The organism is Sphingosinicella rhizophila (assembly GCF_032378825.1).
Lineage (GTDB): Bacteria > Pseudomonadota > Alphaproteobacteria > Sphingomonadales > Sphingomonadaceae > Allosphingosinicella > Allosphingosinicella rhizophila.
Window position 1 is genome coordinate 57,136 of sequence record NZ_JAVUPU010000010.1, and the last position, 56,636, is coordinate 113,771.

A 56,636-nucleotide genomic window follows, 5' to 3' on the forward strand; every position below is an offset into this window, starting at 1 on the left:
CGGCTGGGAGAATCTGGCTTATGCCGCCGGAGGTCCGGACAAGGTGTTGCTGGTCGGCTTCAAGAATGACGACCTCAAGAAATATACCGGCAAGGCCCTTGCCGAGGTCGCCAGGATCCGCGGCAAGACCCCTGAAGAGACGGCGATGGATCTTGTCATCGAAGACGGCAGCCGCGTCCAGGTCGTCTATTTCATGATGAGCGAGGACAATGTGAAGCGGCAGATCAAGCTGCCCTGGGTGTCGTTCGATTCCGACGCCGAGGCGCCCGCGGCCGAAGGCGTGTTCCTGAAATCCATGACCCATCCGCGCGCTTATGGCAATTTCGCCCGTCTGCTCGGAAAATATGTCCGCGACGAAAAGGTGATCAGCCTGCCCGAGGCGATCCGCAAGCTCACCAGCCTGCCGGCCGAAAATCTTTCCCTGCGCCAACGCGGCAGCCTGAAGCCCGGTTATTTCGCGGACCTCGCCATCTTCGATCCGGCCAAGATCCAGGATCACGCCACCTTCGAAAAGCCGCATCAATATGCGACGGGCATGCGCTTCGTCCTGGTCAACGGCGTCGAGGTGCTGCGCGATGGCGAAGCCACCGATGCGCGGCCGGGCCAGGTGGTGCGCGGACCGGGCTGGACCGGCTGGCCGGACGGCGGCGCCTGCAAGGAATAGGGGCGGCAGGGGAAACTGCGTTCCACTGTCCTGAACCAGAAGTGCGTTCGATTCTGTTATTGTCTGGCCTATTCATGGACCAGAAGGCGCGATCGAAGCGAGCATATCGTCGGCGGATTTGGTCCAACGGAGCTTTTGGTAATGTTCCCCCGCTGGCTCGTGTTTGCTCAAGCCTGAATGGTTCTCGCTGCTACCCAGGAACTGGCCCAGCCGGGGCCTCTGCCAAGACGCTCGGCGACCTGGCTGGCTTCGATCGCTTCGCCGAAAAAATAGCCCTGTCCCAATGGGCAACCTTCGCGGGCGAGCAGGCACATCTGGTCTTCCGTCTCGACACCTTCGGCGACCGCCTCGATCTTCAGGCTGGCTGCCAGATGTATGACAGCGGAAACGATTGCCATCATTTCAGAATTGTCGATCATGCCTCGTACGAAGGAGCGGTCGATCTTCACCACGTCAACGGGAAAATCGCGCAAATGCGAAAGCGATGAATAGCCGGTTCCGAAATCGTCCAGGGCAATTTTCACACCGAACTCATGCAGTTTCTGCAGCGCGCGTTCGACGAATGTCGATCCGCTCTCCACAAACACGTTCTCGGTCACTTCCAGCTCGATCAGATGGGGCGGGACATTCAGCGCCCGCATGCGATCGATCATTCGTTCGGAGAAATCGTCGCGAAGGAACTCGACTGGCGCAGCATTGATCGAGACTCGGCCAAAGGCGACATCCTTGGTCAACCACGCTTTCACGTCCGCAAACACCTTCTGTTGTATGCGCTCGCTGATCTTGGAAGCCAGTTCGTAATCCTTGAATGCTTCCGCTACGCTTCCAGGAAGCTGGATGCCACGACTTGAATGGTGCCAGCGCAGGAGCGCCTCAAATCCGGCGATTTGCCCGGTCCGCAGATCGACCTTGGGCTGGTAGTAAGGTTCTATGGTTCGATCCATGATCGAAGCTCGCGCCAGACTGAGTTGTGACGAGACGATTTGGGTGCGAGCGCGCATGGAGGGTTCGAACATCCTAGTGCCGCCGCGCCCGCTTCCCTTGAGCGCGTAGAGCGCGATATCCGCATTTTCGAACAGCTCATTCGCGCTCATTGCGTCCTTTGGATAGACAGCTCCGCCCAAACTGGCACTGATGCCCAGAGCCCGCCCGCCGAATTCGACCGGTTCCTGTAGCCGCGACAGTATCGCGGCGCCGGCGCCGGCAAGGTCTATCCGGTCGTCTGGACCCTCGATGAGGACTGCGAATTCGTCCCCGCCCAGCCGGGCGATCAGATCGTTGACGCGGGAGCATTGCTTCAACCGCTCACCGAATATTCTGAGCAGATGATCGCCTGCCGTGTGACCCAGCGTATCATTGACGTGTTTGAAGTGATCCAGATCGATCAGCAGCAACCCGATCGACCCGCCCGAATTCATGGCTCTGAGCGTTGCGGCCTGCAAATGGTTCTGGAATGCGCGCCGGTTCGGCAGGCCGGTCAGCTCATCATGTTCGCTGGCCCATTTGAGCTTGGCGGAAGCCTCGCGCTGGAAAGTGGTGTCACGCGATACCGACAATATTCCGGTTATGCTGCCGTCTTCGTCGCACATGGGGCTGACGACCACGTCCCACCACCGCAGCGACTGCTCGCTGTCTTGAGAATATGCGCTGAACCTCGAGACCCTACCATTGCGCGCCTTTGCCAACGCGTCTTTGGCTTTCTCTCGGCTGCTGTCGGGCCAATTGGCGAGCCACGCCTTGCCGCGGATCTGATCGAGCGATCGGACATCCGTGGCAGCCAATGAAGAGGAGTTTGCGATCACAATATTGCCGTCCAGGTCGAGAATTTCGATGGAATCGGCGCTCGCCTCCAGCACGCTGCGATAAAGCAGCTCGCTCTTCCGCAGTGCGATAGCGTTTGCCTTGTTGTCGGTGATGTCGCGGGAGACGCCGATCACGCCCACGGTTTGGCCCCGTTCCACCCAGGGCACTTTGACCGTTTCAAAAAAGCGCTCCCGACCCCCGACAGGAATGATTTCCTCGACGGTCTTTGGAGCCCCCGAGCGGATCACTTCCTCGTCCACCGACTCGTATATGTCGGTGAATTTGGCCGGGAAACGATCGATGGTCCGGATGCCCAGGAGGTCACCGCAGGAATCGGTCAGAGCCTTGTTGGTTAGCACGAACCGGCCTTCGCAATCTTTTGCGAAGATGAGGTCCTGAACGCTGTCGACCACCGTCTGCAGCAGATCGGATTGATTTCCCAGCGCTTCTTCAGCCGACTTGCGTGCGGAGATGTCCTGGGCGACTACGATGCAGCTCGGCGGCCTTCCATCATCCGTGCGCAAGAAGGACACACTGACTTCACACCACACTATGGAGCCGTCCCCGCGCACGTATCGCTTCTCGATCTGAAAGGATTCGCCTGCTGCCTTTTTTGCGCGGTGGAGCGGCACGTTCCATGATAGATCTTCGGGGTGCGTGAAGTCAGTGAAATCCAACCCGCGCAGTTCGTCCGCTGAACGTCCCAATATCTCGCAGAACCTGCGGTTGACCATCAACATATGGCCGTCAGGAGCACAGTGCATGATGCCCACCATGGCCTGACCGAACACACTCGAAAGGTGAGCTTCGCGGTCCCGCAATGCCCGAATCGCAGCATTGCGTTCCGTGTTGTCCTCGACCGCCCCCACCAGCCTTGTTGCGGAGCCCTCCTCGTCCCGCGCGAGGAATGCCCGGATGATCACGTCCGCATATCGCCCATCCTTGCTGGCAAGGCGGCAGTCACATACGAGATGGTTGCCATCGCCCGAGATCGCTTGTCGGATGTCGCTGCGCAGCCTGTCCCGGTCGTCCGGATGGACCAAAGCCATGAACATTTCGATGTCGCCGCCCAGGTCATTGCGGGCGTAGCCAAGAAATGTGTCATAGGAATCCTGGAACTGCAGTCTTCCCGACCCAATGTCCCAGTCGAAAATCAGATCTCGGGTCGCCTTGGCGGCGAGGCGGAGCCTTTCCTCGGCCGCGGTCAGTGCGGCGAGCTGCTTCCGTCTTTCGTTTATGTTGCGGAACCAGACCCCTAGCCCACCGCTGCTAATGGGCGAGGCGTGCACCTCGTACCAAGCGCATAGCGGCTCGAAAAAACATTCGAAGCTGACTTCCTCGGCCAACTCCCTGGCGCGGCGATAATTCTCCTCGAAAGCACTCCCCACGGTCTCGGGAAAGGCATCCCAGATGATCTCGCCCATCAGGTTCCGACCGTCCGGCGTGATCTCCAGGCTTGCCCGGCGATTGAGGTACGTAAAGCGCCAATTCTCGTCGAGAATGAAGACACAGTCGCTCGTGCATTCGAGGAAGTCGTGGACCGATCCCGAAAGATCCAGAGACTCCGACAGCGAGCCCCAATCTGTGTTCTGGTACAAAGGGAAGAGGCTCCTGGCGCAGGACGTTCACGAACCGGTGATCGGTGCAATTCCCTACGCATTTGAAAGTTAAGGCTTAGTTGCGGGCAGATTTGCTCGGACCATTGAAGCGTGCCGATTTGTGGGCGGCTCCCATTCCTGAGGGGTGGATCGCCAGGATCTTCACCCGGCGGTCGTTTCGATCGCAGGGAAGATCGGGTGGTGCTGCGCAGACGCTGGAGGGGTGAGCCAGGCAAGGCTAGGCGACGTGGTGCTCAGGATCGAGGTGCGACATGTGTCCGGGGGCTCGTTACACAGCTAGTACGATTCTTCGTCCTCGACCGCGCGGCCCAGCCTCAGGCCGACAAGGGTGAGGGCGCTGGCGGCGGCAATGTAGGCGCCGATCATGAGCGGTGCGCCTTCATGGGCGAGCATGGCGCTGAAGGCGAGGGGGGCGACGGCGCCGCCGAAGATGCCCGCGAGGGTGTAGGCGAGCGAGCTGCCGGTGTAGCGCAGGCGCGCCGGGAACTGCTCGGCGATGAAGGCGGCTTGCGGACCGTACATCAAGGCGTGGAAGACGAGGCCTCCTACGATGCCAAGCAGGAGCGCTGACCCGTCGCGCGCAAGAACCAGGAAGCCAATGGTCCAGGCCGCGCCGCAAACCGCGCCCACCGCATAGAGAGATCTTCGTCCGACCCGATCGGACAGCCAGCCCGAAAAGGGGATCAGGGGAATTTGCACCGCGGATCCGATGAGGACGGCGGTGACCGCGGCAGCGCGGGATGCGCCGAGATATTGTGTCGCGTAGGTGAGTATGAAGATCGCGAACATCGAATAGAGCACGTCGGGGCCGATCCGGCTCAGCATTGCCGAGGCCAATGCGTGTCGATGGTCGGAAAAGATCTCCGTAACCGGCGCCGCCGGAGGGGCGCCGGCTTCCGCCAATTTCCGGAAAACCGGCGTCTCTTCCAGTCTGTTGCGGATCCAGAGGCCGAAGCCGATCAGCAAGGCCGAGAGAAGGAAGGCGATCCGCCATCCCCAGGCCAGAAACGCTTCTTCCGACAACGAGATGGTGAGTATCGCCAGAACGCCATTGGCGAGCAGGGTCCCCAGCGGAGGCCCGACTTGGGCGGCGGACGCCCAGAAGCCGCGCTGGCCGCTGCGCCCGAACTCGCTCGACAGCAACACCGCGCCGCCCCATTCGCCGCCGACGCCCACGCCTTGGGCGAAGCGCAGCAGGACCAGCAAAGCGGGCGCCACGGCGCCGATCTGCCCATAGGTGGGCAGCAGGCCGATGAGGAAGGTGGCGATGCCGACGAGAAGCAGAGTGGCGACCAGCACCTTCTTGCGGCCGATGACGTCGCCCAGACGGCCGAAGAAAATCCCGCCGATCGGCCTGGCGAGATAGCCGACGGCATAGGTTCCGAAGGCTTGAAGCGTGCCGGTCAGCGGATCCTGCGCGTCGAAGAAAAGTTGGCCGAAGATGAGCGCCGCGGCGCTGCTGTAGACCGCGAAGTCATAATATTCGAGCGCGGTGCCGGAGAGGCTCGCGACATAGGCGCGGCGGCGGTCGCTTCGCAAAGGCATGAGGGGGACTCCAGTGGAAGTCGGATCATGCCATCCGGCAACGTGAACCGCCAGAGAAGAGGCGCCCTCTAGACTCCGTCGACCCTATGCAAGCGCAGCGGCTTGCTATTCTCGCGCGCGATCACGCCCTTGGATTCCAGATCCAACTGAACGCACTTCAGCCACCACCCCGCCTTGTCGCCGCCTGGGAACAAAATATCCGGAAGGTGCGGGAGCAAATGCTCCTTCGCCTCCGCGACCGTCAGGCCGGGCGCCGAGCGCGGCAGCACCGCCAGCAGTGCATCGCGCATGGCATGGTATTTCCGCGCATCCACCCGCGTCACATGGTTCGGGCTGACGATATTGTGGACCTCGACCTTGTCGGCCGCGATGCTTGTCGATGCGGGGGCGGTCATGCCGCCACCGGCTCGGCCGCGAAGGATTCGAGCTGCGCCTGGATCGCGCGCTGGAAGGCTGGACGCGCGACGCAGCGGTCGCGATAGGCTACCAGGGCCGGGAATTCCGCCATCAGATCCTTGTCGTCAATCTCCCGCAGCACCGTTCCCATGATGATGTCCGCAGCGGTGAATTCGCCTTCGAGATAATCCTTGTCGCCGAGCCAGTCCGACAAGGCGGTCAGCCGGCCGCGCAGAGTGTCGATCACTTGTGGCCGCCGCTCGACCGTCCAGGCCTCGCCCTTGTTGAACAGGTCGATATTGACGAGATCGAAGACGAAAGGTTCCACGCTGTTCAGCGCGGCCGTCACCCAGGTGAGGACGCGCGCCTGACCTGCGGGATCGCGCGGCATCAGCCGTTCGGAACGCTGGCCGATACGGAAGACCGTGGCGCCGCTTTCGAACATCTGTACCTCGTTGTCTCGATAGGCGGGAACCTGGCCGAAGGGCTGCTCCCGGCGATAATCCTCGCTCTTGGCGGTCTCGAACCCGATCAGCCGCTGGCGATAGGAAAGCCCGGCTTCCTCGCAGGCCCAGCGCGGGCGCAGATCGCGGACGAAGCCGCGCGCGAATTCCGGCACCCAGGCGAAGCTGGTGATCTCGATTTCGGCCTGGTTGTCGATGGGCATGCGAATCTCCTTCTGGCTTGACAAGAACAGTTGATATCAACATATATCGACCATGTCAAAACGTCCTGCCGTTACAACCAAAGAGACGCATTTCGTCCGCGATCATTGCCTTTGCCTCGCGGCCCAGCGTGCGGCGCGGGCGCTGTCCCGGCGGTTCGACGAGGCCTTTCGGCCGTTCGGCATCACCAGCGGCCAATTCTCCCTGCTGAATGCGCTGAACCGGCTGGAGCCTCCGCCATTGGGCGCGGTGGCGCGCCTGCTTGCCATGGACCGCACGACGTTGACCGCCAATCTGAAGCCGCTGGAGCGCCGCGGCCTGGTCGCCCCCGTCGCCGATCCCCGGGACCGGCGGGTGCGGCGCCTCGCGCTCACGCCGACGGGCCGGGAAGTGCTTGCCGAGGCGCTGCCGGTGTGGCGGACCGTGCATGCGGAAATCGACCTGTCGGTTCCGAATGCGGAGGATGGTGGCCGCACGCTTCGCGAAGGGCTGGCTGCCTTGCTTTAGAATGGGGATCCGGCCGATCCTGCCGTGTCGGTCACTGATCCAATATGTCGCGCACCTTGGCGCCGAAAGCGGCGACGCCGAAAGGCTTGGTGATCACTTCCATGCCGGGCTCGAGCAGGCCATTGCCGATCGCGGCATTTTCCGCGTAGCCGGTGATGAAAAGCACCTTGAGGCCGGGACGGATGACCCGAAGGGCGTCGGCGACCTGCCGTCCGTTGAGGCCGCCGGGGAGGCCGACGTCGGTGATCAGGAGATCGACGCGGCGAGCAGCCTTGAAGACCTCTATCCCCCGGGGACCGTCGGCGGCCTCGATGACCGCATAGCCGGCTTCGCGCAGGACCTCGACCACCAGGGTCCGTACGGCCTGATCGTCGTCGATGACCATGATGGTTTCGCCATGTCCGGCTTCCACCGTGCCTGCCTCTCCGGCGGCCTCGGCGCCATCGTCCGCCTCACCGGTGAAGCGGGGAAGATAGAGGCACATCGTCGTGCCGCTGCCGACTTCGGAATAGATGCGCACCTGTCCGCCCGATTGCCGAACGAAGCCGTGGATCATCGACAGGCCGAGGCCGGTTCCCTGTCCGAGCGGCTTGGTGGTGAAGAAAGGGTCGAAGGCCCGCGCAATGACTTCCGGGGCCATGCCGGATCCGGTGTCGGTGACGCACAGCGAGACATATTGGCCGGGTGGAAGTTCCCGTTCCTTGGCGGCGCGAGTGTCCAGCCATTTGTTGGCGGTTTCGATCGTGATCCGGCCGCCATCCGACATCGCGTCTCGGGCATTGATCACCAGGTTGAGCAGGGCATTTTCGAGCTGGGAGGGATCGACAAGGGTCAGCCACAGGCCCCCCGCGCCGACCACTTCGACATGGACGGCGGGTCCAACCGTACGCCGGATCAGTTCCTCCATGCCGGCGATCAGCGCGTTCATGTCGATCGCCTTGGGATCGAGGGTCTGGCGTCGGGAAAAGGCGAGCAGCCGCTGGGTCAGCGCGGCGGCGCGCCGCGCCCCATCCTGGGCATTGCCGATATAGCGATCGAGCCCGCTGGTCTTGCCTTGGCCGAGCCGCAGTTCCAGCAGCTCCAGATTGCCCGATATGCCTGCCAGCAGATTGTTGAAATCATGGGCGAGGCCGCCCGTCAGCTGGCCGACTGCTTCCATCTTCTGCGATTGCCGCAACGCCGCCTGCGCGACCAGCAGCTCCTCTTCCCGGGCCTTATACTCTGTCAGATCGCGGCCGACGGCGATGAACTGGACGCCGCCCGGTTCCGGCGACACCGTCCAGTCGATCGGAGTCCAGACGCCGCTGGCAGCCAGGATACGGTTTTCGAACCGGGTCGGCTGTCCGGTGCGTTTCATTTCGTCGAGCAGCCCGATCACATGTTCGTGATTGTCCGGATGGATGATGTCGACATAGGCGTCGGTCAGAAGCTTCTGTTCGGACCAGCCGAGAACCTTGGTCCAGGCAGGATTCACGGCCAGCAGATTGCCGTTATAATCAGCCCTGGCCAGCAGATCTTCGGACAACGCCCACAACCGATCGCGTTCTGCCTCCGCGGCGACTTCCTCGGTGATGTCGCGTCCGCTGCAATAGACCATCCCGTCTTCCGGGATGCCGACCCAGGATATCCAGCGATAGCTGCCGTCCTTGCAGCGATAGCGGTTCGGAAAGCGTATCGCCGGCTGGCCGCGCTGGGTCAGGTTGAAGCCGGTGCGGGTGCGTTCGACATCGTCCGGGTGGAGGAGGTCGAAGATCGACATGCTCGCTACCTCCGTCTCGCTCCAGCCCAGCACGGATTGCCATGCCGGGTTCGAGGTCTCGAAATAGCCTTGGGGGTTGAGCGCGCCGAGCAGGTCCGGGCTGACCTGCCAGGTGAGGCCCCGCGCCTGCGTCCGCTCGATCACCTGACGTTCCAGATCGGCATTGAGCTGACGCAACGCCTCTTCGCTGCGGACGTGGTCGGTCACGTCATGGCCTTCGGCAAAGATGCCGGTGATCGTGCCGTCCGCCTCCGTTATCGGCTGGTAGACGAGGTTCAGATAGCGCTTTTCGAGCGGGCATCCTGGCGCCCGCTGAAGGTCGACTTCCAGATTCTGGCCGACGAAGGCCTGTCCGGTCCGATAGACTTCGTCGAGACGGTCGAAATATCCCTGGCCCTCGACCTCCGGCAGGGCGACGCGGGCGGGAAGCCCGGCCAGGTCGCGATGTCCGACCAACTGGAGATAGGCCTCGTTCATGAATTCGAAGACATGGTCCGGCCCCCGCAATATGCACATGAAGCCGGGCGCGCGCTGGAACAGGGTACGGAGCCGGTCCCGTTCGGCCGTCCGCGCCTCGATCTCCGTTTCCAGCCGCAGATTTGCCTCACGAAGGGCTTCCGCCGCCTCCTCCCGCAGGCGGGCCGCTTCCGCCAGCGCCGCAGCACGCCGGCGCGCCGTATCATAAGCCTCGGCGCTGGCCAGGCCCGATGTTACCTGTCCCGCCAGGAGCTCCAGATATCCCCGATAGGCGCCGTCCGGGAGCAGATGCGGATTGAGGCCGACGACGATCGCGCCATGGGCGACTTCGCCGCCCTGGCCCTGAAGCGACAGGATGACCGCGCGCTCCGGCGGGCGCTGCCAGGGGCCGCGGGGCAACTCCGCAAGGTCCGCGAGGTCGATCGTGGCACCGGCGCTCGCGAGCGGCCAATGTGCAGCGTCGGTGAGGTCGATCGTATGGGAAAAGGCGGGATGCGAGCCTTCGAAGCCGGTTTTGCCCACCAGGTGCGCGACATCGCCTTCGAACAGGTAGATCAGGCTGAACGGAACGTCGCGCGCGTTGCCGGCAAGGGCGGTCTGGGCGGCTGCGAAGACCTCCTGGGGTGCTTCCGCCGTCGCCAGTTCGGTGGCGAGGATCCGAAGCGAATCGAGCCTTCGGCCGGTGATGATGCGATCCGTTTCCTCGACGACGGCGCAAAGCAGGCCGCCGACGCGGCCGCTATCGTCGAAGACCGGGCTGTAGGAGAATGTGTGGTAGGTTTCTTCCGGATAGCCGTTGCGTTCCAGCAGGAGCAGCAAGGCTTCGCTCCATGTGGATTCGCCTTCCTCAAAGACCTGGCGGACCAGCGGGCCGACCTCCGACCAGATCTCGGCCCATAGCAAATGGGTCTTCTGCGCCAGCGACGCCGGATGTTTGTTGCCGAGCGTCGGACGATAGGCATCGTTGTAGAGGAAGGCGACATCCTCGCCCCATCCCAGCCACATGTCGAAACGGCTGGTCAGCAGGATACGCACCGCGACCTTGAGCGATTGGGACCATGTCTCGACCGGGCCCAGCGAGGTCCGGGACCAATCCTTGGCCCGCATCAGCGATGCCATTTCCCCGTCGCCGACGAACAATTCCGAATTCGAATAAGCAGGATTCATCATCATCGTCTCAACCGGCCGGAAACTCGCGGATAATCGCGAACCTCTTGATCATCCAGCGGAAATGAGACGGCCGAGTTCGGCCCGCTGATATTCTTCCGGGGGTCATCGGTCTTTCAATTGATGCCGCCACCGCAAGTTCCGCCTTGTCGCCGGCTCCAATTCCGCCGAGGCTCAAGGGGATCCGGACCAGACCGGGCAACCTTTTTCAGGTCCCGGCCATTAAGGTCGTGGGCAAGGAGATTTTTTCGATGAGCAGGCACAAGATCGCGATCATCGTGGGCAGCCTCCGCAAGGAGAGCATCAACCGCAAGGTGGCGCGATCGATCTGCGCCTTCGCGTCGGACAAGCTGGACTGCGAGATCGTCGGGATCGGGCAATTGCCGCTCTACAACCAGGATCAGGACGCCGACCCGCCGGCGGAATATGCGGCGTTCCGGGAGAAGATCGCTGCGGCGGACGGCATATTATTCTGTACGCCCGAATATAATCGGGGCGTTCCGGGCGTGCTCAAGAATGCGGTCGACGTCGGTTCCCGCCCATATGGCCAGAGCGTCTGGGACAGGAAGCCCGCCGCCATCGTCAGCGCCTCGCCGGGCGGCATTGGCGGATTTGGCGCCAATCATCAATTGCGCCAGGCCTGCGTGTTCCTCAACATGCCCGTCATGCAGCAGCCGGAAGCCTATCTGGGCCGGGTCAACGAAGACAGTTTCGACGCCGACGGGTGCCTCAAGGAAGGGCCGTTGAAGGATCTTGTGCTGAGCCTGGCCGCCGCCTTCGCCGACTGGGTCGACCTGATCGTCCGCTCCCGCCGCCTCCTCGCCGAAGACAGCGCCCATGCCAAGCGCTAAGCCATTAAATCGGCATTAAATCGGGGACGCTATACTATTTTGCGAGAGCCGGATGGTTCGTTAATTAGTATAGTGTCCCCGCATTAAATCGGCGACGCTATACTATTTTGCGAGCGCGACTTGGCATTAATTAGTATAGTGTCCCTGAATATGGCGGCATCCGGCGGGACGTGGATGCCGCCAAGACCGCCTGCGCTAGAAAGTCGTATCCAGGCTCAATCCGATGGTCCTTGGCTGATAGATATTGGCCAGGAAGATGCCGGTACCTTGTCCGCCCATATAGGCGCGTTCGTCGGTAAGGTTCTTGGCGAAGATGCGAAATTGCCACCGGCCGGTCGAAATGGCGGCGTTGAGGTCGAGCATGACCGATGACCGCAAGCGCGTATTGTTGAGGGCGTCGCTTGCGAAATAAGTGTTCCTCGGTCCGATGAAGCGGAGGCCGCCGCCGGTGCGGATCATCCAGCCATTCGACAGAGGGAATTCCTTGTCGACCGTCACTGAACTCGTCCATTTGGAGACGGTGGGGAGCGGATCGCCATCGAGGGCGATGGGCGGGTCGCCAATGACGTCGGAACCGATGATATCCTCGGTCAGCTTCGCGTCCGTATAGGCCATGTTGAAACCCAGATTCAGCCCGCGAACGGGCGACAAGGCCGTGGTCAGCTCCACCCCCTGGCTCCGAGCCGTTCCGCCATTGCCGAAGTAATTCGCGGTGGCGCCGCGCCGGATGATCTGGATGTCATCCCAGTCGATGCGGAATATTGAAAGTTCCACCGAGGCCCTGCCGTCGAGCAGCCGCGATTTCAGTCCCGCTTCGTAATTGACCAGCCTGTCCGCGTCGAAGGATTGCGGTATGCCGGGCATCAGAAGATTGGGCCCGCCCGGTCGATAGCCGCTCGCCACCCGCACATAGAGCATCGTGTCGTCATTGAGATGATAACGGGAAGCGACACTGAACGTGCCGACGCTCTCGGCCGATTGTCCTTCCGCCACGTCATGGACGAAGCCGAACAGCAAGCCGTCCGTGGTCTGGCGATAATCCTGGTTGTTCCGCGCCCAGCGCCCGCCCACGGTGACGTCAAACGCGTCGGAGAATTTGTAGGTGAGATTGCCGAAGACGGCGAACTCCTCATAGGCCGAATTCACCTGCGCAAAGGCGAGATTTTCAAAGCCTGGGATGGGCGTATAGTCGAGACCGAACGCCGCGACTTGCTGGGTGAGCTTGGCTTTCTCGTCCGTATAAAAGGCGCCGATCATCCATTCGATGCGTGAGGCCGGATTGCTGTCCGAGACGAGCCGGACTTCCTGTGTGAACTTGTTCAGCGACACGGGATTTTGCAGCTCGACATATCCCGGGCCGACGCCAAAAAGGTCGAGCAAGGGCGCATAGCCTTCCGAAATGTCGCCAAGGGATCGGGTGCGCGTGCGGCTGTAGCTGGAGGCTGAAACCAAGTCGGCCCAGCCGAGGTCCCAGTTCAAGATGCCGGAATAGTAGGTCAGTTTCTGGTCGAAGGTGCGGGGCAGGCCATGGGCGGTGGTGAGATCGCCAAAAGCCGGCTTCAACGTCAGCGGATCCAAAGCGACATCGGCCGTATCGTCGGCCTCGATATGCTGCTTCATGAAAGCGAGCTTGATCGAGATATCGTGCGTCGGCTTCCACAGCAGGGCGATCCGTCCGCCGGTCTGGCGCACGCCATTCTCGTCCGCTTCGCCGGTGAAGGCATTGTCGATATAACCTGCGCTGTCCTGCCGGAAGAGGCTGCCGCGCACGGCCAGCTTTCCTTCGACAAGGGGGGCGTTCAGGCCGGCGCGCAGCCCCCAGCTCGGATCATCCGATCCCCTGATCATGGACAGGTCGCCGCCGACCCGCATCTCGAAGTCGCGAAGGTCCGGTGCCCGCGTCGTATATTTGAGCAGGCCACCCATCGTGCTGGCACCGTAGAGCGTGCCCTGGGGGCCGCGCAGCACTTCGATCTGGGCGACGTCGTAGGGAAACAGATCCAAGGCCAGCGACCCGCCGGAGGCGAAGGAGGAACTGGAGCCGAGCGGCGTATCATCGATATAGGTCCCGACCGTCGCGCTGTCCGACACGGCCGAAATGCCGCGCAGGTTGATCCGGTTCTTGCCTGGCGCGCCGCCGTTCAGGAGGTTGAGGCCTGGGACATAGCCCGCGAAATCGGAAAGCTGGGTCGCGCCCATCCGTTCCAATTGCTTTCCAGTGACGACGCTGATGGAGGCCGGCACGTCCATGCTGCCCTCGACACGCTTCTGCGCCGTGACCACGATCTCCTCGAGGGTCCCGCCATCGGCCTCCGTTTCAGTCGTTGCGCTGTCTGCCCCGCCGGGCTCGGGAAAAGGGCGGCTCGCATCCTGTACGAGGACGATGCTGCCGTCTGTCCCGCGAACCGCGCGCAGGCCCGTGCCCGCCAGCAGCCGGTCCAGGGCCAAAGCGGGGGACAATGATCCCCGAACGCCGCGGGCGGTGCGACCGCGCGTCAGTTCGCCGGAGGCGACGACGTCGATATCGGCCTGCTGCGAGAAGGTCAGCAAAGCCTGGTCGAGCGGCTGCGGCGCAATCGCGAAGTCGCGCTTGGCACCTTGCGCCTGGGCAATGCCCGTCATCAGGACCAGCACCATGGCGGAGGTCGCGAAACGGCCGAGCGGACGTGCCCTGTGAAGTGCGGCTTTCTTGATCATATCTTCCCCCTTTATCGGCGCTGCGAACAGCCGCAGGCCACCCCTTTTGTCCGTCTGAGACGATCGGCGGGGCCGGATCGACACCAAAAACTCTGGGCGCCGTTCAGGGCGTCGACGCCGCGGCGGGTGGCGCACCGATCGCGATGCGCTCGATCTTCTCGGCGACCTTGCCGGTGCCGGCGCCGGCAGGGCCGCCGATGGTGTTCGACAGAACCACGATCGTGACGCCCTTGGCCGGGTAGGAATTTAATGAGGCGGCAAAGCCTTCGATGCCGCCGCCATGGCCGATCTTCTGATGCCCCTCCAGCGATCCGACCAGCAGGCCGAACCCATATTCGGCATGCATGAATTTGAGCGGTGCCGCTGTAGGGGCGGTGGACACAGGCTGCCCATTTTTGAGCAATGCCGGCCTGATCATCATGGCATAGGAAGCCGGCTTCAGCACACGGCCGCCATGAAGGGCGTCGGCCCATTTGGCTAGGTCCGCGGCGGTCGAACGCAAGGCTCCGGCGCCGCCGATCCAGCTCATCGCGCTCGAACGGGCGTTGCGGAAGAGATGGCGCTTGTGCGGCACGGCCTCATAGCCGGAAGCGCGTTGCGGGACGATGTCGGCAAGGTCGTCCATCGCCGTGCGGGCCATGCCGAGCCTGTCGAATAAACGTTCCTTCAGGAAATCGCCGAAGGGCTTGCCGGAGACTTTTGCGACGATCGCGCCAAGCATGAAATAAGCGGAATTGCTGTAGCTCCAGGCGGTGCCGGGCTCGAATTCATAGAGCGGGGACAGCGCCTTAATATGGGTGACCATGTCGTCGACAAGGATCTCTCCCAGAGAGTCTTTCGCATAGGCCGGATCACCGGTGAAATCCCGAAGACCGGATGTGTGGGTGAGCATTTGGCGAAGCGTGATTTCGCCGCCGCGCGGAAAATCGGGAAAGAATTTCGATAGCCTGTCGTCGACCGAAAGCTTGCCGTCTTCGGCCAGGAGCAGGATCGCGGCGGCGGTGAATTGCTTGGTCACGGACCCCACCCTGAACACTGTTTCGGCCGTCACCTTTGCCGCCTGTTCCAGGTCTGCCGAGCCGTAGCCGGAGACCAGCAGTTCCTTGCCGTTCCGGACCACCGCGATCTGCAGGCCGACGCTCTCGCCGGCCTTGATGGCCTGGATCGCGGCGCGATCGATCCGAGCGGCGATCGCGGTATCATCATCGATCTGCGCGGCCGGTTCGGCACCGGCGCTTGCCTGGACCGGGCCGGTCCCGAGATGCGCCAGGAGCGCCATCGCGGCCGCGGCGCCCCGAAACGGCGTGACGAACATATACGACTTCATCGATGATCCCCTCCCAACGCCTCGCGCCGGGTTGGCGCACGCGCATCATTCCGGTTGAGACGATCGGGACGGCCGGATCGACACCAGTGATTGGGCCGGAAGGAGGATTAAGGCTGTCGAGCCTCCTTCATGCTCAGGAGAATGTCTCCGTCCGGCTCGGTTCGCGCCTGGACGGGCAGGGCATGTTCGAGGTTCCTGGCGAGATCGTCGATATTGGATGTCCGGAACGAGGCCGTCACCCGCAAGTCGCCCACGGCCTCGGAGGCGAGGCGCACGGGTGTGGGACTGTAACGGTTCACATCCGCGACCACGTCGCGCAAAGGCGCATCGGCATATCTCAATCGGCCCTGCCGCCAGCCGCCGGGCTCATTGACGTTCCTGGTGGGGGTCAGGCCGTGCTCGCTATCGTAACCGGCCTGCTGTCCCGCCGTTAGCACTCGGATCGCGCCGCCACTCCTGCGGCTGACTTCGACCCGGCCCTCCAGCACCGAAACCTCGGCGCCGCTACCGACGCGCCTGACGTCGAATTTCGTGCCGAGCACGCGGACCACGGCGTCTCCCGCGAGGACCGTGAATGGCCTGGCGGGATCTTTCGCCACTTCGAAGAATGCCTGCCCCTGGTTTAGGGCGACCTGACGGCCTCTGTTTGTAACCGCGACTTCCAAAGTGGACCGCGCCCCGACATGGATCCGGCTGTTGTCCGCCAACTGCATGGACCGAGTCTCGGCGACCCTGGTCTCGACATGGAGGGGAACGGCGTCAGGCGGGCTGGGCGTGCCGATCATCAATGCGGCGACGAGCGAAGCGGCCAATGCGGCGCCCGCGGCCGGGAATGCGTAGCGGGCGAAGCGAGGCCGCTTCGTCTCCTCCCGCCATGATCCTTCGCGTGCGGTTTCCGTGCGGCCGAGCGCCGACCAGACTTGCCGGGCATCCCGATAAGCCTGATCATGACGCGTGTCGGCGTTGCGCCAAAGCTCGAATGCCGCGAGCTGATCGTCGGACGGGTCGCGGCCAAGGGTCAGGATCCATGCGCGGGCCTCGCCGGCAGCGTCGGAGGCACGGCTCATAATTCGTTCCTCCTCATGCTTTCTGCGCATCGGGCGAAGCCTTGCTCGACCAGCTTGCGAGCACCCGAAGGCGAAATCTGCATCCGCCGGGCGATTTCCGCGAAGGAAAGGCCGTCGACGCGGTGCAGCAGCAAGGCGGTGCGCTGCCTGGGCTTCAGCTTGGCCAGCGCGGCGTCCAGGCGGAGTAAGCCGTCGCGGGACATCAGTATATCTTCGGGCGTGAATTCGTGGCGCTGGTTGGCGAGCGCTGGATCCTTCTTGGCGGCTTCCGCGCGTGCACTCTGTCGGTGCCAGTCCGCGGCGGCATTGTGCGCCGTCCGATAGAGGAAGGCACGGGGGTTCAAGATGTCTCGGGGCCTGGACAAGGCCGCGAATTTCGTGAAGGCGATCTGAGCGACATCCTCGGGATCCGGCGGCCCGGCGCCGAAGGAACGCCGCACGTACCGGCAGATTTCCTCCCAGTAGCGGCGGTAGAGATCGTCGGTCAGGCGGCGGTGATCCTGGGTCGAATCGTTCGCTGCTTGCGCGGCACGCACCCACTTGAGAACTGATGACTCGCTCATCGCAGTGATGGCCCCTTCCCGGGCAAATGCGGCACGGGCGCGCGATTTCGAAGCCGCAAATAATAGATCATGCGAAAAGAAAGGGAAGGTGGGGACGGATGGTTCGCAGCGTCTGGCAGAACAGGATCGACCGATTTGCTGCCGCAAATGACCCAATCTGTCGACCTCCATTCGCGGGAAGGGGCAGTTTGGGTGACACGGTCCGACGGTGTTTCGGCCACATCCCTTTGCCCGGAAAAGACATGATCGTCGAAGTCCAAGCAGACAATTTTGCCCAGTCAAAGGCGATCCGATGCTCCAGCCATTAAATCGGGGACGCTATACTATTTCTGCAAGTGCCGACTTGGCATTAATTAGTATAGTGTCCCCGAATAAGTCGTGTCCCCGAATAAAGTCAGTCTCCGCCTTCGCTGAAGACGGGCAGGATCAGGGCAGAAGCCTGGGCGCCGCCGTGGAAGATGGCCTGATGGGCATTCTTCCATTCGGTGTCGGTGGCTATCGGGTTGCCGGTATTCTGGTTGGGATTGAACATCGGGAATGCGCTGGACGAGATTTCAACGCGGACCCTATGGCCGGGCAGGAAGGCATGGCCGATCGCGCCCAGCTCGATGCGATAGCGTTCGATCTTGCCGGGGGTGAGCAACGTCGGCCGGGCCTCCGGTCCCCCGCGGTAGCGGGCGCGGATGATGCCCACCGGCCTCGAACCGAGCAGAATCGCCTTGCCGTCCGGCCCCACGTCGGAGATGGCGGCAGTGAAGTCGGTGTCCTTCGCATCGCTGGCGGCGTAGAGTTCGATGGCGACGTCGCCGATCACCTCGATTTCCTTGTCCATCGGCGGGCTGGTATAGACGAGCACGTCCTTGCGGACCTGCGTCTCCCGCCGGTCCGATCCGAACAGGCCGAATGCCAGGTTGAGCGTAACGGGATTCTTCGGATCGAACAGATAGGCGTCCCGTCCGAGCTCGCCGGGCTTCTCCCAACCGAGCGCGCCATCGCCCGCCAGGCCGTTCGCCTTGCCGGCGCTCGACAGATAGAGACGCCGCTCCGTCGTTCCCGGGACGGGGAAGCTGTCGAAACTGCGCCAGATATTCTTGCCGCTCACGAACAGGCGGACTCTGGGTTGGTCGAAGCGGGCGGTGGATTGCTTCAGATAGCGGTCGAAAAAGGCGAGGTGCATCGCCTTGTTGTCGATGATCGAGTCCTTGGGGAGAGCGAGGTCGCCTTGCTTCTCGGAACCGCCGATATAGCTTTCGACATGATTCCACGGGCCGATGGTCAGGAACATGTCCTTCGCCCCACCTGGGCGTGCCTCCATGCCTTGCCAATAGTAAAACGTGCCGATCTGGTCGCCATCGAACCAGCCCGTGGTCGCAAGCACCGGCAGGTCGATCTTGGCGAAATCAGCCGGACCCAATTGGATGCGTTTCCAATAATCGTCGAGCAGATCATGTTCGACGAACTGGCGAAAGAGCGGCATGCGCCGGCCGAAGGCCTCGTCCATGGTCAGCAATGGCCGGTGCGCGAAGACCTTCGCCCAATCGGTCGCGCCGCTATTGGGGTTCTGGCTGACATGGCCCGACGTCTCGTTGAGCCAGTTCACCGCCCACATCATCATGAAGGCGCCACCGATCCGCGGCAATTCGTCCTGATAGCGACCGGAAGGGGAGGTCGGCGCAATGCACGCCAGGTGCGGCGGTCGCTCCTTCGCGGCCAGCCATTGCACGGCGCCCAGATAGGAGACGCCCATCATGCAGACCCTACCGTTCGACCAGGGCTGACCGGCCAGATCCTCCACGCTGTCATAGCCGTCGGCCGCCTCCTGGAAGTAAAAATCGAACTTGCCGCCAGAATCGCCGCGGCCGCGCACGTCCTGGAACACGACCGCATAACCATGTTCGGCGAAGTAACGGCCGTAGGTTGCGGCCTGCGCGGTCATCGGGTCCGTCTTCACATAAGGCGTGCGGATGAGGATAACCGGATATCTGCCGGCGGCTTCCGGCATCCAGACGTCCGACGACAATTCCACACCGTCGCGCATCGGCGAGCGCAGGTCGAAGATTTGGCGCAGCGGTTTCGGCGAGGGAAGGGGAGCGGTCGCTGTTGTCGGCGCTTCGGCCGCGCCGGCGCTCGAGGCCGAGAGGACGATCGCCGAGACGGCGGCCGCAATCCTTCGCCAACGCCAAGAGTCTTTCGTCGGTTTATCCTGATTTGCCCAAGCCATTTCATATTCTCCCCTTGCGGAAGCTCTATAATAAAGGGCGGCCAGCCGGTTTGTAAACCACTTGTTACATGGAGGAGGCTATGCTTAGGAGGTGCCATGCCAAAGCGTCCCGACGATTATATGGAGGATCGCCGCGACCGGATTCTGGATGCGGTCGAGCTTTGCTGCCGCGAGAAGGGTTGGAACCAGACGACACTCCGCGATGTCGCCGCCGTAGCCGGCCTCAGCAAGGGCGGGCTCTATGTCCATTTCGCTACCAAGACCCAGCTTCTGGAGGAAATATTGCGGCGGAATGTCGAGCGTATAGAATCGCTGGGCAAGCCGACGGACCCGGAGGCGTTTATCGCCTATCTCCAGCAGAATGTGCTTCACGTCGCCGGGCCGGAGGGGCGGGAAGGCGCCATTGCCCAAGGCGAATTGCAGCTCGACGGCGTGCGCAACCCGGACTTGCGGCCGCTGGTCGAGGCGGTCGCGCGCAAGGCCGTTTCGGTCCTGGAAGGCGTGGTCCGGAAATTCCGTCCGGGACTCGAGCCGGAAGAGGTCACGGACCGCGCCCTGGCGATCCTCTTCCTTCTTGAGGGGCTGCGCAATTATGTCGGTATGTCGGGCAATGCGTCCGTGGAGCAGCTTCAGCGCGTCCTGGCGCGGCAAGTCCGCGCGATCCTGCATGGGCGCCCGTGACGGCAAGATAGCAAAAGCTTAGCTCTCCATTCAGGAAGATGCCTTCGTTCCGGGCGCTAAGGCCGAACCGACATCGCCCGGTTGCGCAACCGTGTCGATTGCGGCAGCTTTGGGGAAAGCCAATGTGGGAGAGAAAGATGAAATTCAAAAGCCTGATGGCGGCCTTGGCGTGTGTGGCGATTGCCGGTTGCGGGGGATCCGAGAGCGACGGCCAGGAGACGGCGGCAGGCAATGACATGCCGGCGGCGGTTCAGGCGGACGGCCAGGCCAATGGCCAGGCCCCGGTCGCCAATGCGGCGGAATCCATCAAGACCCGGCAGACCCACTATAAGGAAATCGGGCGGGCCATGAAGGGCATCAACGACGAATTGAAGAAGGATGCGCCAGACGTCGCTGCTATCCAGGCCCATGCCGGGACGATCGACCGCTTCGCGCCGCAGATCCAGGGATGGTTTCCCGACGGCACCGGCGCCGAGGCCGGCGTCAAGACCGGCGCCCGCGCCGAGATATGGTCAAAGCCCGAGGAGTTTCGCAAGGTGGCGGCGAATCTGGTAACCGAGGCCGGGCGCTTCAATGCGGTTGCCGCCACCGGCGATCTTGCCGCGATCCGCGAAGGCGTGAAGCCGCTGGGCGCGGCCTGCAAAGTCTGCCACGATCAGTTCCGGGCGGAGGATTGATGGCGTCCGCGCCGGCGAACCGGATCGCCATCTGGGACTGGCCCGTCCGCATCTGCCACTGGCTGTTCGTCCTGCTCATACCGCTCGCCTGGTGGACGGCAGAAGAGCATATGTTCGACTGGCATTTGCGGGTCGGCATGCTGATGCTCCTGCTGCTGGTGTTCCGGCTCATCTGGGGGCTGATCGGAAGCTCCACCGCCCGCTTCGCCGATTTCCTGAAGGGACCGGGCAGCGTGCTGCGTTACGTCCGCGGTGGCTGGCCGCGGCGGATCGGCCACAATCCGCTCGGTGGCTGGAGCGTCGCCGCCTTGCTGGGAGTGATGATGATCCAGGTCGGGCTCGGGCTGTTCGCGACGGACGATGACGGCCTGTCTTACGGTCCGCTCAATCATTTCGTGAGCTATGAGACTGCGGAACAGATCACCGAGCTGCACGAGGCGAATTTCAACATCCTGCTCGCCCTGATCGCCGTCCATATCGGGGCGATCCTGTTTTACGCCCTGGTGAAACGGGAGGGCCTGGTGCGGCCGATGCTGACCGGGCGAGGTGAAGCTGCGGCGTCGGTCGAACCGATGCGGCGCGTCGGGAAATGGAGGGCTCTTCTTGCCCTGTTCCTGGCCTGGGCCTTTGCGGGCTGGATATTCGCAGGCGCGCCGCTTTAGGCCTGTCATCCGTCAGGGTGGCAGGTCGGCCGGCATATCTTCGGCAGCCCTCGACGTCAGGCCGGGGCCGTTCGGGCAGCGGCGTCAGTCGGGACGGCTTCGGCGATTCTCACGGCGAAACGCGTCACGGTCGGAACGCCGCTCCTGACGATAGGAGCGACGGTCCATCTGGCGATCCTGGCGGAATTGCTGCCGGATCGTATCGCCCTGGCGATAGGCGCGGCGATCTTCGCCGCGTTCCTGGCGATAGGCCCGCGCATCGCCGCGCCGGTCCTGGCGATAAGCCTGCCAATTGTCGCGAAGCTCCCGGCGGTCGCCGCGATCGGCGCCGCGATAGGAGTTTCGGCGACCCTCCCAATAGCGGCGATGATCGTCATTCCACCGATGCCGATGGCCGCGCCGGTCGTAGATATAATAACCGGTTCCGGGATAATAATAGCCGCCGTACCAGCCATAATAAGAGGGGTAATAGCCGCTCCCATAATAGGGGTCGTAATAGCCGCCATCATAATAAGGATCGTAATAGCCATAATCGCCATAGCCGACCGACAATCCGCCATAGCCGTATCCGTCCCCATAATTGCAGGCCGAAACGCCCAGCGCGGCGGTGAGGAGGAGGGCGGCGTTACGTAACCTTGATGGGAACATGGACGGTCTCCGAGCGACGGATGCGGGCAGGAAAGGCTCCGCGAAGGCGCGATTGGGCGCTTGTCTTGGTAAACGAATGCCCCTTTGCACAGTTCCTTTTCACGCGCTGCGTCCATCCGGGACGCCCAGCGCGCGCCGCCACATGTCGTCAAAGTGCGGATTGGCGCTGCGCGGAAAAGCGGAGGGGCGGAGCCGGCTGCCCCGAACCTTCATTCCTTGACCGGCCCGCCTATCGACCAGTCGACGCCGAACGGATCGCGGACGGAGCCGTAGCGATCGCCCCAGAATTGGTTCTCCAGCTTCATCTTGATCTCGCAGCCCGCGGCGACCGCGCGCTCGTACCAGGCATCGGCGTCGTCGACCTGGAGATGGATGGTGAAGCCGCCCATGTCCCGCACCGCGCTTTGCGAATATTCCGGGAATTCGTCCGACATCATCACCGATCCCCCATTTATGTGGAGATGCGCCCACATTATGCGCTTGCCGTCCTCGGCCATGTTGCGCGCGACCTCTTCGGCGGCGAAGGCCCTGACGTAGAAATCGAGCGCCTCGCCGGCGCGTCCGTTCTTGGGGTGGAGATAGCAGGTGATGCCGCTCGGCACCGGAGATTGTTCGGCCATGTTCGCCTCCTGATGATGTCGCCCGGAAGGATAAGGGCGAGATTAGACAGGTGGATGACGGATGCAAAGCGCCGTCGAAGCAACGCGCGGCGTCGGCCGGGGCTTCGCCTCTTCGCCGGCCCCGGCCCGGAGCGCATGTCCTTCAAAAGCGCCTGGCGATCCCGAGATAGAGCCTGAGATCCGGTGCGTGCCGGTTGACACCGATGATGGCGCCGGCATCGGCCTGGAGGGATTGTCCGATCAGCCAGGCGAGCGAGAAGCCGGTTTGCAGGCCGGTCCGGCCCTGGCCTTCTTCTCCGTCGCGCCGGGCCGCAACCTCGATCGTCGCGCTCACGCTCCTGCCGATCGGCGCATCCGCGCCAAGCACGGCGCCATAGGCCAGATGATGGCCGTCGCCGTCCGCGTCGGCTGCGGCATCGATTTGTCCCGAGAAGGCGACCTGCATGCCCTTTGCGAATTCGTAGCTCGCGGGCAGGACGATGCCCGCCGTCATGGTCTTCTCTCCGATCGCGGCGCCGCCGACGGGCAGGGTGATGAACGGCATGACGGCCGCGGCGAAGCCGGACCCGTCCGGATTGCGGAGGTTCCGGCGGAGCGCGATACGGACATCGCCGGTGCCATTGTCGCGGCGAACGGATCCTCCCCGATCCCGCTCCCGCGCGAAGCCGAAGGCCGTCCAGCCGATCTGAGCCTCCAGAGCGTCGCTCACGCCGTAGCGCAGCAGCAGATCGCCGGTCACGATCGTATCGCTGCGCCCTCCCGCTTCCCTTTCGAGGGTCCAATCGCCCAATCCCAGTTCGACTGCGAAACGACCCGTGTCGATCGTGCAAGCGGGAGTGCCCAGTCCCGGCCGATCCGGGCAGAAATCCCGAAGCGCTTCGGCCGATATGCTGGAGGGCAGGCCCGCCAGCATGAGCATGCCGATGATACGGATCGCCTTCGGGATCCGGTCTGTCACAAGGGAGATGCCTCTCCCTGGAGGACGATCCGGTATCCGTCGGGATCCTCGAACGTCGCGCCGGCGCGATCCCAATAGGGATTGAAGGATGGCACCGGATCGAAGCCGGCCTCGCGCATCCGGTCGACGGCGCCCTGCCACGCCGCCCGGTCCGGCAGGTAGAAGACGAGGAGATTGTCCTGGCTCGGCGCTTTCCCGGCCACGTGACCGCGGCAGCGGGTGAATTCGAGATGGTAGGGCTGTCCCGCCTTGCCGAACATGATGCCGTCGAAGCCGTCATGATCCTCGAAGCGAAACAATATATCGAGGCCCAGTCCCGCCTCGTAGAAGGCGCGCAGCGCGTCAAGATCGTCGCTCGGACGGGCGACCCTCAGAATTGGTGCCTTCATCATTCGCGAGGAAATAGCCTGTGCCGGAGGGCCTGGGCAATCTCCGCCTGGTGGGGGGCATTCACGGCGCGATTGTCGGCTATCGCTTCCCACCGTCATCCGTCACGAAAATGCAAATCAACGCGCGGTGACCCGTCCCGGTAAAAATGCTAATTGCATCGCCGTCGCGCGACCGAGTCGGATAGCTTTCGACGGACAGCGTATCGCCCGCCTTTTCGGCGCTTCACGAGACCAGCTCCGGTCCTGCCGGCCGGCATCCCTGGCTAGGGAACGCAATGCCATGACCTATATCACGACCAAGGACGGCGCCCAGATCTTCTACAAGGATTGGGGGCCGAAGGATGCTCAACCAATCGTCTTTCACCACGGCTGGCCGTTGAGCGCGGACGATTGGGACAATCAGATGCTCTTCTTCCTGGGGGAAGGCTATCGCGTGGTCGCGCACGACCGGCGCGGTCATGGCCGCTCGAACCAGACCAGCGACGGCAATGAGATGGACACCTACGCGTCCGACGTCGCCGATTTGACCGCGAAGCTGGACCTGCGCGATGCGATCCATATCGGCCATTCGACCGGCGGCGGCGAGGTTGCCCGCTATGTCGCGCGGTCGGAGCCTGGCCGGGTGGCCAAGGCGGTGCTGATCGACGCGGTACCTCCGGTGATGGTGAGGAAGGAATCGAACCCGGGCGGGACGCCGATCGAAGTGTTCGATGGTTTCCGCGCGGCACTGGCCGCCAACCGCGCCCAGCTCTATCTCGATATTCCGACCGGACCCTTTTACGGCTTCAACCGCCCCGGCGCGAAAGTATCGGAGGGTCTGATCCGCAACTGGTGGCGCCAAGGCATGATGGGCAGCGCCAAGGCCGGATACGAATGTATCAAGGCCTTTTCCGAAACCGACTTCACCGAGGATCTGAAGGCCATCGACGTGCCGGTGCTGGTGATCCACAGCGAGGACGACCAGATCGTTCCTTATGCGGATTCGGCGCCGCTGACGGTCGAGCTGCTGAAACATGGCACGCTCAAGACGTATAAGGACCTTCCGCATGGCCTGTGCCAGACCCACCCCGAGATCGTGAATGCCGATATCCTGGCCTTCGTTCGCGGCGAGCAGGCGGGGGCGGATCCGGAAGTGCTTACGATCACACCTGTCATGGCCTGAACTGGCAAGGGCCCGGTCCGCGACCGGGCCCTGCCTCAAGGGGACGAATGAGGATATTGCCGGGCGATCTCGTTCGATCCGGCATCGTTATCCTGGAGCGGGTCGCGCTGATTCTTGAGGTGGATTTCACCGCCTTATCTTCGCGCAGGCTTCCTAAACGCCGAAGGCGATGTCGCGGGCGCCGCGCCACAATATCTCTCTGCCGATCTCGGCCAGGCGATCGAGGTCGGAGGTGATCGTCAGGAAGGGATTGCCGGCAAGCTGCCCCGCCTTGCTGGCGAAGCAGGCCGGACCATAAGCCAGCAAGATCTCGGTCTCGCTGATCCCGCCGGGATAGAGCAGGAATTGCCCCGGTCGCGGGTGGCTGGTGGCGCTTTCGAATCCGACGCCGAAATCAAGGTCGCCCAACGGGATCCAGCAGGCTTCGCCGCTCCAGCGCACATGGATGATCTTCTGACGCCATGGCAAAAGCGCCCGGAAACGGGCGCAGGTCTCGGGAGCCTGGGCATCGTCGAACCGGGCGTCGAAACGATCGTCGCCAATGGTGATGGTGAGGGACGTCACGGATGCGCCGATCAGTGAACCGCTGGCGCCGCTTCTTCGGGCGAGGGGGCGCGGCCGCGCGCGTCGCGCCAGGCGGACAGCAGCATCGTTGCCGCCGCGTAGATGACGACGATAAGGACCAGCCAGCGCAGCCAGTCGAGCGGCAGCGATTTGACGAAATAGGCGGCGATCAGCACGGCCGGAATGCCTCCGAGCGCAAGCGCAAGAGCCGCCTTGAAGCTGTAGCGTCCGGTTGCCACGAAACGCGCGCCGCCGGCCGGCATCAGGAAGGCGCAGGACCCCATCATGATCGGAAAGGCGGCGAGCGGGTTGATGCCGAGCAGGCTGACCAGGATCAGGCAGGGGGCATAAAGGCCGATTCCGAGCATCATCAGCGCGCCGAGCAGGAAGCTTACGGCCACCGCGACGACAAGCTTGATGCCGTCGAGACCGACGGCCTCGCCGCCGCCCGGCATCCATTGCAGCAAGCTGGCGAGGAGCAGGACTGCGGCGATGAGCAGGGCGCTGCCCATGCCGATCTGGATCGCCCGTCGCGGGAGCCGCGAAACGATGCCGACGCCAAGCCAGGCGCCGGTCACCGCCGCCGCGATCATGGTCACCAATGTCAGCGGATCGACGGTGACGATGGTGATGAAGATCAGCGCCTGCGTCATCGTCGGCAGGGCGTTGCCGACGTTGAGCGTTCCCGGAATCTGTTCGTCGGCGACCCGGCGCCCCAGCTTGAACATGGCGGTGGTGGTCGCGAACGAGCCGATGCCGAGCGTGTCGAAGAAATTGGCGATGAAGCCGATCAACCCGTCCAGCGGGGACAAGCGCCGCTTCTCCTCGCCGGCAGCGGCGCGTGGCCGTTCGAGGCGCCACCATTTGACGCAGAACCACAAGGCCGTCGCCACCAAAGCGGCGATTATGATCGGTGTGACGAGCTGGTTCATCGCGGCGGCCCCCTTGAGAACGATACATGCCTGGACGGCGCCGGACGCGATGATTGCCCGTTCGGTCCATCCTGTTCTTGGCAGATCGTATACTATTTCGGCCTCTGCGCAATGCTGGTCTTGCGCATGCGTGTCGGCATCCCTTCTTCGGGCCTCATCGCGCTCGAGCCGGTGCCGCGGATTATCGGCAGGCCTAAGCAAGCGGGCTTGATCGAAGCGCGGCCATCTCTCACCCTCGCGCGCGAGGGAGGCCATTGCTTCGGTGACGCGGATGCTTGATCCATTCGGGCGATTCTATCGGGACAACCTGCACATGTTGCGGGCCTATGTGGCGCGCCTGCTTCCCGGATCCGGCGACGCGGAGGATATTGCCAGCGAAGCCTTTGTCCGCGTGTTTGCGGCGACCACTCCGGAACGGCCGGTGCCGCCGCGCGCCTATCTTTACACCGCGGCCCATAATCTCGCGATGAACCAGCATCGGTGGCGCCGCGTGCGCGCCACGCTGGACATGGACGATGAAGCCATGGCCGAGACGCCCGACCCGGCGCCGGGAGCGGATCGGGACCTGATCGCCCGGCAGCGCCTGGTCTTGCTCTGGGAGGCGCTGGATCAGCTTTCGCCGCGCACGCGGCAGGTGTTCGTGATGCGCAAGATCGAACGGCTGACCAATAATGAGATTGCGGAACGGCTCGGCATAAGTGTCTCCGGTGTGGAGAAGCATGTCCTGAAAGGACTTCGATCCTGCCGCGCCTATCTCGAATTGCGGGAGGATTGTAACGCCCCGGTCGGCGAGCGGGAAAGGAGCGGAGGGAGAGAGAATGGCAGCGCTTGATCGCCTTCCCATCGCTCCGCGCATCGAGGACGAAGCGGCGGCCTGGGTGGCGCGCCACGACACCGGGCCGCTGGCCGGCGCCGATGCGGTCGCGTTCAAAGCCTGGATCGCGGCCAGTCCGGCGCATGAGGAGGCCTTCCGGACCTATACGCATCTGTGGGCGGAATTCGACGATCTGTCGTCGGCGCCGGTCGCGCCGGCCAAAGTGGAAGCGGCGAACGATCGGGGTTTCTGGCTGAGCCGGCGTGCCGTGGCCGGGGCCGCCGCCATCCTGCTGACGGTCGGCGCGACCTTCGCGACCTTGAGCTTCAATGCCGATCCCCGTTTCGAGACCGAGGTCGGGGAACAGCGCGTGGTTACGCTTGCCGACGGATCGAGAATTACCCTGAACACCGACACCGCGATCAGCGCCGAACTTGGCCCGGACCAGCGCGTCATAGCGCTCGATCGGGGCGAAGCCTTGTTCGAAGTCGCCCATGATGCCGCGCGACCCTTCATCGTCCAGTCCCCGACCGGCGATGTCCGCGCGGTCGGGACGAAATTCGTGGTCAGCGTCGGAAGAGACGATCTGAAGGTCGTCGTGACCGAGGGCAAGGTGCTCGTCGATGCGAAACGGCGGAATGGCCAGGCCAGCGAGGCCCGGCCGATCGCGCTGGTTGCCGGCCAGCAGCTGAGCGGCAACGGGCCGAAGGTCGCGGTGGCCCGGCGCGTACCGGAGCAGCTGGCCCGCGACCTTGCCTGGCGCCAGGGCGACATCATCTTCGAAGGCGAGGGCCTTGCGGCGGCGGCGGCGGAAATGCAGCGTTACACCAGCCGCAAGATCATCGTCGATCCGGGCGTCGCCCATTATTCGGTCGGCGGATATTTCCGCAGCAACGACATCGATGCCTTTGTGGAAACGATCGAGGCTTTGTTCCCCGTGCGGGTCGTGCGCAGCGGCGACGAAATCCGGCTGACCGCCAAAGGCTGAAAAATTTTCGGGTGCAAGTGTGGGTTCGCTTTCCTGACGTGTCTGAAGCTCAGCGGCATATCGTCCGACCGATGACGAGGCCGGCTGTGTGTTCGACAGGAATTGGGGGGAAATCGATGAATCCGAACTTCAGGCTCAGGGCCGCTCTTGCATGTGGCTGGCTGGTATCCTCGGCGACGATCGCCGTCGCGCCGGCTGTGGCGCAGCAGCGCGTCGCGATCGACATTCCCGCCCAGTCGGCGGCCAAGGCGATCACCAAGCTGGGCCGGATCACCGGCACCCAGATCATGTTCGATTACGGGCAGATGAAAGGCGTCCGCTCCAATGCCGTGCGCGGCACGACCGGTGCTCGTGAAGCGCTGCAGGTAATGCTGAGGGGGACGCCGTTCGAGGCAGCCCAGACGGCAAGCGGCGCGCTGGTGGTCCGCCCGATAAGGACGGCTTCCCTGACGCCCGCCCAGGCCGAATTGCCTGCTTCCGAAGTTGCAACGGCGCAGCCGGGCCAAAGCCCCGGCGACGACCCGGCAATGGATGCGGTGCCGGAAGCCGAGATCGTGGTCACCGCCCGCAAGTCGAGCGAGCGCGTGCAGGACGTGCCGATCTCGATCACGGCGATGTCGGGCAGGTCGCTTCGCGATCGCGGCGCTTTCGATATCCAGGATGTCCTGCGCAGCGTCCCGGGCATGAGCAATAGCGGGGCCGAGCGCGGACTTTCGCGCTACACCATCCGCGGCCTCAGCACCTACGCATCTTCGCCGACAACCGGCATTTATCTCGACGATGTCTCGCTGGTGACCATCTCCACGACCTTCAGCGGCGGCTTCGATCCGGTCCTGTTCGACATGCAGCGGATCGAGGTGCTGAAGGGACCGCAGGGAACGCTTTACGGCGGCAGCGCGATGGGCGGTGCCATCAAATATGTGAGCGTCACGCCCGATCTCGACCGGTTCGGCGTCGACGGCGCCGTCGGGGCGGCCGTCACCGCGCACGGATCGCCTTCCTACCATGGCGAAGCCGTGATCAATGCGCCGATCGTAGCAGGCAAATTGGCGCTGCGGGCCGGCTTCTATTATCGCCACGAAGGCGGCTATGTCGACGCGGAACCCGGCATCGTCCAGACCACCGGCCTGTCGAGCACGCCCTTCCCGATCTATACGCCGCTCCGTCAGGATGCGCTGAGCACGCGCGACGAAGAGGATATCAATTACAGCAACACCTATGCGGTCCGGGCATCGCTGGAATGGCAGCCCGACGAAAGCTGGTCGATCCGGCCGCAGATCTTCCATCAGAATTACAAGCAGGCGGACAATTCGCATTTCTTCCTGGGCCGCGAGGGTTTCGTATCCTCGTTCCGGTTCGAGCAGCCCACCCGGGACAAGGCGACCGTCTACAGCCTGAACATCCAGAAGGATCTCGGCGACGTCCAGTTGACCTCGCTGACTTCTCAGTTCGACCGGCGCTTTTCCTATGTCCGGGACTATAGTTTCTTCATCGGCAGCCTCGTGCCGATAGTATTCCCGTTCACAAGCTACAACCTGTCCGACAGCGACACCTCGACCTTCAGCCAGGAGTTCCGCATCGGATCCAACAAGGGGCCGGGATCGCGGCTGAAATGGATCGTCGGCGCTTATTATTCCAGCCAGGACGATCGGCTCGTCCAGTCGGTGGACGCGCCCGGCACCGCGCCGATCTTCGGGACGGAGACGCTCTATTTCGGCGACACCTTCACCAACACCAAACAATATGCCTTGTTCGGTGAAGCCACCTACACATTGTTCGACCGGCTCGACATCACCGCCGGCGTCCGCATCTTCAAGGTCAAGCAGCTCGTCGACGCCATCAATGACGGGCCCTTCAATGGCGGCCTGACCCAGGTGGACGGCCGTGAAGGCTCGGAAGACGGCGTCAATCCGAAATTCGGCCTGTCCTATCGCTTCACGCCGGATAATATGGTCTTCGCGTCGGCGGCCAAGGGCTTCCGTCCGGGCGGTCCCAATCGCTATCCGATCAATCCAGCCGTCTGCGGCGACGATCTCGCCGAGCTGGGCCTCACCGATGCGCCCGACACCTACGAATCCGACAATCTGTGGACCTATGAGGCCGGCTCCAAGAACATGTTCGGCAATGGCAGGATCACGCTGAACGCATCGGCCTATCTGACGAAGTGGAAGAAGATCCAGCAGCAGATTGGTCTCGCCTGCGGTTTTGGTTTCAACGCCAATGTCGGCAGCGCAGAGATCAAGGGCTTCGAGCTGGAAGGCCGATTCCAGGTCCTGCCCGGTCTCGAGCTTGGCGGCACTGCCGCCTACACGCATACCGAGGTGACAGATGCCGCGGCCGGCACGGGTGCCGAAAATGGCGATGCCCTTCCTGAAGTCCCGAAATGGATGGCGACTGCTTTTGCCGGCTATTCCACCGAGGTGGGCGATGGCTGGGATCTCAGCATCCGCGGCGAATATCAGTATCAGAGCAAGGCGGCTTATTCGTTCGACGAGACCTTTCCGGTTACCTTCTCCGATGGCGTGGTCGGCGACATTCCAACGCCCTTCATGAACCGGGAGGCCTATGACGTCGTCAACCTCTACGCTTCGATCGGGCGAGGCGGCATGCGCTTCAGGCTTTACGCCAACAATATCTTAGACGCGCGGCCGCTGCTCGATGCCGACACGGCCACCGGTTCCGATCGTGCCCGCACCATCCGGCCGCGCACCATCGGAGTCGAGCTCAGCAAGAGCTTTTAGGGACTGGCCCTTGAGCGCGCAGCGTCCGATGTGATGGACAAAGCGCGCTCAAATCCCCTGTTGCTTTGACGGTCTTCACCGATCTCATACGGTTCAGCCGCGGATGATCGGTGTCGCGGTGGACCTGGCTTTCCAGGCCGGATTCAATGTTTAGGGGCAAAAGGACCCGCGCCGAACTTCGTCTGGCGATGGCCCGATCGGGGCACCACATTCGTCTCTTCCTGCGGGGCGTCGCTGGGGCGGCTTGCTTGTCGAAATTGCAGGCCGGTAAAATGCGCGCGGCAGATGCGAGATCACGTGCCTTCGCACTGTCACCTCACGACATATTATCCGCATCGGCGGAGCGGACTGGATTGCGGCGCGTTGTTCCGGGAGTTCGAAGGAGTAATGTGTGCGTACAAGATATTTGGGATCGGCGTCGGCGACGCTTTTCATGTTGCTGGCGGGGTGCAATGTTCAGGACGGGTCCGCTCAGAACCAGGCGGCGCAAGGTCGATCCGTCGGTTCCGCGAGTTGGGAAGGAAATGACACCAGGGAGCAGCTGCGCCAGGCCATCGAAGGCCGGGCGGCTCACGGTCTCGACAAGATGTCCTTCGGCGACGCAGCCGAGAATGACGATCAGCTGACGCAGCAGGCGCTGGCTTATGCCAGGGCGCTGGCGCGCGGTGCCACCGATCCTGCCAAGATCTACGAAGTCTACACCGTCCCTCGGCCCGACCCGGACCTGAAGCAGGGGCTGGCGGCGGCGTTGCGATCGGGCGACGTCAAGGGCTGGCTGGCCTCCCTGGCGCCCCAGGACCCGGCTTATGCCCGGCTGTCGCAGGCCTATCTCAAACTTCGGCAACAGCCCGGGGCCGGCGCGGACATTCCCGACGCCGGCGAGCCGATCAAGCCGGGTGCATCCGATCCGCGCCTGCCGACGATCGTGCGGCAGTTGGTCATCCTCGATTATCTGGAGCCCGGTGCCGCGCAGGGCGACCGCTACACGCCCGCAATGGCCGAGGCGGTGAAGGCGATGCAGGCGGATTACGGCATGAACGCCGATGGCGTGATCGGGCAGGAGGTGCTTGCGATCCTCAACATGTCGGACGTGGATCGCGCCCGCGCGTTCGCCGTGGCGATGGAGCGGATGCGCTGGCTCGAGCGGGATCCGCCGGCGACGCGGATCGACGTCAACCTGGCCGCGGCGCGGCTGACCTATTGGCGCGACGGCAAGCAGGTCGACAGCCGCAAGGTCGTCGTCGGCGAACCGGACAATGAGACGCCCCAGCTCGGCTCGCCCATCTTCCGGCTGGTCGCCAACCCGACCTGGACGGTGCCCCGGTCGATCCAGGAGGAGGAGATTGCCGGCAAGGGCGAGGGCTATATGAAGGCCAATGACATGGTCTGGAAGGATGGCTGGATCGTACAGCAACCGGGCCCCAAGAATTCACTCGGTCTGGTCAAGTTCGACATGCAGAACGATCATGCCATCTATCTGCATGACACGCCCGCCAAGTCGCTGTTCGGGAAGATCCAGCGCCAGCGCAGCCATGGCTGCGTCCGGGTCGAGGATGCGCTCGGCTTCGCCGAAATGCTGGCACGCGAGGAAGGGGTTCTGGACGAATGGCGCAAGGCCCGCGCCACCGGGGAGGAGACGTTCGTCAAGCTGCCCAGGCAGATCCCGGTCAGGATGCTCTATCACACCGTCCTGTTCGACGGAGGCGAACCGATCGTTCGCAACGATCCTTATGGTTGGGACGACGAGGTCGGCGCGGCGCTGGGGTTCAAGGCCGGAAAGGCGCTGCGCGTTCGAACCGATCAGGCCGATATCGGGCCGTAGGCCCCGATCGCTTCAGACTGAATTCGGCCTGAAGCGTGAATCATGGCTAAACAGTCGGATAGACGCCGGCGGACGTTTCACTGCGCGCCGGACGTGCGGCGCGGCTGTGCCGCCCGGCATGGCGCTGCCGGCCGGCTGTTCGCCGCCGCGGGTCCGAGGCCGGCCGCGGCAGCCAACGCGGCGGCGTCATGGATCACCCCGCCTTTGATGATCATGGAAGTGCGGCGGACGTCGCCGATGCGGCAGGACGGATCGCCATCGACAAGGACGAGATCGGCGGCCTTTCCCGGGGCGATCGATCCCGTCTCGCCGTCCTTCTTCATGACCCGCGCGGCGCCCAGCGTCGCGCTGTAGAGCACGTCCGTCGCCGGCACGCCGGCCTCGACATGGAGCTCGAGCTCCCGCGAAAGAAGCAAGGCGCTGCCGTCGGTGCCCGGCACGAGCGGCACGCCCGCCTGGTGCAGCAGGACCAGCAATTGCTCCATGCGCCGGAACGATTCGCGATAGGTTGCGAGCTCCTGCGGGTCGGTGGCGCGTCCGCCCCCGCGGCCGCCGCGAAGGCTGGCCGCGGGCAGCCTGTCCGCCCAGGGCGCCATCCATGCGGCAAGCTCGCCTTTCCTGCCCCTGAACATGGACTCGAACGTCACCAAGGTGGGATCGAGCGTGGTCCCTCTGGCTTTAAGGTGCGCCACGAATTCCCGCACCTTATTCCCCTCCGGATCCACCTCGTGACCATGTCGATAGGCATCGGTGAAACGCGCCGGGGTGTTGGTCCGTCGGGCCACCTCCGGACCAAGGAAATTCAGCAGCCAGAAATTGGCGTGCTGGACCTCGTCAAATCCGGCGTCGACCGCCTCGATCAAAGTCATCCCGGCAGGAACGTGGCCGCCCACGCGAAGGCCCCTGGCATGCGCGGCGGCTATCGCCGCCCGCACGACTTCGGGCTTCAGCGAGGAATAGAGCTTGACCATCGGATAGCCGAGCGCGACCAGTCGGCCGACAATCGCTTTGGCTTCCGACGGGGTGCCGGCGAGGAGTTTCGTCGGGCCGGCAAACTCGCCCGGCCCGTCGATCAGGCCAGCCTTCAGCACATGGGGTCCGATCAGCGTGCCGGCGTCGAACTGGTCGGCGAGGGCCTTCAGCGTCCGAACGTCATTGCCGAGGTCGCGCACCGTTGTCACGCCGGTGGCCATCGCCAGCAGGCCATCCGATTGGCCGAGCAGATGGACGTGCATGTCCCAAAGGCCCGGCAGCAGGGCGCGGCCCTTCGCCTCGATCGTCTCGCTGCCGGAGGGCGCCTCGATCCGTCCGTCGGGGCCGACCGCGACGATCCGGTCGCCATCGATCAGGACCGACATGCCCGGGCGCATCTCGCGTCGTTCGGCGTCGAACAGATTGGCGCCGCGGATGAGCAAGGGACCCTTCGGCACATGGCGGACAGCGCTCGCTGCGTTGCGCGCCGCCTTGGCGAGAGCCTGTTCCTGGGCCGCGATCAGGTCCGGCTGGGCTGCCTCGTAGCCGGCCCGGATCACGCCGAGCCAATTGCCGCCGCTGGCGAACAATTCGCCCTCCGCGTCGAGCCAGATCGGCACTGGCTGCAATTCCATGCCCGAGATGAAATAGAGGGTGATGGCGGCCTCTCCGGCGGCTCCGGAGACGCGCCGCTCCTCAGCCTTCTCGATCCGCGCCGTTCCCGCCGGGAGCAGGCCCATCGTGCGTCCCGGCGACTTCAGCAAGGCACGGGCAAGCGCGGCCATATCCTCGTCATTGGCCTCGGCGGGATGATAGAAATCGCCCGCGGGGGCGGATCCGCTATCGGCGCCGCTTTCCCATTCGGCCGTGCCCGCGCGGGTGGCGAAGCGTTCGGCGGCCGTCATCCGCCGATAGTCGGTGCCGCTCACTTCCAGCGTCAGGGTGACGCCCCGCTCGTCCTGCGTGCGTGTTGTGACGAGATCGGGTCCGCGGCCGCGATCGCGGAAACTGTAGGTGGATCGCCGCTCCGGCCCCCCGCCCTCGACGATCAGTGCACCCTTGGGCGTGCCCGACATGATCACCGTCAAACGCCGCTCCGCGGCGAGCGCGACACTGCTGCCGATCGTCAGGGCCGCGGATAGGCCGGCCATGGCCAGCAGTGCGATGCGGAGGGCGTTCATTGGTCGCGCTGCTTCATGTCGTCCATCCTCCCTGGATGGATGAGGGCCGGGCAGGGCCGGTTCCGCCATTCGAACCGCGGAATTTGAAGAACATGCCCAGGCCGCCGCGCGCGCGGATCGTTCAAGGGACGATGGTAGTGAACAGATAGACGCCGAGGATGACCAGGTGGACCACGCCTTGCAGGATCGTCGTGCGGCCCGTCGAAAGCGACAGGGTCGCCACGATCAGGGTCAGGAACAGCAGGACGATGCTCTTCGCGTCGAGCCCCAGCGCGATCGGCAGCTGGACGATCAGCGACAGCGCCGCGACCGCCGGGATCGACAATCCGATCGTGGCGAGCGCGGAACCGAGGCCGAGATTGAGGCTGGTTTGCAGGCGGTTGGCGAGCGCAGCCCTGACCGCCGCAACGCTTTCCGGAAGCAGGACCAAGGCGGCGATGATGACGCCGACGATGGTCCGCGGCGCGCCGAGTTCGGCGACCCCGGCCTCGATCGGCGGCGCCAATGTCTTGGCGAGCAGCACGACCGCGCCGAGGCATGCGATCAGCAGCAGGGCGGATATCGCGGTCCGCCGGTTCGACGGGGGCGCGGCATGGGCGTCCTCGTCGGCGACCAGCGATTTGGGTGGAAGGAAATAATCCCGATGCCGGACCGACTGGACGGCAACGAAGGTCAAATAGAGGAGGAACGAGACGATCGCGACGAATGCCAGCTGCGACGGCGCGTAGATCGGGCCGGGCTCGCTGACGGTGAAGTTCGGAAGAACCAGCGTCAATATGGTCAGGGCGCAAATCGTCGCCAGCGACGCGCTGACGCCGGTTTGCCGGAATGTCTGTTCCCGGTATCGGATCGCGCCGATCAGGATGCAGATGCCGAGCAGCCCGTTGAGGATGATCATCACCGCTGCGAATACTGTGTCACGGGCGAGCGTGGTGGCGTCCTCGCCGCCGGCCGACATCAAGGTGATGATCAGCCCCAGTTCGATCACCGTCACCGCGACGGCGAGCAGGAATGTCCCGAACGGCTCGCCGACCCGGTGGGCGATCAACTCGGCATGATGCACGGCGGCCAGCACGGCTGCGATCAAGCCGAAGGCGAGCAGGAAGATCGGTATGCCGGCCCCGAAGCTCAGCAGGATCAGGATCCAGCCGAGTAGCGGCGCGGCCCACGTCCATTGACTTAGAATCCTCTGCATCCGGTCGCTGTAACGCCGGAAGCGGTACCGCGCCATGGAGCCGGATCGGTGATCTTATGACGATCGGGCGGCTGGTGCGGACCGCCGATATCCGTGTCCCGCCGTCCGACGTTCGCGCCGGAAGCCGGGGTTCGCACCCTGTTACGATTTCTCGCCCTTTCCCCGAGAATTAATCGATCTGCGCGTCCCCCTTGGCCGGGTATGAACCAGCCTGTGCGTTTCAAGAGACCAGCCATGCCCTCTTCCCGAGCCCGCTCGCTTTCGCTGATCGTCGCCCTGCTTGCGTCGGGTCCGGCGCAGGGACAATGGACCAGCCGCTATCCCGAGGTGGAAAACGCCGCCCGGAATGTCGGCCATCAGCTCTATCTGGAAGCCTATAACCTGCCGACCTTCGCGGCCAGCCCGACCGATCCGGCGCCGTCGCCCGACGGGCGCTCGGTCGCCTTTGCCGCGCGTGGCTGGCTGTGGACGATGGATATCGCCACGCGGCAGGCGCGGCGGCTGACCCGCGCCGCCGGGATCGACTCCCGCCCTGCCTGGTCACCCGATGGCAGGCGGGTCGCCTTCGTCCGCGACAGCGGCCGCGATACGCGGATCATGCTGATCCAGGTGGGCGCGGGCAAGGAAGGCGGGAGCAAGGAGCGCGTGCTGGTGGACGGTCCTGCGCTTGAGCTCGATCCTGTCTTCGCACCCGACGGCAAATCCGTCTTCTACGCTTCGGCCGAAGCCGGCGATTTCGATCTGTGGCAGGTCGACCTGGCGAGCGGCGCCAGGACGCGGCTGACCGATTTTGCCGGCCAGGAACTCAATCCGCAGCCGATCAAGAGCGGGACGGCCCTGGCTTTCGTCGACCGGTCGAAATTCTTCAGCGATGCGGTGTCGACCGTTTCGCTCGCCGACGGCAAGCGACAGATGCTCCGAACCGAAGGCATGGCGCCGCAATTGCGGATCGCGGCCTCGCCGGACGGCCGCTCGGTCGCGATCGCGGCGCCCGACCAGGACCGGCTCCGGCTGATCGCCATCGACGCGGACGGCGGCGACACGCTTCGCATCGCGCCCGAGGCCGTCTATCCGCTCGCGCCCAGCTGGTCGCGGGCCGGCGACCTGTGGTTCGTCCAGCCGACCCGCGACAAGCAATTCGCCCTCTTCCGCGTGCCGGCGACCGGCGGCGCGATCGAGGAGATGACGCCGCTCGGCTGGGACCTTGGCGAAGGCACGGCGCGCGTCACCGTGCGCACGCGGCAAGGCGGGGCGATGGTTCCGGCACGGCTCGCCATCGTCGACGGACAGGGCCACCCGGCGGTCCCCGCCACCGGCCTTGCCTATTTCGACAGCCAGCACGGCAAGATCTTCGTCCATTCCCCCGGTATCGTGACCTTGGACGTGCCGGCGGGAACGATCCGGCTCGCCGGCACCCACGGCTTCGACGGCGTCGGCGAGGCGAGCCGCCGGGTGCGCGCGGGCGAGGTGGTGGTGATCGACCTCGAACTGCCCGCGACCGGCTTCGACGCGGCAGGCCGCGGCTGGCTTTCCGGCGACCTCCACAATCATCTGAACTATGGGGGTCCCTATCAGCTGGAACCCGACGATCTCACCGTCATGATGCGCGCCGAGGCCTTGGACGTGGCCACGCCGCAGCTCGCCAATCTGCAGACGCGCGAGGTGGACGGGCGCTATTGGGGCTGGCGGCGCACCAGCCTTCCCCTGATCCAAATGTCGCAGGAGGTGCGCTCCCACTATCTGGGACATATCGGCGTGATCGGCGCCGACGCCTTGTTCGATCCGTGGTTCTTCGGGCCTACCTATCCGGTGCGCACGCAAATCGACCTCGCCAATCATGAGGTGCTTCGGTTCGCACGCGCCCAGGGCGGCCTCAACGTCTATGTCCATCCCGTAACCGGGCGAGACCCATTCCCCGCAAATGGCCCGCCCGGAAGCTTCCCGATCGGCCTGGTGCCCGACGCCGTGATGGGCGATGTCGATGCGATCGAGCTGGCGTGCCTGTGGAGCGACGAGCTCGGCACTAGCCAGCTTTGGTATCGGTTGCTCAACCTGGGCCTGCCGATCGTGCCGACCGCCGGCAGCGACACGATGCAGAATATCCACCGCATGGCGGCGATCGGCGCCGACCGCGTCTATGCCAAGGTGGACGGGCCGGCCAGCATGACCAATTTCGTCGACGCGCTGCGCCAGGGCCGCAGCTTCGTCACGACCGGGCCGATGATCGACTTCGCCGTCGCCGGGGCGGCGCCCGGCGGCGTGATCGCGGGCGGTGCGCGGTCGGTCGAATGGAAACTGGACCTGTTCGCGCCGACCGCGGTCGAGACGGTGGAGATATTGGTCAATGGCCGCGTCGCCTGGAGCGGGCAGGGCCTCAAGGAAGCGGGCAAGCGCCATTATACTGGCACGATCGATGTGCCGGCGGGCGGCTGGATCGCGGCGCGGGTGCATGGCGGGGCGGCCGCCTGGCCGACCCAGGATGCCATGCCGTTCGCCCATAGCGCGCCGGTCTGGCTGGGCCGCATCGGAAGTGTGGAGCCCGGTGCGGCGCGGGCGGCCGCGGACGATCTGCTGCGCTGGATGAACGTCGCCGACGAGAAACTGGCGCGCGGCTATCCGGACGGCAGCGGCGTCCGCATCAAGGCCAGGTTTGCCGACGCGCGGAAGCGGCTGGAAGAGATGCGGGGGCGGTGAAGAGGGTTCCGGCCGCTCGGTCCCTTCTGGACCGACTGGGTCGCAAGTTCGCGTGAACCTCTCGGTAACGCCGTGTCTGTATCCTGCGTGGCATGACGGAGGCTGTCTACTTCCTGCTGATCTTCGGCGGCATGCTGATGGGAATCCAGGGCGAGCGTTGGCGCGCCGCCTGGGCTCGATCGGAGTGGCGTGCCAAGCGGGCGAAGCGGGATGGCTGGAAACCGAATATCCTCAGGAGCGAGGCTGACGGAGCACGCATCCCGGTTGATGCCACACAACAATTGAAAATCGTCATGGACGCGCCGTTCGAGAAGCGCCGGCTGCTCTCCAGGAAGGAGGCGGAGGTCTTCACAGCGCTGGAAGCCGCGGTGGACAATGTCGGCCGCGGATGGCGAGTGATGGCCCAGGTGAGCCTGGGGGAGGTGCTGGCATCGAAGGATGCCGCCGCTTTCGCCGCGATCAACAGCAAGCGGGTCGACATGCTGGTGGTGTGCAACCGGAGCCTGCCCGTCGCGGCAGTCGAATATCAGGGATCGGGCCATTATCAAGGCACCGCGCCCGCGCGCGACGCGGTGAAGAAGGAGGCCCTGCGCAGGGCAGGCATAAGCTATGTCGAGGTGACGCCTGAGCATGGCCCCGAAGACGTGGCGGCGGAGATATCCCGGATTGCGCGGGCCAGCGAGCTTCGACCGGCTTGATCATCGGATCCGGGCCCGCCGCAAGCCCGCCGCCCGAAACCCTTGTTCAGTCCGTCACGAAAACCGGATCGCCGACGCGAATGCGGCCGCGCCTGGCTGGGGCGCCATAGACGCCGAAGGCGTTGCCGAAGGACTGGGCGATGGTGCGCATCACGCGCGGCTCGCGCTTTGCGGTATCCGGATCGACCGTGATCAGCGCGCACCTCGGGATTTCATTCGTGACGAGCACTTCCGCACGATCCTCGCCTTCGCCGAACGTCAGCCGCCTGGAGACCCATTCGGCGGGTGGGATCTCGGCGTCTATGATGACATTCGATCGAAACCGCCGCCGATCGAGCGATCGGCCGTGGGCGGAGTCGACGGCCGCGTGGGCCGCCGTCGTGGCAATGGATATCGGCATCGCATCATGCGTACCGCGGCCCGAATGAAGCAAGCCGGTCGCGGTTCCGGTGGCTTCGGAAATGATGGCGCGCAAGGCCGGATCGTGAAGGTCCAATCGGTCTCCGGTCGGCGTGATCACTGTCACGCCGGATCGGCGCGGCCTCTCCGGATCGGCGAACATGGCCCGATAGCGGATCAGATCGGGCATTTCCCGCCCCGTCACCCAGGGGAAAGAAGAAGCGTCGTCCAGCCGATAGAAGCCATAGAGCCGATCGCCCACGAGACCTTGCCATTCCAGATTGGCCTCGGCCACGCGATCGCCGGCCATCGACTTGACCGGATATCGGATGACTTCGGTGACGCGGCCGACCTGATGCTGCATCTGCCCGTGCTACATCTGCCGACGAACGCTGACAAACCTGATGGTCCGCGATCAGGGCCGCCTTTGCGTGAGCGTACATCCTCGGCGCCTGTGGAAGGGACAGGCAAGGAGCTTTGGACGGGGCGGCTTTAGACCCGTTGCCGGTTAAGTTGAACCGGCAACGGGTCTAGTTTTCTTTTGTTTTCCGTGCTTTTCCAAGTCGTCAGATGATTCCATCCGACTTGAAACCACTTGGTCAGCGGGCGGTGGCAGGCAGGTTGCAGGGGTGGCGGAGGACGCGGCCGGGGCGGGCGCCGGTTACCTTGCCCGCTTCGATCGTCGCGACGCCGTTGACGATGACGTCGTCGATGCCGGTCGGGGCGGCGACGGGGCGGTCGAAGGTGGCGGTGTCCTGCAGCTTGTCCAGATCGAACACGATCACGTCCGCGCGCATGCCCTCCCGAATGAGGCCGCGATCGCTGAGGCCCATGCGCTGGGCGGGCCAGCCGCTCATCTTGCGCACCGCTTCTTCCAGCGTGAGCACCTGCCGCTTCTTGACATATTCGGCGATCACCCGCGGGAAATTGCCATAGGCGCGGGGGTGGGCCCGGCCGCGGCCGTCTTCCGCGGTCATGCGGTCGGATGCCGACGCATCGCTGCCGATGCTGGTCCAGGGCTGGCGCAAGGCGGTCTCGATATCCTTCTCGCTCATCATGAAATAGAGGGCGGAGGCACGGTTGGGCTGGGCGGCGAGGACGATGTCCCAGGCGACGTCGGCCGGATCCTTCTTCAGCTGCTTGCCGATATAGGCGATGCTCTTGCCTTCATATTGCTCATAATCCGGGCTGTAGGATCCGGCGAGCACCACATTGTCCCATCCTCCCGCGGCCACCACCAGGTTCGACCAGTCGGCCTGCGATCCGGCGGCGACCTCCTTCTTGATGCGGGCGCGGACGGCGGGATCGCGCAGCCGCTCCAGCCCCTTTTCGCGTCCGTCCGCCCAGACCCAGCTCGGAACGGTGACGTTGAGGCCGGTGCCCCCGGCGGTGTAGACATACATATCGGCGGCGATATCCACGCCGCGCGCGCGGGCGGCGTTGATGGCCGCGACCGCCTGCGGCATCAGCTTGCCCCAGCCGGGCTGGAAGGCGGCCTTGAGGTGATAGATCTCCACCTTCACGCCGCCTTTTTCGCCGATCTCGATCGCTTCCTGGATGGCGGGCAGCAATTTGTCGGATTCGTCGCGCAAATGGGTGACGTAGAATCCGTTGCAGCGGCCGGCGACCTGGGCCAGCTCGATCAGGTCGGCCGCGCTCTGGAAGGTGGCGGGTGCGTAGATGAGCGCGGTGCTGATCCCGAACACGCCGGCGCGCATCGCCTTCGCCACCTCCTGGCGCATGATCTCCAATTGTTCCGGAGTCGGCGCGCCGGCGCGGTCGCCCATCACCTTGGAGCGCGCCTGGACGGCGCCGTAATAGGTGCCGAAATTGACGGCGATCCCATTCTTTTCGAGGCTGTCGAACCAGCCGGCAATCTCGTCTGCGGGCACCGGCGTGCCGCCTTCGCCGGCGATGAGGCTGGTGACGCCCTGGCGCAGCTTGCTCTCGGCGCCGCTATTTTCCATCAGGGAACGGCCGGACTGGTCCTGCATGTCGATGAAGCCGGGTGAGACATAGCGGCCGCGCGCGTCGATTTCCTTGGCGCCGGCGCCCGGCACCTGGCCGACCCGGGCGATGCGCCCGTCCTTGATGGCGACATCGGCCGCCACCCACGGATTGCCGCCGCCGTCCAGCACGCGCCCGCCGCGGATCACGATATCATAATCGGCCGCGGCCGCCGGGGCGGCGGAGGCGAGCAGGGACGCGACGGCGGCAATCAACAATTTCATGGTCTCTCTCCTGGTCCGGCGGCCGATCCTTGCGGCAACCTTTCATCATATGTTGGCGCCGGGCGCTTGAGCTTCCGGCTATTTCGGCTTGGCCGCGAGCACCGCGTGCTGCGAGCTGCCGCTGCGGCCAATTTCGACAAGCCAAGCGCCATCGTCTCCACTCTCCTCGTCCAGGCTTGATATTCTCTATATGGATCGATTATTGCCTGATGTTAAAAGATTTGGAAGATAGTGGCTAGAGGGTGACGAGGGGTCCGAGGGCCGTCTTCGGTTCACCGCCAACGGCTTTGCTTCCGGCGGCAAAGCTGCGACAGAACCCTCCCCTCGAATCCCGCCGCTCCCGGAGCCCTCACGCTTATGCTCTTCTCACGCCTGCTAAGGCTCCCTGCCAGCGACATGGCGATCGATCTCGGGACGGTGAACACGGTGGTTTATGTTCGCGGCAAGGGGATCGTGCTCAACGAGCCGTCCGTGGTCGCGCTGGAGACCATCGACGGGATCCGGCGGGTGAAGGCCGTGGGGCGGGAGGCCAAGTTGATGCTGGGCAAGACGCCCGACAGCATCCAGACCGTCCGGCCGCTACGCGACGGCGTCATCGCCGATTTCGATGTGGCCGAGCAGATGATCAAATATTTCATCACGCGCGCCTATGGCGAGCGTTCGCGCTGGCCGCGCCATCCGGAGATGGTGATCTGCGTCCCTTCCGGCTCGACGTCGGTCGAGCGGCGCGCGATCCGCGACGCGGCGACCAATGCGGGCGCATCCCAGGTCTCCCTGATCGAGGAGCCGATGGCGGCGGCGATCGGCGCGGGCCTGCCCGTGCTCGATCCCATCGGCGCGATGGTGGTCGACATCGGCGGCGGCACCACCGAGGTGGCGGTGCTTTCGCTGCAGGGCCTTGCCTACAGCACATCCGTCCGGGTGGGCGGCGACAAGATGGACGAGGCGATCTCCGCCGCCGTCCGCCGCCGCCACAATGTCGTGATCGGCGAGGCGACGACCGAGCGGATCAAGCATGAGATCGGCAGTGCGCTCCGCCCAAGCGACGACAGCGTCCGCATGGAGGTGAGGGGGCGGCATCTGGTCTCCGGCATGCCGCGGGAGATCGTCATCACCCAGGCGGAGATCGCCGAAGCGATGTACGAGCCGGTGGGCCACATCATGGGTGCCGTCCGCACCGCTTTGGAAAATACCGCGCCCGAGCTCGCCGCCGACATCGTCGATGCGGGCATCGTCATGACGGGCGGCGGCGCCTTGCTCCAGCGCATCGATGAAGCGCTGGCGGCCGAGACGGGATTACCGGTCACCGTCGCCGCGGACCCGCTTATCTGCGTGGCGATGGGCGCGGGACGGGCGCTGGAAGATCCGGACTATCGGGGCGTGCTGTCGCCGGCTTAGGCGACCTTGTGCGTCTTGGTCGGCGACGGGATCGCCCATACGGGAGCAATGCTCGCGCGGCTTCTGCAGGCCCAGGTTCAAGTCGTTCTTTTTCAGCCAGGTTTTCCCCGATTCCATCGCTCGGTCGGAGACAGGGACATGGGGGAGGTTGCGGCCAGATTGCCGTGCGACCGGGGAGCGAGCAGGGAAAAACCGGACGAACCGAGAGGATGGCGGGACGACCGAGGGATCCAATACTAACCCGTTTATAAATCAGCATGTAGTCTGCACATAGCTTTTTGGCCGACCGGATGAAGCCGGGACGCCGGCCATGTGAATCGGAGTATGTCTATGCGTTTCCTTGTGTTGCTGAGCTGGTTCGCGGCCTTGCTGGCGCAGCCCGCCGCCGCGCAGGTCACGCCGGAGCTGCAGCAGCTGGAACGGCGGCTGGCCGTTATGGCGCAGGAGAATCCCGGCGAATATGGCATCGCCGCCATGGATCTGGCCACGGGCAGCAGCGTCGCCGTCAACGGCAATCAGGCCTTTCCGATGGCGAGCACGATGAAGATCGCGGTGGCGGCGGCCTATCTGGCGGAAGTCGATGCCGGCCGCCGCAGCCTGGACGATCGGGTCGGCAACGTCACGGCCGGCAGCCTGATGGACGCGATGATCACGCGCAGCGACAATCGCGCAACCGATCTGCTGCTTGCAACTCTGGGCGGGCCGGCGGCGGTCGACCAATGGATGCGCGCGCACGGCCTTACCGGCATCCGGGTGGACCGCACGATCGCTCAGCTGCTCAGCGCGCGCCGCGACCTGCGCGACGTGCGCGATTCCAGTACGCCGACCGCGATGCTCGACATGCTGCGCCTGATCGACACCGGTGATGCGCTGAAGCCGGGCAGCCGCTTGCTGCTGCTGGACATGATGCGCCGTTGCCGGACAGGTTCCAACCGCATCCGCGGCATTCTTCCTCCGGGCGCGACGGTGGAGCACAAGACCGGCACCCTCTCCGGCTATACTGGCGATGTCGGCTTTCTGACCTTGCCCACCGGGCGCCGGATCGCGGTCGCATTCTTCGCGCGCTATGGCGAAAACCGGCCGGGCGTGATCGCGACCGCGGCCCGCATGATCTACGACGCGTTCGGGACGACGCCGCGCCAGGCCCCGCCGGCCGAGGCGCCCACGCTCCATACGGCGATGGCCTTCCCCGCCGACGTGCAGGGGGGAACGGAAGCCGTGATCGGTGAAGCGAGCCAGCTGGCACAGAGCAGCGGCGTACCGGAAACCCGCTAGGCCATTACCGAACGGCGAATGGCGAGCCGTTGCGGCCCGAGCCTTCTGCGTAGCGCTTTGGTCCTGAAGTTATTTCAGGTCAGATGAGCTCATCTGACGATTCGGGAGTAACGGAAAACAAGGAAAAACGAGGCTCGTTTCCGGTTCAACATGACCGGAAACGAGTCTAAGGATCCCGTCCATGAGCGAGAGAAACTGCGACGCCGTGCGTCCGGCCGGCGCAAGCGCCGCAACGGGCATTCACTTCTATCCCGTCGGCACTGCCGGCCAGCCTTGGGGCGCGGCGGAACTGGACCAATGGCGGGCGAGCCAGCCGCGCCGGCGCCGCTACGATCAAGATGTCGTACCCCGCATCGAGGCGTTGGCAGAGCGCTACGAGAAGGTCGTTTACGGCCGGCTGGAATATGGCGGCGAGTCTTACGCCCTGCTTGCCTTGCGCGATCGCCGGTTCGATCCGGGGCTGCCGAACGCCCTGGTGACCGGCGGCGTCCATGGCTACGAAACCAGCGGGGTAATGGGCGCGCTGGAATTTCTGGAGACGCGTGCCGCCGATTATGCCGGCAAGGTCAATCTGCTGGTGGCGCCGTGCGTGAATCCCTGGGGCTATGAACGCGTCAATCGCTGGAATCATGATGCAATCGATCCCAACCGGAATTTCCGCGCCGACGGACCCCGGGAATGTACGGCGCTGATCGAACTCGTTCGCTCCATACCGGGCCCATTCCTCATGCACATCGACCTGCACGAGACGACCGACAGCGACGAAAGCGAGTTTCGGCCGGCCATGGCGGCGCGCGATGGCGATCTTTACGAGCCGGATCTCATTCCCGACGGCTTCTACGTGGTGGATGACGCAGAAAATCGTCAGCCCGAATTTCAGCAGGCCATCGTCGCCGCGGTCGAACGCGTGACACACATCGCCCCGCCGGACGAGAATGACAAGATTATCGGCACGCCCGTCGTGGCGCATGGGGTGATCGAATATCCGCTGAGGGAATTGTCACTTTGCGCCGCCATCACAGGCGCACGCTACACAAGCACCACCGAAGTCTATCCGGACAGCGCGCACGCCACTCCGGCGCAGTGCAACGAGGCGCAGGTGACCGCCGTTTGCGCGGCCCTGGATTATGCCCTGACGCACGCTTGAGCGACGGGCGTCCCGCGCCTTTGGCGCGGCGCTGCCACGCGCGATTAGCGGAGCTGTTCGTAGCGGCGATCCAGCGCCGCCGCTTTGTCCGCATCCGCGTCGGCGCGGCGGCGGTCGCCGCGTAGGCGGTGGACGAGGCTGCGCTGGTAATAAGCGCGGGCTGAATCGGGGGCGTAGCGGACGGCCCTGTCGAGGTCGGCGAGCGCGCGGTCGAGGTCGCCATTGCGGCGGTGGGCGATACCGCGGTTCAGATAGGCCGGCGACGATCGCGGGGCGATGGCGATGGCACGGTCGAAGGCAGCCATGGCTTCGCGCTCGTTACCCTCCCAGGCCCGGGCGAGGCCATCGGCAATGGCGGCGCCGGCGCGGCCGCGCGCGCCGCTCGCCTCGAGCTGCCGGCGGCAGGCGGTTACATCGCCGCTGGGATCGTCCACGGTGCAGGCGTTCCAATCGCCGCGCTGCGACGGCGTGCGTCCCTCGATGCGTGCGCCGGTGACGACGATATGGTCCGCTTCGGCCTGCTCGGCAGCCGGTGCCGGTGCCGCGCGGGCGGAGATCCGCGCGCGTTCGGTCTTGCGCGCGTCCGCGGCGAAGCTTTCCTGGCGCAACCTCGGCCCGGGCCGGTTTTCGCTGGCAATGCCTCGGATCGTGGCGGGTGGTGCGGCGGGGACTCTGTCCGCCGTTGGGGCTGGCGGCGGCGCCGCAGGGGCGGTCTTGGCCTCGTCGTCGGGCGGGGTCCCGGCTCCGGCGGGGACGGACGACGCAACCTGGGCGGGGGCGGGCGGTTCCATCCCGGAATCAAGCCGGGAGGGGTCGGCCGGCGACGGCTGGGGGATGATTTCGGGCGCGCGGGATGGCTCGGCCCGGCAGGCATCGTCGCTTGCGAGATCACGCATCTCGGCCGGGCGAGAGCGTTCGAGCGGGGCCTTCTCCATCGCGTTCCATGCGACCGGCAGCGCGACCAGCGCGACCAGCGACGCGGCGAGGAGGGCGCCGGCATGAGGGCGGTTGAGGCGCGGCCACGGGAATGGCCGCCCTGTTCGGATTGCGGCGCCATAGGCAGGGGCGTGGGCCTCCTCGCCGTCGAAGCGGCGCATGGCAGTCGCGATCGCGGCCTCGCGGCGGGCGGGGGCAGGCTGCGGCGGCCGGGGCAGGCCGGCGGTGATATCGTCGTCGCTACTCATCGCTCCGGCTCCACCGCCCGCATCCCGGATGCGCGCGGGCCGGAGCGGCGATGGCGGATCGGGCCGGGATCGGAAAACGGAAGGCGCATGAGAAGCGGCTTATAGCGCAAAGCGGCGGCCGGTCGAACGGGCGATGCTCTTCCCATCCTGCCGGCCGCCTGCCTAACCGGGCGTCAGCCGCCGCCCGGCATCGAACGGGCGGATTGGGCCGCGCGGACGAGCTGGACCAGCTCGGTGCGATAGCCATAGGGATCCGGGCCGCGGGCTGCCATGACCAGCCGCAGCACATCGTCATAGCCCATGGCTCCGCTATGCCGGCCGCCGCGCAGCAATTCGGCGAAGGCAGCGACCCCGGCGGCGAAGCGCGCATCGCGCGGCGCATCGGCGAAGCGGCCGAATTCGGAGGCGCGGTCGATCGGCGTGGAGATCAGCCGGCTCGTGTCCGATTTCGGCAATTTGTAGCGGATCTTCACGAAGCCATATTCGCTGGCGCGGCCCGGCTGCGCCGCGACCCGGGCCGGGGCGGCGTAGCGGCGGTCGCCCATCGCGCGCGGACCGCCGACCGGGACGATCTCGTACAAGGCGGTGACGCTCTGGCCGGACCCGACATCGCCGGCATCGACCTTGTCATTGTCGAAATCGTCGCGGTTGAGCAGGCGCGTTTCATAGCCGATCAGGCGATATTCGGCGACGGTAGCGGGGTTGAACTCGACCTGGATCTTCACGTCCTTGGCGATCGGGAACAGAGTGGAACTGGCTTCCTCCACCAATGTCTTCCGGGCCTCGGCGACCGTGTCGATATAAGCGGCGGCGCCGTTGCCGTTCTGGGCCAGGGTCTGCATCAGGGCGTCGTTATAATTGCCCATGCCGAAGCCGAGTACGGACAGGAAGATGCCCTTGCCCCGCTCGCGCTCGACGAAGCTCTTCAATGCGGCCGGATCGGTGATGCCGACATTGAAATCGCCGTCGGTGGCCAGGATGACACGATTGATGCCATTGGGATCGAGATTGCGCGCGGCCAGTGCATAGGCCTGGCGGATGCCCTCGGCGCCGGCCGTGCTTCCGCCCGCGCCCAGGCTGTCGATCACCGCCCGGATCCGCTCCTTCTGGCTGGCCGGGGTCGGCGCGAGCGCGGTTCCGGCGCTGCCCGCATAGGTGACGATCGCGACATTGTCCCGGGGACCAAGCTGATCGAGCAGCATGGACAAGGATTGTCGGACGAGCGGCAGCTTGTTGGCCTGGTTCATCGATCCGGACGTGTCGATCAGGAAGACGAGATTGGCGGCGGGCCGCGTCGCACGCTGGATCTCATAGCCCTTGATGCCGATCCGGACGAGCTTGCGGCCTGGCGACCAGGGGCTCGGAAATACGGAGATGTGGGAGCTGAACGGCTGCGCGGCGCTGCGCGGCGCGGCATAATCATAGGGGAAATAGTTGATCATCTCCTCGGTCCGGACCGCTGCCATCTGCGGCAGGACGGCATTGTTCAACGATGCGCGGACGAAGGAATAGGATGCGGTGTCGACATCGATCGAGAAGGTGGAGACCGGCTCCTCGGCGGCGACCCGGAACGGGTTTTCGGAAATGGCGGTGAACCTGTCGCGGCCTTCGGGTGGACGCGGCGGCAAATAAGGCGGTTCGTGCCGGACGATCATCCGGCGCGTTTCCGGGGCATAAGCGATGGCCGGCGGCGGTGCCGAAGGGGACAGACCCCGCGCTGCGTCGATCCCCGGGCGCGCCTTGCCGGCATCGGCGCGTTCGGCCCGGCTGCCCGTGACGACGATATTGCCGGCTTCCTGCTCGAGCGCGGCATCCTGCGGCGGCCGGGGGTCTTCGAACGGCTGGGTTTCGGTCGTTGCAGCCACGTCGTCGTCGGTACCGGCGCAGGATGCGAGCGCGATGGCAGCGACGCCGAGCGCGATGGGAAGGGTCAGTCGGGACATGTCTTTCTCCCTGATGGCAGCGGCACGAAATTGTCCGCCTGATCCCTTCGACGCGGCTGGCCGGGAAAAGCTTTGGAGATTTTTCGAGAAAATTTTCCGGCCCGGATCTTGCCCCCGCCAAAACGGGAAGGCGTTCAGGCCTCGCCATCGCCCGACAGCATCCGCCGCACCTCATGCATGCGCCAGGACACCGTCGATTCCGCGACGCCCAATATCTCGGCCGCCTCGGCATGGCTGAGCTGCTGGCCGGCGACCAGCACGGCCGCGTCGCGATAAGCCGGCTTCATCCGTGCGATCGCGCTCTTCAGCCAGATCGCATCATGCAAGTCGCGCCCATCCGGTCCGCGCGCCAGGCCGGCCAGCACGGCAAGCTTCTCGGTGAAGCCGCCGAACGTCCTGCGCCGGCGGCGCAGGTCGCGGCAGGCATTGACGGTGATGCCGCACAGCCAGGTGGTGAACTTGGCCTCGCCGCGAAAGCCGCCGATCTTCTCGACCAGGGTGCAGCATACGTCCTGGGCGATATCGTCGGCGTCGGCGCGCGATCCCGTCCATTGCCAGGCTAGGCCGTGGATCCGATCATAATGGCGGCGCAGCAAGGCCTCGAAGGCCGCGCGGTCGCCGCTCGCCGCGGCCGCGGCCAGCTCGACATCGGAAGGGCCGGAGAGATCAGACACGGTTCATCGGCGCCGCGGGCCGAACGCCCGCTCCCGTGCAATATCGCCAATCGGGCTTGGCCATGAACCCCCGTACCGCCGCTCACCCCTCACGCAACGTCTAGTGCATCATCCAACGCGCTAATGCCATCGGCGGCTTCGCTCCCTTGTGACAGCCGGCCCGCCCAAGCAGCCACAGTTCCGGACGCCTTTTAATTCGGGGACACTATACTATTTTCCTACCGTCGCCGGCGTATCGCCGATGGGCCTGCAGCCTTGAAAAAATAGTAAAGCGTCCCCGAATTAAGGAGAAGCGTCCCCGAATTAAGGAGGAGGGGGAGGTGCATTTTGCAGAATTGCCCCTCGGCGTTAAAAGGAATCATGGCCGGGACTGGATCGAAAAAGGCGGCGAATGCAGCCGGTGGCAAGAAGGCCAAGCTCCTTTCGGGCGGCAACCCGCAGATCGCGAAGGGCGACGGAGACGCGCCGGTCCAGGCCTATATCGACGCCATGCCGGGCTGGAAGTCGGGGGCAGGGCGGCGGCTGGACGCCTTGATCGAACGTACCGTACCCAACGTTCGCAAGGCGGTGAAATGGAATTCGCCTTTTTATGGCGTCGAGGGGCAAGGCTGGTTCCTCAGTTTCCATTGCTTCAACAAATATATCAAAGTGGCCTTCTTCCGGGGCGCTGCGCTCGATCCGCCGCTTCCGGTGACCTCCAAGGACCCGAACACACGCTATTTCCACATATATGAGGATGAGCCCGTGGACGAGCAATTGGTGGCACGCTGGATCGAACAGGCGTCGAAGATACCGGGCTGGATGGCCTGAACGAGCTGCGGGAGACGAGATGAGCGACGACGGAACCGGGAATGGCAGATCGCCGTCCGAGCGGATCGACGAAAGGATCGCGGCGCTCGGCGACTGGCGCGGCCAGACGCTCGCCCGGATCCGCGCCCTCATCATGCAGGCCGATCCCGAAATGGTCGAGGAATGGAAATGGCGTGGCGTTCCCGTCTGGTATCATGACGGAATGGTCTGCACGGGCGAGACCTACAAGCAGGTCGTCAAGTTGACCTTCGCCAACGGGGCGGCGCTGGCCGATCCGGCGGGCCTGTTCAATGCCAGCCTGGACGGCAAGGTCCGCCGCGCCATCGACATACGGGAAGGCGAGGCGATCGACGAGGCGCTCAAGGCGTTGATCCGCGCGGCGGTGGCGCTGAACGGGGCAAAGAAGCGGCGCTGACTGCCAAGACCGCGCAACGGATCAATTGGGGATCAATCGGGCGGCGGCGGTGTCTCCGGCATGCCCCGGCCCGGTTCGTCCCGGTCCGGCGTCTCGGGAACGATTTCCGGTGGACGAGGCGCCGGTTGCTCGCCAGGCGGATCCAGCACAGGCATTTCCGGTGGTGATTGGGGATCGATCCGGTCGGGCGGATCGGGCTGGGATGCCATTTGCAGCTCCTCGTTCAATTGCAGGACTGGCCGGAACGCGGCATCACCAGGGATAGGCGATGCCGTAATAGCCATAGACCTGCTGGCCATAGGTACGGTCATATTCCGGCGTCTCGTTGGCGCGATAGCGCGGGCCGCCCGTCAATTTCTCCTTGTCGAGATCGACGATATAGCCGCCCTGGTCGGCGTCGTAATCCAGCACGTCCCAGGGCAAGGGATAATGATCCTCGCCGAGGCCGAACAGGCCGCCGAACGACATGACGGCATAATCCGCCTTGCCCGATTGCTTGTCGACCATGAAATATTCGACCCGGCCGAGCTTCTCGCCCGCGCGATTATAGACGGCGGTGCCCTCCACCCGATTGGAGGCGATCAGCCGGTTGGGGGAATCGGTTCGCGACATCGTCGTGCTGTCCTGCATGATTTTTCTCCTCAGTTCGAAGGGGGTTCGATCGATTCAATCCACGAGCGGCCAAACCGATCCCAAGGAAACGGCAAGTGGTGCTGATTATAGGAGAAATCGGGAAATAGGCCCGTTGCCGGACCAGTGAACGCCGCTATGTATAATCAAGTATTCCGGTACCTCGCAATACTAACGGAGCTGGAATATGCAAGTAATAATCATTGATCGTTAGGAGTAACAATGTTAAGACATCTTGTAATGATATCCGCCGCTGCTGCTCTGTTTGCGGGCGCCGCCAATGCGCAGGACAGCCAGGATGCGGAGCAGACTGCACCGACCACGCCACAGACGGCGGCGACGCCATCGGCCGAGGAGCCAGTCCAGCCGGGCGCCGTGGTGGCGGTGACGGAGGCCGACGTCCGGTCGGGCGCGACCGTGACCGACCAGAGCGGCCAGCCGGTCGGCACCGTCGAATCCGTCAGTGCCGAGGGCGCAGTCGTTTCGACCGGAACGGCCAGAGGCCGGATTCCCTTCTCGGCGATCGGGAAGACCAGTACCGGCCTGGTGACGACCGTTACCAAGGCGCAGATCGAAGCCGCCGCGCCTCCTTCCGCGGAAGCTTCGTCCCAGCCTAATTAGAGCCGGTGGGGGCCATGCCGCCGGTTCGGCATGGCCCTTCCATCATTCCCGATTCGGACCTGCTCCCGACTTGACGGCCATGCCGGCGCCTGATGGAAACCCTGGTCCTGGCGCGGCGTTGATGCGGCGAAGGAAAAGGGGAGAATCATGGAAGCGCAGGAAATCTATCGCGGTCGCCTGATCGACCATATCCAGCTGGTGGTCGCGGACCTGCCGACCAGCCGCAGCTTTTACGAGGCGATCTTCAAGGTCCTGAACATTCCCATCGAAAGTTTGGGCGAGGACAATTTCTGGGCCGATGAATTGTTCGTATCGAGCGCCGCCAGCAAGGCGGCACAGGGCATGCTCACCGGGCGCCATCATCTCGCCTTCCAGGCCAAGGACCGCGCAACCGTCGAGGCCTTTCACAAAGCCGGGCTGGAACATGGCGGCACGGACAATGGCGCGCCCGGCCCGCGTCCTTATCATCCGGGCTATTACGCCGCCTTCCTGCTCGATCCGGACGGCAACAATATCGAGGCCGTTCATCACGGCCCCCACGAACGCAGCGCTGCGTCGGTGCTGATCAGCTTCGAGGCCTAGACCATCATCGTTTCAGATTGAATCCATCTGAAGCGTGAATCAGGCTCGAAGCTTGCGATTCGGTTCGAGACTCCGAAGCGGGCGCCTCACTCCTCCTCGATCGAGCCGATCTTCTTCGCGCCTTCCCAGACTTCGCAGACCGGGCAGTCGTCATCGTCCGCGGCCTGCTTCATGGCCTGGCTGTCATTGGCCGCCTCTACATCCTTGCGCTTGACGATCCGGCCGCTCCGGTCGTCCAGCTTGTAGACACGATAATGCGTCATGATCCCCTCCCGCCAATGCGCCTATCTTACATCGTCCCTGGCCGAAAGAAACCTTGATCGGGCTGTCCGTGCCGCTTCTCCGGGTCCCGCCATAGTCGTTTCGGCAGCAAACAGGCACGTCGTGCGTTGAGCGGCGGATGCCGCCTTTGAACATGGAGCGCCGATGATCCTTCCCGATGAGCGCCAGCAGGCGGCGGACGTCGCCCTCCACTACGACCAGCTCGATCAGGTCTATCGCGAAATCTGGGGGGAGCATGTCCATCATGGCCTGTGGCAAAGCGGGCGGGAGAGCCCGGCTGAGGCCGCCGAGGCGCTGACGGCGATGGTTGCGGAGCGGCTGCGGCTGCGCCCGGACGACAGCGTCTGCGACATAGGCTGTGGCTATGGCGCGAGCGCGCAGTTCATGGCGGAACGCCATCGGGCCGCAGTGACGGGACTCACCGTCTCGGCGGCGCAGGCGCGGATCGGCCAGGCACGGTCGCCGGCGGCCGGTTCCTTCCGCTGCCTGCACCGGGACTGGCTGGACAATGGCCTGGAGGACCGAAGTTTCGATGCCGCTTATGCGATCGAGAGTTCCGAACATATGGTCGACAAGGGGCTTTTCTTCGCGGAGGCGGCACGGGTGCTGCGGCCCGGCGGGCGTCTGGTCGTCTGCGCCTGGCTGGCGACGGAACGGCCGAGCCGCTTCGCGGTCCGGTACTTGCTGGAGCCGATCTGCCGCGAAGGCCGGCTGCCGGGCATGGGGAGCCGCAGCGATTATGAACGGCTCGCGGCCGATGCCGGGCTGCTGCTGCGCGACCATCGGGATATCGGCGCGAAGGTGCGGCGTACCTGGTCGATCTGCGCCAAGCGGCTGGCCGCCAGGTTCGTGTCCGACCGCGCCTATCGCCGGCTGGCGCTCGACCGGACGGTCGGCAACCGCGTCTTCCTGCTCACCGTCCCGCGGCTGATGCTCGCTCTGCGCACCGGCGCGATGCGCTACGGCGTCTTCGTCTGGGAGAAACCCAACGCGACCCAATAATTCGGGGACGCTACAATATTCGGGGACGCTATACTATTTTTCAGCAGCTCCCGCCACGGCCCATAAATAGTATAGCGTCCCCGAATTAAGGAAGGCTCCGGTTGCGGTGTGGTGGGAAAGGGCGGATCATCTCCGCACCGGTCCAATGAAGCGGTCCGGCACGTCAGGAGGATCAGATGTCCAGGCTCGCTGCCCGGTCCCGCCAGGAAGAGCAGATGGATGCGGCCGATCTCGATCCGGCGCTCTACGCCCGGGTGCTGCACGATCTCGCCCGCGTCAACCGCTGGACCTTCACGGCCCGGCCCGCACTTCTGTTCCTGGACCAGGCGGCGGCGGGGATGACGCGCTTTCGCCTGCTCGACGTCGGCTTCGGGGATGGCGACGTGCTTCGTGCCATCGCCCGCTGGGCGCGGCGGCGGGGGATCGAGGCGCAGCTGGCCGGCGTCGACCTCAACGAAAACAGCGTCGAAGCCGCGCGGGCCGTGACGCCAGACGAATTGCGCATCGACTATCGGGCCGGCGATTATCGCGGCATGGCCGGACCGTTCGATTTCATCATTTCCAGCCAGGTCGCCCATCACATGAGCGACGATCAGCTGTGTGATTTCATCCGTTTCATGGAGGATGAGGCGCGGCGCGGGTGGCTGATCTGCGATCTCCATCGCCTGGCTTTCTCTTATTGGGGCTTTCCGCTGCTCGCGCGGCTGCTGCGGGTGCATCGGATCGTGCGGGAGGACGGCCAATTGTCGATCGCGCGATCCTTTCGCGCGGAGGATTGGCGGGCGATATTGGGTGATGCCGGAGTGGATGCGTCCGACGTCCGCATCGTTCGCCGCTTTGCCTCCAGGCTGTGCGTGGAGCGGGTATGCTGATCGGGATCCTATCGGCCCAGGAACAGGAAGGCGACGCCGGCCATGATGCAGGCGAAGGCGGCCAGATGCCGCCAATGGAGCGGCTCGCCGAGGAAGGTGACCATGAAGCCGGCGAAGACGATGAGGGCGATCGCCTCCTGGGCGATCTTGAGCTGGCCTGGGCTCCAGCCGCCGGCATAGCCGATCCGGTTGGCGGGGACGGCGAAGCAATATTCGACGAGGGCGATGCTCCAGCTGATCAGGATGACGAGCAGGATCGGCTTTTCCATCCCGCCCTTCAGATGCCAATACCAGGCGATCGTCATGAAAAGGTTGGAGGCGATGAGCAGCAGGATGGTCGGCATGCGGCGATCATGGCAGCCGATCGAGACGAGTTCCAGCGGCCCTTAATTCGGGGACGCTATACCAATTTCCGAGACCTTAAATAGTATAGTGTCCCCGATTTCTATTGCCGAAGTCGCTGGCGTCGTGGCGTTCGGGCAATTGTTCGGACGGGTCGCCCGTGGTGCGGTTGACGATCCGGCCGCGCTTGACGGCCGGCCGGTCGGCAATGGCCCTGGCCCAGCGCTGCACATGCTCATAGTCGCGAACCTGCAGGAACGTCCCGGCATCCTCGTAAATCTCGTCCAGGGCGAGCAGGCCGTACCAGGGCCAGGCGGCGATGTCGGCGATCGTATAATCGTCTCCGGCGAGATAGGGGCTGGTCGCGAGCCGGCGATCGAGCACGTCCAATTGCCGTTTCACCTCCATCGCATAGCGATCGATCGCATATCGGATCTTGGTCGGCGCATAAGCGTAGAAATGGCCGAAGCCGCCGCCGATGAACGGGCCGCTGCCGACCTGCCAGAACAGCCAGGAGAGGCATTCGGCGCGGGCCGCGGCGCTGGCGGGCAGGAAGGCGCCGAATTTCTCGGCGAGGTGAAGGAGGATGGCGCCGGATTCGAAGATGCGGATCGGCTCGGGTCCGCTCCGGTCCATCAAGGCGGGGATCTTCGAATTGGGATTGACCTCGACGAAGCCGCTGCCGAACTGGTCGCCCTCGCCGATCCTGATCAGCCAGGCGTCATATTCGGCGCCGGCGTGGCCCGCCGCCAGCAATTCCTCCAGCAGGATGGTGACCTTCTGGCCGTTGGGCGTGCCCTGCGAATAAAGCTGCAGCGGGTGGCGGCCGACCGGCAGCGGCTTTTCGTGGGTGGCGCCCGCGACCGGCCGGTTGATGCTGGCAAAGCGGCCGCCATTGGCCTCGTCCCAGGTCCAGACCTTGGGCGGCGTGTAATCGGATGTGTCGGTCATGGATGGTCTTCCTCGGCTTCTGGTCGCGCGCCCGGCAAGAGATGTGATGTCGCTCACCGCCTCGCGCAATAGCTGGGCCAAACCCCTCCGCACCCGATCCCGGCGACGCGCCGTCCATAAGCGATGAAGCGCGCTTATACCTTTCGCGCGGT

Annotated in this window: 51 protein-coding genes (2 of these 51 only partly in view); 22 read left to right on the plus strand and 29 right to left on the minus strand. The window is 64.5% G+C overall.

Annotation, left to right across the window (positions count from 1 at the left end):
• Positions 1–664, plus strand: the final stretch of a protein-coding gene (locus RQX22_RS16705) for an N-acyl-D-amino-acid deacylase family protein (RefSeq protein ID WP_315727951.1). Its footprint begins 1,097 nt before the window's first position; 664 of the gene's 1,761 nt are visible here — the last part of the coding sequence; its start codon lies beyond the left edge, outside the window; its stop codon occupies positions 662–664.
• A gap of 167 nt (positions 665–831) precedes the next feature.
• Here RQX22_RS16705 and RQX22_RS16710 read toward each other — a convergent pair whose 3' ends face one another.
• The 4 genes from RQX22_RS16710 to RQX22_RS16725 all read right to left on the minus strand — a co-directional run bounded on the left by RQX22_RS16710 (position 832) and on the right by RQX22_RS16725 (position 6,694).
• The gene (locus RQX22_RS16710) at positions 832–4,065 is read right to left on the minus strand and encodes a sensor domain-containing protein (protein ID WP_410001657.1); all 3,234 of its coding nucleotides are present in this window, start codon (positions 4,063–4,065) and stop codon (positions 832–834) included.
• Positions 4,066–4,362: 297 nt separating this feature from the next.
• Positions 4,363–5,625, minus strand: a complete 1,263-nt coding sequence (locus RQX22_RS16715) for an MFS transporter (protein ID WP_315727953.1) — start codon at positions 5,623–5,625, stop codon at positions 4,363–4,365.
• 74 nt (positions 5,626–5,699) lie between these two features.
• Positions 5,700–6,026, minus strand: coding sequence for a DUF6958 family protein (locus RQX22_RS16720; RefSeq protein ID WP_315727955.1), 327 nt, complete (start codon positions 6,024–6,026; stop codon positions 5,700–5,702).
• Entirely contained in the window at positions 6,023–6,694 is a 672-nt protein-coding gene (locus RQX22_RS16725; protein WP_315727957.1) for a glutathione S-transferase family protein, read from the minus strand. Before RQX22_RS16725 ends, RQX22_RS16720 begins: the two co-directional genes overlap by 4 nt.
• Before the next feature lie 52 nt (positions 6,695–6,746).
• Here RQX22_RS16725 and RQX22_RS16730 point away from each other — a divergent pair, with 52 nt between their 5' ends.
• Positions 6,747–7,199, plus strand: coding sequence for a MarR family winged helix-turn-helix transcriptional regulator (locus tag RQX22_RS16730; protein WP_315727958.1), 453 nt, complete (start codon positions 6,747–6,749; stop codon positions 7,197–7,199).
• Positions 7,200–7,230: 31 nt separating this feature from the next.
• On the opposite strand, the gene RQX22_RS16735 is transcribed toward RQX22_RS16730, so the two are convergent.
• Positions 7,231–10,608 (minus strand): PAS domain S-box protein, encoded by a 3,378-nt coding sequence (locus tag RQX22_RS16735; protein WP_315727960.1) that lies wholly within the window; start codon positions 10,606–10,608, stop codon positions 7,231–7,233.
• A gap of 245 nt (positions 10,609–10,853) precedes the next feature.
• On the opposite strand from RQX22_RS16735, the gene RQX22_RS16740 reads away from it, so the two are divergent.
• A complete protein-coding gene (locus RQX22_RS16740; RefSeq protein ID WP_315727962.1) occupies positions 10,854–11,453 on the plus strand; it encodes an NADPH-dependent FMN reductase in 600 nt (199 codons plus the stop codon).
• A 195-nt stretch (positions 11,454–11,648) separates the two neighbouring features.
• Here the strand turns inward: RQX22_RS16740 and RQX22_RS16745 are convergent, their stop codons facing one another.
• The 5 genes from RQX22_RS16745 to RQX22_RS16765 form a co-directional block, all read right to left on the minus strand.
• A complete protein-coding gene (locus RQX22_RS16745; protein WP_315727964.1) occupies positions 11,649–14,150 on the minus strand; it encodes a TonB-dependent receptor in 2,502 nt (833 codons plus the stop codon).
• Between the two features lie 103 nt (positions 14,151–14,253).
• On the minus strand, positions 14,254–15,477 hold the full coding sequence (locus tag RQX22_RS16750) for a serine hydrolase domain-containing protein (RefSeq protein WP_315727965.1): 1,224 nt from the start codon (positions 15,475–15,477) through the stop codon (positions 14,254–14,256).
• A gap of 107 nt (positions 15,478–15,584) precedes the next feature.
• Entirely contained in the window at positions 15,585–16,544 is a 960-nt protein-coding gene (locus RQX22_RS16755) for a FecR family protein (RefSeq protein WP_315727967.1), read from the minus strand.
• The gene (locus RQX22_RS16760; protein ID WP_315727968.1) at positions 16,541–17,107 is read right to left on the minus strand and encodes an RNA polymerase sigma factor; all 567 of its coding nucleotides are present in this window, start codon (positions 17,105–17,107) and stop codon (positions 16,541–16,543) included. The genes RQX22_RS16755 and RQX22_RS16760 overlap by 4 nt, the downstream gene beginning before the upstream one ends.
• 394 nt (positions 17,108–17,501) lie before the next feature.
• Positions 17,502–19,145 (minus strand): CocE/NonD family hydrolase, encoded by a 1,644-nt coding sequence (locus RQX22_RS16765; protein WP_315727970.1) that lies wholly within the window; start codon positions 19,143–19,145, stop codon positions 17,502–17,504.
• Positions 19,146–19,424: 279 nt separating this feature from the next.
• Here RQX22_RS16765 and RQX22_RS16770 point away from each other — a divergent pair, with 279 nt between their 5' ends.
• The 3 genes from RQX22_RS16770 to RQX22_RS16780 all read left to right on the plus strand — a co-directional run bounded on the left by RQX22_RS16770 (position 19,425) and on the right by RQX22_RS16780 (position 21,348).
• Positions 19,425–20,009, plus strand: coding sequence for a TetR/AcrR family transcriptional regulator (locus RQX22_RS16770; RefSeq protein ID WP_315727972.1), 585 nt, complete (start codon positions 19,425–19,427; stop codon positions 20,007–20,009).
• A gap of 137 nt (positions 20,010–20,146) precedes the next feature.
• On the plus strand, positions 20,147–20,686 hold the full coding sequence (locus RQX22_RS16775) for a c-type cytochrome (RefSeq protein ID WP_315727973.1): 540 nt from the start codon (positions 20,147–20,149) through the stop codon (positions 20,684–20,686).
• The gene (locus RQX22_RS16780) at positions 20,686–21,348 is read left to right on the plus strand and encodes a cytochrome b/b6 domain-containing protein (protein WP_315727975.1); all 663 of its coding nucleotides are present in this window, start codon (positions 20,686–20,688) and stop codon (positions 21,346–21,348) included. Before RQX22_RS16775 ends, RQX22_RS16780 begins: the two co-directional genes overlap by 1 nt.
• Positions 21,349–21,432: 84 nt before the next feature.
• On the opposite strand, the gene RQX22_RS16785 is transcribed toward RQX22_RS16780, so the two are convergent.
• The 4 genes from RQX22_RS16785 to RQX22_RS16800 all read right to left on the minus strand — a co-directional run bounded on the left by RQX22_RS16785 (position 21,433) and on the right by RQX22_RS16800 (position 23,966).
• Entirely contained in the window at positions 21,433–21,996 is a 564-nt protein-coding gene (locus tag RQX22_RS16785) for a hypothetical protein (protein ID WP_315727977.1), read from the minus strand.
• A 209-nt stretch (positions 21,997–22,205) separates the two neighbouring features.
• Positions 22,206–22,616: a VOC family protein gene (locus tag RQX22_RS16790; RefSeq protein WP_315727979.1), complete on the minus strand. Its 411-nt coding sequence runs from the start codon at positions 22,614–22,616 to the stop codon at positions 22,206–22,208.
• A 142-nt stretch (positions 22,617–22,758) separates the two neighbouring features.
• Positions 22,759–23,574, minus strand: coding sequence for a transporter (locus RQX22_RS16795; RefSeq protein WP_315727981.1), 816 nt, complete (start codon positions 23,572–23,574; stop codon positions 22,759–22,761).
• Positions 23,571–23,966, minus strand: coding sequence for a VOC family protein (locus RQX22_RS16800; protein ID WP_315727983.1), 396 nt, complete (start codon positions 23,964–23,966; stop codon positions 23,571–23,573). Before RQX22_RS16800 ends, RQX22_RS16795 begins: the two co-directional genes overlap by 4 nt.
• A 277-nt stretch (positions 23,967–24,243) precedes the next feature.
• Here RQX22_RS16800 and RQX22_RS16805 point away from each other — a divergent pair, with 277 nt between their 5' ends.
• Positions 24,244–25,125 carry an alpha/beta fold hydrolase gene (locus tag RQX22_RS16805; protein WP_315727985.1) on the plus strand — a complete coding sequence of 294 codons (882 nt, stop codon included), beginning with the start codon at positions 24,244–24,246 and terminating at the stop codon, positions 25,123–25,125.
• Positions 25,126–25,278: 153 nt separating this feature from the next.
• On the opposite strand, the gene RQX22_RS16810 is transcribed toward RQX22_RS16805, so the two are convergent.
• Both RQX22_RS16810 and RQX22_RS16815 read right to left on the minus strand, forming a co-directional pair.
• Positions 25,279–25,689, minus strand: a complete 411-nt coding sequence (locus RQX22_RS16810) for a DUF3830 family protein (protein WP_315727987.1) — start codon at positions 25,687–25,689, stop codon at positions 25,279–25,281.
• Between the two features lie 11 nt (positions 25,690–25,700).
• A complete protein-coding gene (locus RQX22_RS16815) occupies positions 25,701–26,621 on the minus strand; it encodes a TSUP family transporter (RefSeq protein WP_410001658.1) in 921 nt (306 codons plus the stop codon).
• Between the two features lie 271 nt (positions 26,622–26,892).
• Between RQX22_RS16815 and RQX22_RS16820 the strand changes: the two genes are divergently transcribed.
• The 4 genes from RQX22_RS16820 (at position 26,893) to RQX22_RS16835 (ending at position 32,986) form a co-directional block, all read left to right on the plus strand.
• The gene (locus tag RQX22_RS16820; RefSeq protein ID WP_315727991.1) at positions 26,893–27,453 is read left to right on the plus strand and encodes an RNA polymerase sigma factor; all 561 of its coding nucleotides are present in this window, start codon (positions 26,893–26,895) and stop codon (positions 27,451–27,453) included.
• Complete coding sequence (locus RQX22_RS16825; RefSeq protein ID WP_315727993.1) at positions 27,440–28,423, plus strand: FecR family protein; 984 nt, start codon at positions 27,440–27,442, stop codon at positions 28,421–28,423. Before RQX22_RS16820 ends, RQX22_RS16825 begins: the two co-directional genes overlap by 14 nt.
• A gap of 116 nt (positions 28,424–28,539) precedes the next feature.
• Positions 28,540–31,164, plus strand: a complete 2,625-nt coding sequence (locus tag RQX22_RS16830) for a TonB-dependent receptor (RefSeq protein WP_315727995.1) — start codon at positions 28,540–28,542, stop codon at positions 31,162–31,164.
• Positions 31,165–31,555: 391 nt separating this feature from the next.
• Positions 31,556–32,986 carry a L,D-transpeptidase family protein gene (locus RQX22_RS16835; protein ID WP_315727997.1) on the plus strand — a complete coding sequence of 477 codons (1,431 nt, stop codon included), beginning with the start codon at positions 31,556–31,558 and terminating at the stop codon, positions 32,984–32,986.
• Between the two features lie 77 nt (positions 32,987–33,063).
• Here the strand turns inward: RQX22_RS16835 and RQX22_RS16840 are convergent, their stop codons facing one another.
• The gene (locus RQX22_RS16840) at positions 33,064–35,139 is read right to left on the minus strand and encodes an amidohydrolase family protein (RefSeq protein WP_315727998.1); all 2,076 of its coding nucleotides are present in this window, start codon (positions 35,137–35,139) and stop codon (positions 33,064–33,066) included.
• A 121-nt stretch (positions 35,140–35,260) separates the two neighbouring features.
• Positions 35,261–36,334 (minus strand): calcium:cation antiporter, encoded by a 1,074-nt coding sequence (locus tag RQX22_RS16845; RefSeq protein ID WP_315727999.1) that lies wholly within the window; start codon positions 36,332–36,334, stop codon positions 35,261–35,263.
• 234 nt (positions 36,335–36,568) lie between these two features.
• On the opposite strand from RQX22_RS16845, the gene RQX22_RS16850 reads away from it, so the two are divergent.
• Together RQX22_RS16850 and RQX22_RS16855 are read left to right on the plus strand one after the other, a co-directional pair.
• Entirely contained in the window at positions 36,569–39,028 is a 2,460-nt protein-coding gene (locus tag RQX22_RS16850) for an LpqB family beta-propeller domain-containing protein (RefSeq protein WP_315728000.1), read from the plus strand.
• A 92-nt stretch (positions 39,029–39,120) separates the two neighbouring features.
• The gene (locus RQX22_RS16855) at positions 39,121–39,726 is read left to right on the plus strand and encodes a DUF2726 domain-containing protein (protein WP_315728001.1); all 606 of its coding nucleotides are present in this window, start codon (positions 39,121–39,123) and stop codon (positions 39,724–39,726) included.
• A gap of 46 nt (positions 39,727–39,772) precedes the next feature.
• Here RQX22_RS16855 and RQX22_RS16860 read toward each other — a convergent pair whose 3' ends face one another.
• Positions 39,773–40,489: an MOSC domain-containing protein gene (locus RQX22_RS16860; RefSeq protein ID WP_315728002.1), complete on the minus strand. Its 717-nt coding sequence runs from the start codon at positions 40,487–40,489 to the stop codon at positions 39,773–39,775.
• 235 nt (positions 40,490–40,724) lie between these two features.
• Positions 40,725–42,356 carry an N-acyl-D-amino-acid deacylase family protein gene (locus RQX22_RS16865; RefSeq protein WP_315728003.1) on the minus strand — a complete coding sequence of 544 codons (1,632 nt, stop codon included), beginning with the start codon at positions 42,354–42,356 and terminating at the stop codon, positions 40,725–40,727.
• A gap of 357 nt (positions 42,357–42,713) precedes the next feature.
• On the opposite strand from RQX22_RS16865, the gene RQX22_RS16870 reads away from it, so the two are divergent.
• The 3 genes from RQX22_RS16870 (at position 42,714) to RQX22_RS16880 (ending at position 46,176) form a co-directional block, all read left to right on the plus strand.
• Positions 42,714–43,754: a rod shape-determining protein gene (locus tag RQX22_RS16870; RefSeq protein ID WP_315728004.1), complete on the plus strand. Its 1,041-nt coding sequence runs from the start codon at positions 42,714–42,716 to the stop codon at positions 43,752–43,754.
• A 330-nt stretch (positions 43,755–44,084) separates the two neighbouring features.
• Positions 44,085–45,029: a serine hydrolase gene (locus RQX22_RS16875; RefSeq protein ID WP_315728005.1), complete on the plus strand. Its 945-nt coding sequence runs from the start codon at positions 44,085–44,087 to the stop codon at positions 45,027–45,029.
• A gap of 181 nt (positions 45,030–45,210) precedes the next feature.
• Entirely contained in the window at positions 45,211–46,176 is a 966-nt protein-coding gene (locus tag RQX22_RS16880; protein ID WP_315728006.1) for a M14 family metallopeptidase, read from the plus strand.
• A gap of 44 nt (positions 46,177–46,220) precedes the next feature.
• Here the strand turns inward: RQX22_RS16880 and RQX22_RS16885 are convergent, their stop codons facing one another.
• The 3 genes from RQX22_RS16885 to RQX22_RS16895 all read right to left on the minus strand — a co-directional run bounded on the left by RQX22_RS16885 (position 46,221) and on the right by RQX22_RS16895 (position 49,977).
• Positions 46,221–47,360: a tetratricopeptide repeat protein gene (locus RQX22_RS16885; RefSeq protein ID WP_315728007.1), complete on the minus strand. Its 1,140-nt coding sequence runs from the start codon at positions 47,358–47,360 to the stop codon at positions 46,221–46,223.
• Positions 47,361–47,533: 173 nt separating this feature from the next.
• Positions 47,534–49,303: a vWA domain-containing protein gene (locus RQX22_RS16890; RefSeq protein ID WP_315728008.1), complete on the minus strand. Its 1,770-nt coding sequence runs from the start codon at positions 49,301–49,303 to the stop codon at positions 47,534–47,536.
• A 134-nt stretch (positions 49,304–49,437) separates the two neighbouring features.
• Positions 49,438–49,977 (minus strand): RNA polymerase sigma factor, encoded by a 540-nt coding sequence (locus RQX22_RS16895; RefSeq protein WP_315728009.1) that lies wholly within the window; start codon positions 49,975–49,977, stop codon positions 49,438–49,440.
• A 360-nt stretch (positions 49,978–50,337) separates the two neighbouring features.
• On the opposite strand from RQX22_RS16895, the gene RQX22_RS16900 reads away from it, so the two are divergent.
• The gene (locus tag RQX22_RS16900; RefSeq protein ID WP_315728010.1) at positions 50,338–50,787 is read left to right on the plus strand and encodes a DUF1801 domain-containing protein; all 450 of its coding nucleotides are present in this window, start codon (positions 50,338–50,340) and stop codon (positions 50,785–50,787) included.
• A gap of 19 nt (positions 50,788–50,806) precedes the next feature.
• On the plus strand, positions 50,807–51,202 hold the full coding sequence (locus RQX22_RS16905) for a DUF1801 domain-containing protein (RefSeq protein WP_315728011.1): 396 nt from the start codon (positions 50,807–50,809) through the stop codon (positions 51,200–51,202).
• 32 nt (positions 51,203–51,234) lie between these two features.
• Here RQX22_RS16905 and RQX22_RS16910 read toward each other — a convergent pair whose 3' ends face one another.
• Positions 51,235–51,411, minus strand: a complete 177-nt coding sequence (locus RQX22_RS16910) for a hypothetical protein (protein ID WP_315728012.1) — start codon at positions 51,409–51,411, stop codon at positions 51,235–51,237.
• A 43-nt stretch (positions 51,412–51,454) separates the two neighbouring features.
• A complete protein-coding gene (locus RQX22_RS16915; protein WP_315728013.1) occupies positions 51,455–51,832 on the minus strand; it encodes a PRC-barrel domain-containing protein in 378 nt (125 codons plus the stop codon).
• A gap of 222 nt (positions 51,833–52,054) precedes the next feature.
• On the opposite strand from RQX22_RS16915, the gene RQX22_RS16920 reads away from it, so the two are divergent.
• Together RQX22_RS16920 and RQX22_RS16925 are read left to right on the plus strand one after the other, a co-directional pair.
• Positions 52,055–52,453 carry a hypothetical protein gene (locus RQX22_RS16920; RefSeq protein WP_315728014.1) on the plus strand — a complete coding sequence of 133 codons (399 nt, stop codon included), beginning with the start codon at positions 52,055–52,057 and terminating at the stop codon, positions 52,451–52,453.
• A gap of 147 nt (positions 52,454–52,600) precedes the next feature.
• Positions 52,601–53,035, plus strand: coding sequence for a VOC family protein (locus RQX22_RS16925; protein ID WP_315728015.1), 435 nt, complete (start codon positions 52,601–52,603; stop codon positions 53,033–53,035).
• Between the two features lie 86 nt (positions 53,036–53,121).
• Here RQX22_RS16925 and RQX22_RS16930 read toward each other — a convergent pair whose 3' ends face one another.
• On the minus strand, positions 53,122–53,298 hold the full coding sequence (locus RQX22_RS16930) for a hypothetical protein (protein WP_315728016.1): 177 nt from the start codon (positions 53,296–53,298) through the stop codon (positions 53,122–53,124).
• 163 nt (positions 53,299–53,461) lie between these two features.
• Here RQX22_RS16930 and RQX22_RS16935 point away from each other — a divergent pair, with 163 nt between their 5' ends.
• Positions 53,462–54,319: a class I SAM-dependent methyltransferase gene (locus RQX22_RS16935; RefSeq protein ID WP_315728017.1), complete on the plus strand. Its 858-nt coding sequence runs from the start codon at positions 53,462–53,464 to the stop codon at positions 54,317–54,319.
• Between the two features lie 176 nt (positions 54,320–54,495).
• Entirely contained in the window at positions 54,496–55,191 is a 696-nt protein-coding gene (locus RQX22_RS16940) for a methyltransferase domain-containing protein (RefSeq protein ID WP_315728018.1), read from the plus strand.
• An 8-nt stretch (positions 55,192–55,199) separates the two neighbouring features.
• Here RQX22_RS16940 and RQX22_RS16945 read toward each other — a convergent pair whose 3' ends face one another.
• From RQX22_RS16945 to RQX22_RS16955, 3 genes are all read right to left on the minus strand, one after another.
• On the minus strand, positions 55,200–55,535 hold the full coding sequence (locus tag RQX22_RS16945; protein ID WP_315728019.1) for a DMT family protein: 336 nt from the start codon (positions 55,533–55,535) through the stop codon (positions 55,200–55,202).
• Between the two features lie 76 nt (positions 55,536–55,611).
• Positions 55,612–56,484 (minus strand): glutathione-dependent disulfide-bond oxidoreductase, encoded by an 873-nt coding sequence (gene yghU / locus RQX22_RS16950; RefSeq protein ID WP_315728020.1) that lies wholly within the window; start codon positions 56,482–56,484, stop codon positions 55,612–55,614.
• 134 nt (positions 56,485–56,618) lie between these two features.
• Positions 56,619–56,636: the final stretch of a class I SAM-dependent methyltransferase gene (locus RQX22_RS16955; RefSeq protein ID WP_315728021.1), read on the minus strand. It continues 804 nt past the right edge of the window; the window shows 18 of its 822 coding nt (coding positions 805–822); its start codon lies beyond the right edge, outside the window; its stop codon occupies positions 56,619–56,621.

What these genes read in the sequence shown, in the direction of transcription:
- RQX22_RS16770 (WP_315727972.1), top strand. Translation starts at nt 19,425, where the DNA reads ATGCCAAAGCGTCCCGACGATTATATGGAGGATCGCCGCGACCGGATT.
- RQX22_RS16800 (WP_315727983.1), bottom strand. Translation starts at nt 23,966, where the DNA reads ATGATGAAGGCACCAATTCTGAGGGTCGCCCGTCCGAGCGACGATCTT.
- RQX22_RS16880 (WP_315728006.1), top strand. Translation starts at nt 45,211, where the DNA reads ATGAGCGAGAGAAACTGCGACGCCGTGCGTCCGGCCGGCGCAAGCGCC.
- RQX22_RS16870 (WP_315728004.1), top strand. Translation starts at nt 42,714, where the DNA reads ATGCTCTTCTCACGCCTGCTAAGGCTCCCTGCCAGCGACATGGCGATC.
- RQX22_RS16760 (WP_315727968.1), bottom strand. Translation starts at nt 17,107, where the DNA reads ATGAGCGAGTCATCAGTTCTCAAGTGGGTGCGTGCCGCGCAAGCAGCG.
- RQX22_RS16735 (WP_315727960.1), bottom strand. Translation starts at nt 10,608, where the DNA reads ATGATGATGAATCCTGCTTATTCGAATTCGGAATTGTTCGTCGGCGAC.
- RQX22_RS16755 (WP_315727967.1), bottom strand. Translation starts at nt 16,544, where the DNA reads ATGAGCCGTGCCTCCGACGCTGCCGGCGAGGCCCGCGCATGGATCCTG.
- RQX22_RS16785 (WP_315727977.1), bottom strand. Translation starts at nt 21,996, where the DNA reads ATGTTCCCATCAAGGTTACGTAACGCCGCCCTCCTCCTCACCGCCGCG.
- RQX22_RS16825 (WP_315727993.1), top strand. Translation starts at nt 27,440, where the DNA reads ATGGCAGCGCTTGATCGCCTTCCCATCGCTCCGCGCATCGAGGACGAA.
- RQX22_RS16875 (WP_315728005.1), top strand. Translation starts at nt 44,085, where the DNA reads ATGCGTTTCCTTGTGTTGCTGAGCTGGTTCGCGGCCTTGCTGGCGCAG.
- yghU (WP_315728020.1), bottom strand. Translation starts at nt 56,484, where the DNA reads ATGACCGACACATCCGATTACACGCCGCCCAAGGTCTGGACCTGGGAC.
- RQX22_RS16905 (WP_315728011.1), top strand. Translation starts at nt 50,807, where the DNA reads ATGAGCGACGACGGAACCGGGAATGGCAGATCGCCGTCCGAGCGGATC.
- RQX22_RS16790 (WP_315727979.1), bottom strand. Translation starts at nt 22,616, where the DNA reads ATGGCCGAACAATCTCCGGTGCCGAGCGGCATCACCTGCTATCTCCAC.
- RQX22_RS16730 (WP_315727958.1), top strand. Translation starts at nt 6,747, where the DNA reads ATGTCAAAACGTCCTGCCGTTACAACCAAAGAGACGCATTTCGTCCGC.
- RQX22_RS16740 (WP_315727962.1), top strand. Translation starts at nt 10,854, where the DNA reads ATGAGCAGGCACAAGATCGCGATCATCGTGGGCAGCCTCCGCAAGGAG.
- RQX22_RS16850 (WP_315728000.1), top strand. Translation starts at nt 36,569, where the DNA reads ATGCCCTCTTCCCGAGCCCGCTCGCTTTCGCTGATCGTCGCCCTGCTT.
- RQX22_RS16940 (WP_315728018.1), top strand. Translation starts at nt 54,496, where the DNA reads ATGTCCAGGCTCGCTGCCCGGTCCCGCCAGGAAGAGCAGATGGATGCG.
- RQX22_RS16900 (WP_315728010.1), top strand. Translation starts at nt 50,338, where the DNA reads ATGGCCGGGACTGGATCGAAAAAGGCGGCGAATGCAGCCGGTGGCAAG.
- RQX22_RS16865 (WP_315728003.1), bottom strand. Translation starts at nt 42,356, where the DNA reads ATGAAATTGTTGATTGCCGCCGTCGCGTCCCTGCTCGCCTCCGCCGCC.
- RQX22_RS16925 (WP_315728015.1), top strand. Translation starts at nt 52,601, where the DNA reads ATGGAAGCGCAGGAAATCTATCGCGGTCGCCTGATCGACCATATCCAG.
- RQX22_RS16860 (WP_315728002.1), bottom strand. Translation starts at nt 40,489, where the DNA reads ATGCAGCATCAGGTCGGCCGCGTCACCGAAGTCATCCGATATCCGGTC.
- RQX22_RS16910 (WP_315728012.1), bottom strand. Translation starts at nt 51,411, where the DNA reads ATGGCATCCCAGCCCGATCCGCCCGACCGGATCGATCCCCAATCACCA.
- RQX22_RS16820 (WP_315727991.1), top strand. Translation starts at nt 26,893, where the DNA reads ATGCTTGATCCATTCGGGCGATTCTATCGGGACAACCTGCACATGTTG.
- RQX22_RS16815 (WP_410001658.1), bottom strand. Translation starts at nt 26,621, where the DNA reads ATGAACCAGCTCGTCACACCGATCATAATCGCCGCTTTGGTGGCGACG.
- RQX22_RS16935 (WP_315728017.1), top strand. Translation starts at nt 53,462, where the DNA reads ATGATCCTTCCCGATGAGCGCCAGCAGGCGGCGGACGTCGCCCTCCAC.
- RQX22_RS16915 (WP_315728013.1), bottom strand. Translation starts at nt 51,832, where the DNA reads ATGCAGGACAGCACGACGATGTCGCGAACCGATTCCCCCAACCGGCTG.
- RQX22_RS16840 (WP_315727998.1), bottom strand. Translation starts at nt 35,139, where the DNA reads ATGAACGCCCTCCGCATCGCACTGCTGGCCATGGCCGGCCTATCCGCG.
- RQX22_RS16805 (WP_315727985.1), top strand. Translation starts at nt 24,244, where the DNA reads ATGACCTATATCACGACCAAGGACGGCGCCCAGATCTTCTACAAGGAT.
- RQX22_RS16920 (WP_315728014.1), top strand. Translation starts at nt 52,055, where the DNA reads ATGTTAAGACATCTTGTAATGATATCCGCCGCTGCTGCTCTGTTTGCG.
- RQX22_RS16830 (WP_315727995.1), top strand. Translation starts at nt 28,540, where the DNA reads ATGAATCCGAACTTCAGGCTCAGGGCCGCTCTTGCATGTGGCTGGCTG.
- RQX22_RS16775 (WP_315727973.1), top strand. Translation starts at nt 20,147, where the DNA reads ATGAAATTCAAAAGCCTGATGGCGGCCTTGGCGTGTGTGGCGATTGCC.
- RQX22_RS16725 (WP_315727957.1), bottom strand. Translation starts at nt 6,694, where the DNA reads ATGCCCATCGACAACCAGGCCGAAATCGAGATCACCAGCTTCGCCTGG.
- RQX22_RS16930 (WP_315728016.1), bottom strand. Translation starts at nt 53,298, where the DNA reads ATGACGCATTATCGTGTCTACAAGCTGGACGACCGGAGCGGCCGGATC.
- RQX22_RS16855 (WP_315728001.1), top strand. Translation starts at nt 39,121, where the DNA reads ATGACGGAGGCTGTCTACTTCCTGCTGATCTTCGGCGGCATGCTGATG.
- RQX22_RS16780 (WP_315727975.1), top strand. Translation starts at nt 20,686, where the DNA reads ATGGCGTCCGCGCCGGCGAACCGGATCGCCATCTGGGACTGGCCCGTC.
- RQX22_RS16885 (WP_315728007.1), bottom strand. Translation starts at nt 47,360, where the DNA reads ATGAGTAGCGACGACGATATCACCGCCGGCCTGCCCCGGCCGCCGCAG.
- RQX22_RS16745 (WP_315727964.1), bottom strand. Translation starts at nt 14,150, where the DNA reads ATGATCAAGAAAGCCGCACTTCACAGGGCACGTCCGCTCGGCCGTTTC.
- RQX22_RS16750 (WP_315727965.1), bottom strand. Translation starts at nt 15,477, where the DNA reads ATGAAGTCGTATATGTTCGTCACGCCGTTTCGGGGCGCCGCGGCCGCG.
- RQX22_RS16720 (WP_315727955.1), bottom strand. Translation starts at nt 6,026, where the DNA reads ATGACCGCCCCCGCATCGACAAGCATCGCGGCCGACAAGGTCGAGGTC.
- RQX22_RS16890 (WP_315728008.1), bottom strand. Translation starts at nt 49,303, where the DNA reads ATGTCCCGACTGACCCTTCCCATCGCGCTCGGCGTCGCTGCCATCGCG.
- RQX22_RS16945 (WP_315728019.1), bottom strand. Translation starts at nt 55,535, where the DNA reads ATGCCGACCATCCTGCTGCTCATCGCCTCCAACCTTTTCATGACGATC.
- RQX22_RS16765 (WP_315727970.1), bottom strand. Translation starts at nt 19,145, where the DNA reads ATGCGCGACGGTGTGGAATTGTCGTCGGACGTCTGGATGCCGGAAGCC.
- RQX22_RS16845 (WP_315727999.1), bottom strand. Translation starts at nt 36,334, where the DNA reads ATGCAGAGGATTCTAAGTCAATGGACGTGGGCCGCGCCGCTACTCGGC.